Annotated in this window: 48 protein-coding genes (1 of these 48 running past the window's edge); 24 read left to right on the top strand and 24 right to left on the bottom strand. The window is 69.5% G+C overall.

The genetic code is table 11. The annotated features are described in order from the left end of the window. Window positions 1-204, top strand: partial view of a hypothetical protein gene (locus VHR41_13025; GenBank protein ID HEX3235117.1) — the end only. It extends 456 nt beyond the left edge of the window; 204 of the gene's 660 nt are visible here — the last part of the coding sequence; the start codon falls outside the window, past its left edge; it ends in the stop codon at window positions 202-204. Window positions 205-338: 134 nt separating this feature from the next. Here VHR41_13025 and VHR41_13020 read toward each other — a convergent pair whose 3' ends face one another. From VHR41_13020 to VHR41_12995, 6 genes are all read right to left on the bottom strand, one after another. Further along, the gene (locus VHR41_13020) at window positions 339-788 is read right to left on the bottom strand and encodes a hypothetical protein (GenBank protein ID HEX3235116.1); all 450 of its coding nucleotides are present in this window, start codon (window positions 786-788) and stop codon (window positions 339-341) included. A gap of 147 nt (window positions 789-935) precedes the next feature. Then, window positions 936-1,820: an RNA polymerase sigma factor RpoD/SigA gene (locus VHR41_13015; GenBank protein HEX3235115.1), complete on the bottom strand. Its 885-nt coding sequence runs from the start codon at window positions 1,818-1,820 to the stop codon at window positions 936-938. Between the two features lie 565 nt (window positions 1,821-2,385). Further along, window positions 2,386-2,658 (bottom strand): hypothetical protein, encoded by a 273-nt coding sequence (locus VHR41_13010; protein HEX3235114.1) that lies wholly within the window; start codon window positions 2,656-2,658, stop codon window positions 2,386-2,388. Window positions 2,659-2,693: 35 nt separating this feature from the next. Further along, on the bottom strand, window positions 2,694-3,356 hold the full coding sequence (locus VHR41_13005) for a helicase-related protein (GenBank protein ID HEX3235113.1): 663 nt from the start codon (window positions 3,354-3,356) through the stop codon (window positions 2,694-2,696). 177 nt (window positions 3,357-3,533) lie between these two features. Beyond that, the gene (locus tag VHR41_13000; protein ID HEX3235112.1) at window positions 3,534-4,034 is read right to left on the bottom strand and encodes a DEAD/DEAH box helicase; all 501 of its coding nucleotides are present in this window, start codon (window positions 4,032-4,034) and stop codon (window positions 3,534-3,536) included. 324 nt (window positions 4,035-4,358) lie between these two features. After that, complete coding sequence (locus tag VHR41_12995; GenBank protein ID HEX3235111.1) at window positions 4,359-4,976, bottom strand: TetR/AcrR family transcriptional regulator; 618 nt, start codon at window positions 4,974-4,976, stop codon at window positions 4,359-4,361. A 185-nt stretch (window positions 4,977-5,161) separates the two neighbouring features. Between VHR41_12995 and VHR41_12990 the strand changes: the two genes are divergently transcribed. Continuing rightward, window positions 5,162-5,383, top strand: coding sequence for a hypothetical protein (locus VHR41_12990; GenBank protein HEX3235110.1), 222 nt, complete (start codon window positions 5,162-5,164; stop codon window positions 5,381-5,383). Between the two features lie 80 nt (window positions 5,384-5,463). On the opposite strand, the gene rpsU is transcribed toward VHR41_12990, so the two are convergent. From rpsU to VHR41_12965, 5 genes are all read right to left on the bottom strand, one after another. Next, window positions 5,464-5,664 carry a 30S ribosomal protein S21 gene (gene rpsU / locus VHR41_12985; GenBank protein ID HEX3235109.1) on the bottom strand — a complete coding sequence of 67 codons (201 nt, stop codon included), beginning with the start codon at window positions 5,662-5,664 and terminating at the stop codon, window positions 5,464-5,466. A gap of 180 nt (window positions 5,665-5,844) precedes the next feature. Continuing rightward, complete coding sequence (locus tag VHR41_12980; GenBank protein HEX3235108.1) at window positions 5,845-6,987, bottom strand: hypothetical protein; 1,143 nt, start codon at window positions 6,985-6,987, stop codon at window positions 5,845-5,847. A 65-nt stretch (window positions 6,988-7,052) separates the two neighbouring features. Next, the gene (locus tag VHR41_12975) at window positions 7,053-7,568 is read right to left on the bottom strand and encodes a DUF1440 domain-containing protein (GenBank protein HEX3235107.1); all 516 of its coding nucleotides are present in this window, start codon (window positions 7,566-7,568) and stop codon (window positions 7,053-7,055) included. 71 nt (window positions 7,569-7,639) lie between these two features. Next, entirely contained in the window at window positions 7,640-8,713 is a 1,074-nt protein-coding gene (locus VHR41_12970) for a hypothetical protein (protein HEX3235106.1), read from the bottom strand. Further along, on the bottom strand, window positions 8,710-9,738 hold the full coding sequence (locus VHR41_12965; protein HEX3235105.1) for an aldo/keto reductase: 1,029 nt from the start codon (window positions 9,736-9,738) through the stop codon (window positions 8,710-8,712). The genes VHR41_12970 and VHR41_12965 overlap by 4 nt, the downstream gene beginning before the upstream one ends. A gap of 135 nt (window positions 9,739-9,873) precedes the next feature. Between VHR41_12965 and VHR41_12960 the strand changes: the two genes are divergently transcribed. The 8 genes from VHR41_12960 to VHR41_12925 all read left to right on the top strand — a co-directional run bounded on the left by VHR41_12960 (window position 9,874) and on the right by VHR41_12925 (window position 22,490). Continuing rightward, window positions 9,874-12,300, top strand: coding sequence for a penicillin acylase family protein (locus VHR41_12960; protein HEX3235104.1), 2,427 nt, complete (start codon window positions 9,874-9,876; stop codon window positions 12,298-12,300). Then, window positions 12,297-12,665 (top strand): hypothetical protein, encoded by a 369-nt coding sequence (locus VHR41_12955; protein HEX3235103.1) that lies wholly within the window; start codon window positions 12,297-12,299, stop codon window positions 12,663-12,665. The genes VHR41_12960 and VHR41_12955 overlap by 4 nt, the downstream gene beginning before the upstream one ends. A 116-nt stretch (window positions 12,666-12,781) precedes the next feature. Further along, window positions 12,782-13,798 carry an SDR family oxidoreductase gene (locus tag VHR41_12950; protein ID HEX3235102.1) on the top strand — a complete coding sequence of 339 codons (1,017 nt, stop codon included), beginning with the start codon at window positions 12,782-12,784 and terminating at the stop codon, window positions 13,796-13,798. After that, window positions 13,788-14,447 carry a UdgX family uracil-DNA binding protein gene (locus VHR41_12945; protein ID HEX3235101.1) on the top strand — a complete coding sequence of 220 codons (660 nt, stop codon included), beginning with the start codon at window positions 13,788-13,790 and terminating at the stop codon, window positions 14,445-14,447. The genes VHR41_12950 and VHR41_12945 overlap by 11 nt, the downstream gene beginning before the upstream one ends. Before the next feature lie 108 nt (window positions 14,448-14,555). Further along, complete coding sequence (locus VHR41_12940) at window positions 14,556-15,704, top strand: efflux RND transporter periplasmic adaptor subunit (protein ID HEX3235100.1); 1,149 nt, start codon at window positions 14,556-14,558, stop codon at window positions 15,702-15,704. After that, complete coding sequence (locus tag VHR41_12935; GenBank protein ID HEX3235099.1) at window positions 15,701-18,901, top strand: multidrug efflux RND transporter permease subunit; 3,201 nt, start codon at window positions 15,701-15,703, stop codon at window positions 18,899-18,901. The genes VHR41_12940 and VHR41_12935 overlap by 4 nt, the downstream gene beginning before the upstream one ends. Continuing rightward, window positions 18,898-20,388 carry an efflux transporter outer membrane subunit gene (locus tag VHR41_12930; protein ID HEX3235098.1) on the top strand — a complete coding sequence of 497 codons (1,491 nt, stop codon included), beginning with the start codon at window positions 18,898-18,900 and terminating at the stop codon, window positions 20,386-20,388. The genes VHR41_12935 and VHR41_12930 overlap by 4 nt, the downstream gene beginning before the upstream one ends. Beyond that, the gene (locus VHR41_12925; GenBank protein ID HEX3235097.1) at window positions 20,385-22,490 is read left to right on the top strand and encodes a CocE/NonD family hydrolase; all 2,106 of its coding nucleotides are present in this window, start codon (window positions 20,385-20,387) and stop codon (window positions 22,488-22,490) included. The genes VHR41_12930 and VHR41_12925 overlap by 4 nt, the downstream gene beginning before the upstream one ends. Window positions 22,491-22,515: 25 nt before the next feature. Here VHR41_12925 and VHR41_12920 read toward each other — a convergent pair whose 3' ends face one another. Further along, complete coding sequence (locus VHR41_12920; GenBank protein HEX3235096.1) at window positions 22,516-25,149, bottom strand: hypothetical protein; 2,634 nt, start codon at window positions 25,147-25,149, stop codon at window positions 22,516-22,518. Window positions 25,150-25,451: 302 nt separating this feature from the next. On the opposite strand from VHR41_12920, the gene VHR41_12915 reads away from it, so the two are divergent. The 3 genes from VHR41_12915 to VHR41_12905 all read left to right on the top strand — a co-directional run bounded on the left by VHR41_12915 (window position 25,452) and on the right by VHR41_12905 (window position 28,486). Next, the gene (locus tag VHR41_12915; GenBank protein HEX3235095.1) at window positions 25,452-26,870 is read left to right on the top strand and encodes a M20/M25/M40 family metallo-hydrolase; all 1,419 of its coding nucleotides are present in this window, start codon (window positions 25,452-25,454) and stop codon (window positions 26,868-26,870) included. A 750-nt stretch (window positions 26,871-27,620) separates the two neighbouring features. Further along, window positions 27,621-28,043, top strand: a complete 423-nt coding sequence (locus VHR41_12910; GenBank protein HEX3235094.1) for a glycine zipper domain-containing protein — start codon at window positions 27,621-27,623, stop codon at window positions 28,041-28,043. Between the two features lie 95 nt (window positions 28,044-28,138). Next, complete coding sequence (locus tag VHR41_12905; protein ID HEX3235093.1) at window positions 28,139-28,486, top strand: hypothetical protein; 348 nt, start codon at window positions 28,139-28,141, stop codon at window positions 28,484-28,486. Window positions 28,487-28,588: 102 nt separating this feature from the next. On the opposite strand, the gene VHR41_12900 is transcribed toward VHR41_12905, so the two are convergent. Both VHR41_12900 and nagB read right to left on the bottom strand, forming a co-directional pair. Next, window positions 28,589-29,893 carry an amidohydrolase family protein gene (locus tag VHR41_12900; GenBank protein ID HEX3235092.1) on the bottom strand — a complete coding sequence of 435 codons (1,305 nt, stop codon included), beginning with the start codon at window positions 29,891-29,893 and terminating at the stop codon, window positions 28,589-28,591. 40 nt (window positions 29,894-29,933) lie between these two features. After that, entirely contained in the window at window positions 29,934-31,814 is a 1,881-nt protein-coding gene (gene nagB / locus VHR41_12895; GenBank protein HEX3235091.1) for a glucosamine-6-phosphate deaminase, read from the bottom strand. Window positions 31,815-31,971: 157 nt separating this feature from the next. Between nagB and VHR41_12890 the strand changes: the two genes are divergently transcribed. Next, entirely contained in the window at window positions 31,972-32,598 is a 627-nt protein-coding gene (locus tag VHR41_12890; GenBank protein ID HEX3235090.1) for a hypothetical protein, read from the top strand. Window positions 32,599-32,651: 53 nt separating this feature from the next. Here VHR41_12890 and VHR41_12885 read toward each other — a convergent pair whose 3' ends face one another. Next, window positions 32,652-33,104 (bottom strand): ester cyclase, encoded by a 453-nt coding sequence (locus tag VHR41_12885; protein HEX3235089.1) that lies wholly within the window; start codon window positions 33,102-33,104, stop codon window positions 32,652-32,654. Between the two features lie 36 nt (window positions 33,105-33,140). After that, entirely contained in the window at window positions 33,141-34,523 is a 1,383-nt protein-coding gene (locus VHR41_12880) for a M48 family metallopeptidase (GenBank protein HEX3235088.1), read from the bottom strand. A gap of 116 nt (window positions 34,524-34,639) precedes the next feature. Between VHR41_12880 and VHR41_12875 the strand changes: the two genes are divergently transcribed. Continuing rightward, window positions 34,640-35,008: a response regulator gene (locus VHR41_12875; GenBank protein HEX3235087.1), complete on the top strand. Its 369-nt coding sequence runs from the start codon at window positions 34,640-34,642 to the stop codon at window positions 35,006-35,008. A gap of 29 nt (window positions 35,009-35,037) precedes the next feature. Here VHR41_12875 and VHR41_12870 read toward each other — a convergent pair whose 3' ends face one another. Further along, entirely contained in the window at window positions 35,038-36,507 is a 1,470-nt protein-coding gene (locus tag VHR41_12870; protein ID HEX3235086.1) for a lipase maturation factor family protein, read from the bottom strand. 104 nt (window positions 36,508-36,611) lie between these two features. Between VHR41_12870 and VHR41_12865 the strand changes: the two genes are divergently transcribed. Genes VHR41_12865 through VHR41_12845 form a run of 5 tightly spaced genes read left to right on the top strand, consistent with a single transcriptional unit; the run spans window position 36,612 to window position 45,249 of the window. Continuing rightward, window positions 36,612-39,077, top strand: coding sequence for an MASE1 domain-containing protein (locus VHR41_12865; GenBank protein HEX3235085.1), 2,466 nt, complete (start codon window positions 36,612-36,614; stop codon window positions 39,075-39,077). Window positions 39,078-39,125: 48 nt separating this feature from the next. Next, a complete protein-coding gene (locus tag VHR41_12860; protein ID HEX3235084.1) occupies window positions 39,126-42,035 on the top strand; it encodes a PAS domain S-box protein in 2,910 nt (969 codons plus the stop codon). Between the two features lie 4 nt (window positions 42,036-42,039). Further along, the gene (locus VHR41_12855) at window positions 42,040-43,320 is read left to right on the top strand and encodes a cation:proton antiporter (GenBank protein ID HEX3235083.1); all 1,281 of its coding nucleotides are present in this window, start codon (window positions 42,040-42,042) and stop codon (window positions 43,318-43,320) included. A gap of 59 nt (window positions 43,321-43,379) precedes the next feature. Beyond that, window positions 43,380-43,859: a Rieske 2Fe-2S domain-containing protein gene (locus VHR41_12850; protein ID HEX3235082.1), complete on the top strand. Its 480-nt coding sequence runs from the start codon at window positions 43,380-43,382 to the stop codon at window positions 43,857-43,859. Window positions 43,860-43,866: 7 nt separating this feature from the next. After that, window positions 43,867-45,249, top strand: a complete 1,383-nt coding sequence (locus tag VHR41_12845; protein HEX3235081.1) for a cytochrome b N-terminal domain-containing protein — start codon at window positions 43,867-43,869, stop codon at window positions 45,247-45,249. A 93-nt stretch (window positions 45,250-45,342) separates the two neighbouring features. Here the strand turns inward: VHR41_12845 and VHR41_12840 are convergent, their stop codons facing one another. The 4 genes from VHR41_12840 to VHR41_12825 all read right to left on the bottom strand — a co-directional run bounded on the left by VHR41_12840 (window position 45,343) and on the right by VHR41_12825 (window position 49,251). Then, window positions 45,343-46,761: a DHA2 family efflux MFS transporter permease subunit gene (locus VHR41_12840; protein ID HEX3235080.1), complete on the bottom strand. Its 1,419-nt coding sequence runs from the start codon at window positions 46,759-46,761 to the stop codon at window positions 45,343-45,345. Window positions 46,762-46,767: 6 nt separating this feature from the next. Next, the gene (locus VHR41_12835) at window positions 46,768-47,574 is read right to left on the bottom strand and encodes a mycofactocin-coupled SDR family oxidoreductase (protein ID HEX3235079.1); all 807 of its coding nucleotides are present in this window, start codon (window positions 47,572-47,574) and stop codon (window positions 46,768-46,770) included. Further along, the gene (locus VHR41_12830) at window positions 47,571-48,131 is read right to left on the bottom strand and encodes a hypothetical protein (protein HEX3235078.1); all 561 of its coding nucleotides are present in this window, start codon (window positions 48,129-48,131) and stop codon (window positions 47,571-47,573) included. Before VHR41_12830 ends, VHR41_12835 begins: the two co-directional genes overlap by 4 nt. Window positions 48,132-48,348: 217 nt before the next feature. Further along, entirely contained in the window at window positions 48,349-49,251 is a 903-nt protein-coding gene (locus tag VHR41_12825) for a diacylglycerol kinase family protein (GenBank protein HEX3235077.1), read from the bottom strand. Between the two features lie 39 nt (window positions 49,252-49,290). Here VHR41_12825 and surE point away from each other — a divergent pair, with 39 nt between their 5' ends. The 3 genes from surE to VHR41_12810 all read left to right on the top strand — a co-directional run bounded on the left by surE (window position 49,291) and on the right by VHR41_12810 (window position 54,103). Next, on the top strand, window positions 49,291-50,025 hold the full coding sequence (gene surE, locus VHR41_12820; protein ID HEX3235076.1) for a 5'/3'-nucleotidase SurE: 735 nt from the start codon (window positions 49,291-49,293) through the stop codon (window positions 50,023-50,025). A gap of 102 nt (window positions 50,026-50,127) precedes the next feature. Beyond that, entirely contained in the window at window positions 50,128-52,533 is a 2,406-nt protein-coding gene (locus tag VHR41_12815; GenBank protein HEX3235075.1) for a protein kinase, read from the top strand. Between the two features lie 214 nt (window positions 52,534-52,747). After that, a complete protein-coding gene (locus VHR41_12810; GenBank protein HEX3235074.1) occupies window positions 52,748-54,103 on the top strand; it encodes an APC family permease in 1,356 nt (451 codons plus the stop codon). A gap of 92 nt (window positions 54,104-54,195) precedes the next feature. Here VHR41_12810 and VHR41_12805 read toward each other — a convergent pair whose 3' ends face one another. The 3 genes from VHR41_12805 to VHR41_12795 form a co-directional block, all read right to left on the bottom strand. Then, entirely contained in the window at window positions 54,196-54,858 is a 663-nt protein-coding gene (locus VHR41_12805) for a DUF4142 domain-containing protein (protein HEX3235073.1), read from the bottom strand. Between the two features lie 148 nt (window positions 54,859-55,006). Continuing rightward, on the bottom strand, window positions 55,007-56,236 hold the full coding sequence (locus VHR41_12800; protein HEX3235072.1) for a DNA recombination protein RmuC: 1,230 nt from the start codon (window positions 56,234-56,236) through the stop codon (window positions 55,007-55,009). A gap of 135 nt (window positions 56,237-56,371) precedes the next feature. Then, a complete protein-coding gene (locus tag VHR41_12795) occupies window positions 56,372-56,647 on the bottom strand; it encodes a hypothetical protein (GenBank protein ID HEX3235071.1) in 276 nt (91 codons plus the stop codon). 152 nt (window positions 56,648-56,799) lie between these two features. Here VHR41_12795 and VHR41_12790 point away from each other — a divergent pair, with 152 nt between their 5' ends. Beyond that, window positions 56,800-57,360: a hypothetical protein gene (locus VHR41_12790; GenBank protein ID HEX3235070.1), complete on the top strand. Its 561-nt coding sequence runs from the start codon at window positions 56,800-56,802 to the stop codon at window positions 57,358-57,360. Window positions 57,361-57,671 lie beyond the last annotated feature (311 nt).

Raw genomic sequence — 57,671 nt, 5'->3', positions numbered from 1 at the left:
AAGGACCGCGATCCGGGAGGCGAACTCACAGAGGAATTGCAGCGCTTCCGCGGTATGCGTCGCGATCAGCGCTTCCCACGCCGCGGCATAGGCGACCCTGACCTGGAGGTGCAGCGCCTCGGGTATCCGGCGCAGCGACATCTGGCTGGGCACCGTCATCTAGGGGGACTCCGGCTGGTGGCGGGACGAATCCGGTCTGGATAGGGCCGGATCCTCTGCCGCAAGCAATATTCAGTCCCCCGGGGGGAACCGGGAGCCGGTCGGCAGAACCGCCCCGAGCGCCAGCCACGATCCGGCCGGCACTCGCAAAACGCCCGTCAGTTTTGCAGGGATTGAGCTCAGCGCAGCGCCAGGGGAATGAACCTGGCGTAACGTCTTTCCCAGCTACGGAGCGACTCCATGGAGAGGCCGTCGAGCTCCTGAGACACGGTCTTGGCGGCGGTGAGGGCCACCTCGATGTCGGCGGCATCGTTGACCGCGTGGTCCCGCCCGGATAGCTCGGCCACTCCGACCAGCACCGTGAGCTGATTGTTGACCTTGTCCTGGAGCATGAGCCGGAGCTTCCGGATCAGGCGCTGGCGGCCCAGCAGACTGTAGCGATGCACCGCCCAGAGGATGAACCCCTGGAGCCAGATGAGATACGTCAGTGCGAGCCCCTGGACCCCCTGACTGAGTTGAGCGAACGTGACGGCGATCGCGATCAACACTCCGCAGGTGGTGAGCAGAAGCTCGAAGTGCTCGGCGAGGTGCGCCCGTAGGGCGTTCTGAATCCGCGAGGGAGAGTGCACAACGAGCCTCTAGCGCAGGTAATCGGGGGAGCACTCGTAGTATTGAGGGAAAGCCCCCTGGCGTCCAGTGGCAGATTTCCGACACCGACAAGAAAACGAGCCCCGCCGATGCAATGCCTGGCGGGGCTCGTGGTTACATCGGGGGCTTCAGGCGGCGAGATCCCTCAGCTTGTCACCGTGCTGCTCCCGGAGCTGTCGCAGCGCCCGATCGCGGAGCTGCCTGATCCGCTCGCGGGTGACTCCCATCATCTGGCCGATCTCCTCCAGCGTCCGCGTCTTGCCGTCGTCTAGCCCGAAATAGAGCCGGAGCACCTTCGCATCACGGGGCGGGAGCGCCGCCAGGGCCGCGTCGAGATCGGTGGTCTGGCTGCTCACCAGGGCCGCCGAGTCAGTGCTTTCCTGGGTGGTGGGTACGAACCGTTCCATCCTGCCCCGATCGTCGGTCTCCCGTACGGGATGATCCAGCCGGACCGCCTCGATGTGGAGCGCGCTCAGCGAGCGCACCGCATCCCGGGTCAGCCCGGTGGCCGCCACCAGCTCCTCCGTCGTGGGAGCCCGGCCCAGCCGCTCGGCCAGCAGCGTGGTGGCGCGGCCGAGCCGATTGAGGTCGGCCGTGCGGTTGAGCGGCACCCGGACCGGGCGGCCATGGCGCGCGATCGCCGCCTGAATCGCCTGGCGGATCCACCAGACGGCGTAGGAGATGAATTTCACGCCGCGATCCGGGTCGAACTTCCGCGCCGCAGTCATCAGGCCGACGTTCCCCTCGCCGATGAGGTCCATGAGCGGGACCCCACGGTTCTGGAACTTTTTCGCCACCGAGACCACGAACCTCACGTTATGCCGGGCGAGCTTCTCTTGGGCCTCGACGTCTCCCTTGAAGGCACGACGGGCCACGGCCGACTCCTCCTGCACCGAAAGGAGCGGAATTCGGCTAATCTCCTGGAGGTAAAAGTCCAGGCTCTCCCGCCCCTCGTCCACCGCCTTGGGGAGGGGGGAAACTCGTCCTCGACGCGCACGCTTCTTGACTGCCACTTTGTCGGACTCCTGTCTGCGGACCCAGCTGATGGTGACAACTACAATTCCGCCAAGGGGTTACGAATTAATTAACCTCTGGTTCCCAATCGAGCCGGCAGCGGAACCTGGCTACCTCTGCACCCTCGTCGACTCAGAGGTCACGATGAATGGGCCCCAAGGATCGTTGCAAATGCCGGCGACAAGACGCACTAACACGGTGACATAACACACCCTCAGGGCGCACTGTTCCCGCCCTCTACCTCGCTCGCTTCGTCCGGCTGGTAGGCTCGGCGTGCAGGGGATCGTCGGGCCAATGTGCTTGGGGTACCGGCCCCGCAGATCCTTTCTCACCTCGAAGTAAGTGGTTCGCCAAAACCCCGCGAGGTCACGCGTCACTTGTACCCGACGGCGGGCCGGCGAGAGCAGATGCAGGGTCACGGGAATCCGCCCTCGACCCAGCCGGGGCGTCTCGGTCATTCCGAACACCTCCTGCAGGCGGACCGCCAGAACGGGGACTGCGGGATCCGAGTAATCCACTGGGATCCGAGACCCACTCGCCACCTGTACATGACTCGGCGCCCAGTCATCCAGAGCGGCGCGCTGGTCCCGGCAGCAGCCCGAGGAGGATGTTGGCCAGATTCAGTCGGCCGAGGTCGTCCAACCGCCGGAATCCCGCCAGGTGCGGCCCGAGCCATACGGACCGCGTGTCCAACAGCGCCCTATCGGAGCAGTCGGTCGAGCTATGGTCCAGCCGGTGGAGGAAAACCAGCCGGTGCTGCAGCCGGCGGGCGTCGTCAGTCCAGGGCAAACTCTCGAGACCGCTCCGCCTGATTCCATCGAGAAGTACGGCGGTCACCTGGTCCGGATCGGGCCCCTGCAGCGGCACCTCCCTCAGAACCAGCGCGCCCAGCCGAACCCGCCGGGTACTGACGACCGCGTTGCCAGCTCGCACGCCAGGCCGCCGGCACCGAGCTCCCGCCCCCGTATGACCATATGGGCAAGGCGCGGATGGAGCGCGAAGCGGGTCATCTCCCGGTCGTGGACGGTCAGCCGCCCTTCGCGATCCAGTGCGCCGAGCTGGCGAAGCAGCAGCCGCGCCTCGCTATAGGACGCGGGCGGGGGCGAGTCCGGCCAAGCGAGCTCCGCCGGATCGGCCACGCCGGCAAGCGCCAGCTCCAGCGCGAGGGCCGCGAGATCGGCGTCCAGGATCTCCGGAGTTTCCCGGGGTAGGAGCTGGTGGTCTTCATGCGCGGCCCAGAGCCGGCAGCACACTCCCGGCCCCAGCCGACCGGCCCGGCCGCGCCGCTGGTCGGTCGACGCGCGGGACACCCGGACGGTCGCCAGGCGGGTCATCCCCCTGCGTGGGGAATACCGAGGGACTCTGGCGAGTCCCGAATCCACCACGATGCGGACGCCCTCGATCGTCAGGCTGGTCTCAGGGATCGAGGTCGCGAGCACCACTTTCCCGTGGCCCGGCAGGCTCGGCCTGATGGCTCGATCCTGCTGCTCCGGAGAGAGGTTGCCGTGCAAACGGGATGACAGCAGCGGGAACACCCTCGAGGAGACGCTCGACCCTCCGGATCTCGCCCGCGCCGGGGAGGAACACCAGCACATCCCCAGGCTCGGACCCCAGGATCTCGCGCACTACCCGGGCGACGGCGGCATCTACCCCTACCTCGGGACGCCGGGCGAGGTATCGAGTTTCCACCGGGTGACTGCGTCCCTCGCTGGTCACGACAGGCGCGCCGCCCAAGAGATCCGCCACCGGTCCGCCGTCGAGGGTGGCGGACATGACGAGCAGGCGGAGATCGGGCGCAGTATTCCTTGAGACTGCAGCGCCAGCGCGAGGCCCAGGTCCGCGTGGATGCTCCGCTCGTGAAACTCGTCGAAGACGAGCAGCCCGATTCCCGCCAGCTCCCGATCGGATTGGAGCATGCGGGTGAGAACGCCCTCGGTCACCACCTCCACCCTGGTGCGCGGGCCAACCCGGGTATCGTGTCGGACTCGGTAGCCGACCGTGGCGCCGACCTCTTCCCCCAGCATCTGCGCCATCCGCCTTGCCGAGGCCCGTGCGGCGAGCCGCCGGGACTCCAGCATCACGATCCGAGCCCCAGCCAGCCAGGGCTCCGCCAGCAGTGCGAGCGGCACCCGCGTGGTCTTCCCCGCCCCGGGTGGCGCCTGGAGCACCGCGGCGGTAGAGGTGGCCAGCGCCTGACGGAGGGTAGGAAGCACCGGCTCGATCGCAGGGGAAGCTCGGGCGATGTCATGGACCCAAGGATAGCAGTTCTGGAACTGCTTCCGCCTGGCCGGCGTTTGCCCTCTACCGGCTGGCACGGACCGTGCGAAACCGGCGAACGTCGAAGTGGGAGCAGCTCTTCAGGCGCGTGAGGAAGGTTGGTGGGCCCGTGTTGACTTGTGATTACAACGGATGGAACGACGCGCCGGAGGAAGAGCGCGAATGGTTCGATCAACACCCCGAGATCTGGGGTGGTCCTGTGCGGGATTCGGACAAGCGTCCCTACCGGGTGACACCCAGGAAAAGGCGGGGTTGACCCCCTACCCTCCCCGCAGGATTCCCCGAATCAGCGCATCCATCCCCTCGAGCCCGGTCTTCTCCGGATCGGGCCACGCAATCCAATCGTCGTTGTCGAACACGATCGAGAGCGACACGATCCCATGGATGACCGACCAGGCCATCAGCGCCACCTGGTCCGGGTCGGTCAGCTCCGTCCGGAGCCGGCGGGCGGAAATCGCTTCGGCGGCGGTACGGCGGAGAAAGCTGTATGCATCCTCCTCAGGATTGCCCTTCTCGACGCCGGCCTCGACCTCCGGCGTGACGGTCATGAAGAGGAACCGGTAGTGACTGGGGTTCTCCAGGCCGAAACGGATGTAGGTCTGCGCAATCCGTCGGAGCCGCTCGATCGGGTCCTCGATCCGTCCACTCCGCTGAAATGCCTGGGCCAGCGCGCGCATGTCGTTCTCGCACAGCTCCCGCAGCAACGCATGCTTGTCCCGGAAGTGATGATAGATCGCCGTGGGCGTGTACTCGACCTTCTTGGCGATGGCCCGCATGGTCACCGCCTCGATACCCTCCTTGACGAACATCTCCCGGGCCGCGTCGAGGATGCGAGCGCGGGTTTCCTGGGGTTGGGGCGCCCTCGTGGTCGGGATCATGGCCGGCTAACCTAACGCTGTTAAGTACAGTCCGCAAGAGGCCCCGGGCGGCTCGTGCGGTGCGTCACCGCCTTACCCGCGGGTTCGAAGTACGATATGCGCATGTAGTTGCCATCCGGCGGAGGCTCGCCGCTGCGCTCCGGTTGGACAGCGCAGTTTCTTTTTTCCTGTTTAGGGGGTTGGATATGCGCACCAAACTGGCCACAGCGATCGCACTGCTTGCACTTGTCGGCTGCAACCAGAAAAATCGGGAGACGGGGGCGGCCGGGAACGGGGACACTACTCGTTCAGGCACCGATACCATGATCCAGTCGAGCCGGATCAAGGACACCACGGTCGTGAAGAAGGACACGTCGATCGACGTGGATACCACCAAGAAGACCGACCACATCAAGAAGAATCAATAGCCGGAGCGGTCCGATACACAGAGACCGGCTGAGCGGTACCTCGCTCAGCCGGTCTCTAGTATTTCCCATCTCGTCCGGGGCTACCAGGCGTCGGTGGTGACTCTCTTCTTGCGCTTGCGCCGGAGGGCGGCAGCGGTCTTGATGGCTCGCGCCTCGCTGGGCTTGACGTAGTGCCGCCGGCGCCGGAGCTCGCCGAAGAGTCCGGACTTCTGCAGCTTCCGCTTGAACAGCTTGAGCGCGCGCTCCAGGCTGTCTTCGTCCTTGAGCCTCACCTCGGTCATTGGGCCACCCTTCGTCGCGAGCGGGTCACGGCTGAGAACTCCGCCGTCTGCAGTCAACGGAAAAGGGGCCTGGCGCCAACGCCAGCCCCCTCTGATCACGTCGGTGATCGGGCCTTGCCGGGCTCCGATGCATTTGGAAATGTACATCTTGGCTGGCCTGGGGACAACCCCGGGCCTGCCTCAGTGCCGCAGCAGGCCCAGAATCACCTCGGTCACGATCAGGAGGATGATGATCACCTCCAGCACGTTGCCTCTGGCGGTCTGGGCCTCGTCGTTCAACATGGCATAGGTGTCCCGGAAGATCTGCAGCTTCCGGCTCAGCCCGTTCCGCCAGGCCTCCTCCCGAAAGAGGGTCAGCGCGGCCTGGTAGATCCGGGCGAGGTAGACGTCGTTGGTCACCTTGAGGCCGTTCTCCACCCGCTCGACCACTTCGGTGGTATCGGCCACCATGGTATGCAGTCCAGCGAGCACGTTCTCGAACCGCCGCACCAGCAGGGCGGTGGCTCCCCGGCGAGCCAGCAGGGCCCGGTCGTAGAGCTGGGGGAGCTCGGCGTCCAGGTACGCGTCGTAGACCCGGAGCTCGAGCAGCTGGGCATTGGCAAACTCGAGCAGGAACTCCACATCCTGGTCGGCCACCAGCGGCTCGGCAACCAGCGCCGCGTCCCAGCTCAAGACGGTGAGATCCTGATCGGTATAGCTGAAGCGCCGGGAGAGGAGATTCCGCCGGGCATCCTCGGTGAGCGGCCGGGACTCGCCCAGCAGGAGTGCGGCCAGCGCCGAGTCGCCCAGCCGTGCCGGAGTGGCGGCCACCCCACCTTCTCGCAACCGAGTGAACCGCCACACGGTGTAGTCCTCCACCACCGGCGCGATCGCCGGCCGCTCGATGGCCGGCCGGAGCTGCGTCACCAGAGCGCCAAGCGCCGGCCCGAAAACGAGACCCAGGTCGGTCCGCTCCAGCTTTCGGGCAAGTTCGAGCAGGTCGGTCCAGGGCGTCCCGTCGGCCAAGACGAAGCGGAGACGCAACGAGATCACCCCGAAATCGAAGCAACAGGCGCTCAGCTCGGCGGTCGTCGCGAGCCCCTCGGCCGGTAGCGGCACCGGGCCGAGGGGCACGGTCAGGGGAGGTTGCGCGATGATGAGCGCCTTCGCCTCACCACGGGTAGGCCGGGCGCGGGCGGGGGACTGTGCCTCCAGCAACCGCGCCGCGTGCGCCAGGTCGAGGGCGTAACCGACGTCGTGGAGCCGGTAAGCCGTGACGGCTCCCTCGACGGCGAGGGTAAGATCTCCCTCGCCGGCATCGCGGTGCAGCGGGATGACGGACATGTACCGGAGAAGATACTCGGGAACCCGCGGTGCACAGGCCCCCTTCCCCGCTTCAGATTACGGCATCAGGCGACGGCGTCGAGCACCCGGAGTGTAGCATCGGTGACCGTGCCGAAAGTCAGGTGGCCAGCCAGCCCGCGGGCGTGGGTCTGCCATGGGAATGCCGCCGGACCAGGCGTGAGGCCGAGGGCGGACACCAGTCCCTCGTCCACCAGTCCCCAGAAGGCCGTTCCGAATCCGGCCCCGCCCAGCCGGCCGACGGCGGCAAACCGCCGCCGGAGCACTCCGTAAACGGCTCCGGTGCCGATACCGATTGCCCAGTGAATCATCGAGCCCAGACGCTCGCGCTGCTTGTCGTCGATGCTCCGGCCCGCGAGCTCAGCGGCCTTCTGGGCCGCTGCCCCGTAGGCGGTCTTGCCGCTGCGGGCCCGATCCTCCGCCTCGCGGGCCTCGGGGTTCTCGCGCTCGTACATGTAGTTGGTGATCTGGCCCATAAGCCAGGTCGCCACGGCACCGGCGATGGCACCCTTGATCGCGGCCGCGCCGGTACCGCCCTCGGTGTGTCTGTTGCGTCGGGACATCCGCACCTCCATTTCGAGTCACCCTGCGCGGACATATTGGTCACTCGAGAGTCCGAGGCAAGTGACTCGGCTCACAGGCGGGCGGCACGGGACGAAAGAGGCCGGCGGGACCGGCCCGCGATCTCCAGCAGGTCGCGAAGCATCGCCGACGCGGTCGGCAGCGGATCGCGCTCAAAGCTGGTGGCGCTGGCACGGCCCGCGATGTCGGTGTGATAGACCACGCCCATCTCCTCGCCATCCATCCGGGCGAGTGGATGATCGAGCGGAATCGCGGTGGGCCTCACGCTGAGCCGGAAGGTCTCCGCCCCATCCCCCATTGGCTCCGCCAGGCAGAGCAGTACGATGCGCTCGCCGCGCGCGACAGCGGCGCGCAGCATTGCGGGGGTAACCTGGGCGATCCCTTCGACCTCGACGTCGGCCACCGCGGCCGGCTGCCGCAGCACGGCGTTGGCGACGATCACCAGCTTGCTGGCAGCGTCCCAGCCTTCCACGTCGAGCGATGGATCGGTCTCGGTGAGCCCGCGTCGCTGCGCCTCGGCCAGAACCTCGGAGTAACTCCGGCCTTGTTCCATCGCGCGGAGCAGGAACTGGGTCGTGCCGTTGAGGACGGCTTCGACCCGGAGGATTCTGGCGCCGGCCAGATCGCGGAGCCCGAGATTGATCGTCGGCATCGCGCCACCGACGCAGGCGCTGAACCGGAGCGCTGGCCGCGAGAAATCGGCCAGATCGCTCAGTGCGGCCAGCTCGGCGTACGCCAGGGCGAGCGGGCCCTTGTTGGCGAGGACCACCGCGACGCCATTTCGCAGGGCGGCCCGGGTGATATCGAGACCGGGCTGCCCGGTCCGGAGATCGACCGGCGTGGACTCGAGCACGGCATCGGCCGAGAGGGACTGAACCAAGTCGAGACCCGACATGCCGGGGTACCCCACGACCGGTAGCGAGCCGACGGAACCGCCTCCCTGCTTGACGGCCAGGACCGCGCCACGGTCGAGGCCGCCCGGATCGAGCGCTGCCCCCGCCGAATCAGCGGCGCCGACCACGGTGCACTCGAGGCCGTAACGCTGGCGGAGCAGCGTCGCCTGAGAATCGAGCACCCGCAGGAAGCTCCGGCCGACGTTTCCGAGGCCGGCCAGGATGAGTCTCACGAGTGCTGGAGCGCTGCGGGCCTGGCGGGACCCTGCCCCGCGCCCGTCCGCTCGATCGCGGCCGCGATCTCATCCAAGTCCGCCGCGGAGAGCTCCAGAGTAGCCGCCCCGATCCAGCCCTCCACCTGCCGGGGTGAGCGGGCGCCAACGATGGCCGCGGTCACGCCCGGCCAGGCCAGCGTCCACGCCACCGCCACGGCCGAGACGGTCGTCTCGTGCCGCTGGGCGATGGGCCGGAGCGCGTCCCGCAGGGCGAGGTTGCGCTGGAGCTGCGGTGGCTGGAACTCGGGTGCTCTCCGGCGCCAATCATCCGCCGGCAGCGCGGCCACCCGCCCCACGTCGAAGCTGTCGGTGAGGATCCCCGACTGCATCGGGCTGTAACAGATCACCCCCGTACCGTGCCCGGCACACCAGGGAATCTCCTGAGCGGCCACGCTCCGGCGAATCATCGAGAACGGCGGCTGCAGCGAGTCGACGTGGCGGACGGCCTCGCATCGCTGCAGCAGCGCGACGTCGAAGTTGGAGACTCCGATGACTCGCACCTTTCCCGCCTCGACCAGCCGCAGCATGGCCGCCCAGGAGTCCTCCACGGGCGTGCCGGTCTCGTCCGGCCAATGGAACTGGTAGAGATCGATCCGGTCGATTCCCAGCCGCCGAAGGGAGGCCTCGGCCTCGGCACGGATCGAGTCCGGACGCAGGACCCGGCTGGGGGAGGCCATGCGATCGCGCTCGTCCCATACCAGGCCACACTTGGTGAACACGAAGGGGCGCTCGCCCGCGGGCAGATTGCGCAGCAGCCGGCCGACCACCTCCTCCGAGTGGCCCAGTCCGTACACCGCCGCGGTATCGATCCAGTTGACGCCGAGCTCCAGGGCTCGGCGGATCGCCCCGAGCGAGGCATCATCGTCCTGCGGTCCCCAGCCGAAGGACCAGCCGCCGCCGCCGGTAGCCCAGGCGCCGAACCCGACGGTGGTGATCTCGAGCCCGGAGGATCCCAGAGGACGGGTCGGAAGAGTCGTGTGCATCGGTCCTGCTCCTCGCGTGCGATGTCGATGGTGGCCATCCAGCCGCTCCCGGCTATATGACGGCAGCCAATGCCGATTGCAAGACGTCGGCAGTCCCGCTGGCAGGAACGCCGAACGACGGTGAGATTGCTCGGCATGTCCCGCATCGCCGCCGCGCTCACGTTGGCGGTCCTCTGCTGGTTCGCCAGCGGCAAGGGGCCGGTTCCGCCGTTCGGTGATCTCCTCGATCCAGCTCACGGCGTCTGGACGCTCAGCCGCAACGCGGAGCCGCCCGCCAGCGCCACGGTGATGCTGCCGCGGCTCGGCGCCGACGTCCGCGTGCTGTTCGACGATCGCGCCGTGCCACACATCTTCGCCGCGACCGAGCTGGACGCCTGGCGGGCGCTGGGCTACGTCATCGCGCGCGACCGCCTCTTCCAGCTCGAGCTCCAGGGGCGGGCCGGAGGCGGAACGCTGACGGAGCTGCTGGGCGCCGCGGCGCTCCCGGCCGACCAGGAAGCCCGGGCGTTGGGGATGGGCCGTGGCGCGGAGCGCCTGGTCAAGGCGCTCCCCGACACCTCCGAAGCCCGGCGGGTCCTCGACGGGTACGCCTCGGGGGTGAACGCGTACGTCGAGCAGATGCGGCCGTCCGAGCTTCCGCTGGAGTACCGGCTGCTGGGCCGGCGTCCAGCGCCGTGGACGGCGCTGCAGTCGATGCATGTGTTCATGCGGATGGGCTACACCCTGGCGCAGAGCGGTCTCGAGCTTCGGCACCTGGCCGCGGCGGCGCGAGTCGGGACGGTCGCGGCGGATGCACTATTTCCACTCCACGCACCGATCCAGGAGCCGATCCAGCCCTCCGCCGGTGAGCCGCGCACCATTCGGACCCTGTTGCCGCCGCCTGGAGCGCCGGACAGCGTCGCGATCGAGGCGCTCCGCTCGGTTCCCAGCGCGGCGCTGGCCCGCGCGGCCGGCGACGACGGGAACGGGCGAGGCAGCAACAACTGGGCGGTGGAGCCGGCGCGCACTCAGGACCATGCCGCGCTGCTGGCCGGCGACCCGCACCTGGACCTCACCCTGCCGTCGATCTGGTATGAGGCCCATATCGTCGTGCCGGGAGTGGTCGATGTGTACGGCGTGACGATTCCGGGGATTCCGGCCGTGGTCCTGGGGTTCAATCGCGATGTGGCCTGGAGCTTCACCAATACCGAGGCCGACGTGATGGACCGGTGGGTGGAGCAGGTAGACGATAGCCTGCAACCGGCGGCGTACCGCCTGGACGGGGCCTGGGCACCACTGGAGCTGCGGACGGAGATCTATCGCGGGACCCACGGCGAGACGCTCGCCACCGACACCATGCGCTTCACCCACCGTGGACCGCTCAGCCGGATCGGCGGGCGCTGGATCTCGACCCGCTGGACCGTGCTCGAGAGCGGGGCCGGCTCCGACGCGCTTCGCGCCGCCGCGCGGGCCCATTCGGCCGCAGCCTGGCTCGACGCTATGGCCCAGTTCCGTGTCCCGCCGCAGAACCTCCTGGTCGCCGACCGGAGCGGCACCATCGCCGTCCGCTCCACCGGGTGGTTTCCGCTCCGCGCGGACAGCGGCCGGGGGGACCGGCTGCGCGACGGCACGACCCGGTCGAGCGATTGGATCGGCGAGTGGCAGGTGAAGGAGTATCCCCACGCCGTCGCACCGATCCAGGGATTCCTCGCCTCGGCCAACCAGGAGCCTCGGGACCCGAGGGACGCGCATCGCTACCTGGGAGCCGACTGGCCTGCGCCCTGGCGTGCGCTCCGAATCAACCGACTCCTGCGGGCGGACTCCGAGGTGACGGTCGAGACCATGCGCCAGTGGCAGCGCGACCCGGGCAGCGCCCGGGTCGAACGCTTTCTGCCGTTCCTGCTGGCTGCCGCGGCCAGCCGGGGCAGCGACACCCTGCTGGCCCACGCGGCCCGGCTGCTCGCAGCCTGGGATCGGAGCTACACACCGGACAACACCGGGGCGATTCTCTTCGAGCTGGCCATGCTGGCCGTGGACCGGCGAGCCTGGGACGAGCTCCGTCCGGGCCCCTCGCCCGGCAGCATGATTCTGAGCGGCCTGCTGGACGACTCGACCAGCGCCTGGTGGGACGACCAGCGCACGCCCGGCCGGCCGGAGCACCGAGATGAGATCCTGAGCGCCGGGCTCCGCGAGGGGTACGAGGAGGCCGTGCGACGGCTGGGCCCTCCGGAGGGTGGCCGATGGCGGTGGTCCCGCGCGCATCGGCTCGATATCTGGCACCTGCTCCACCTCCCTTCCCTCTCCGCGTTGGGGCTTTCGGTGCCGGGCGGACCGTACACCCTGAGTCCCTCGAGCATGGACGGCGGCAGCGAGGGGTCGAGCTGGCGCATGGTCGTGGAGCTGGGATCGTCGGTCCGGGGGTGGGGTACCTATCCCGGGGGCCAGTCGGGCAACCCGGCGAGCACGCGGTACGACGATCGGCTGCCCCTCTGGCTGGCGGGAGAGCTGGCCGAGCTCAGGTTTCCACGGCGCCCGGAAGAGCTGCGCGCTCGGTCGAGCCTCAGACTCACGGCGGAGCGGTGAGAGCGCTCTGGGGAGTGTCGGCGCTCGCTCTCACGGTGGCGCTCGGCACCGTGCTCGCGGGGTGGTGGACAGTGCCAGTGATCGTGGCGGCTTGGCTCTGGCTGGGACCGGCCAATAGCCGGCCAATACGGAGGGCGATGCTGGGCGCCGCACTCGGTTGGGGCGTGCTGCTTGGCTGGACCGCGCTGCACGGTCCGATCGGGCCGCTGGCTCGCCGCGCCGGGGGAATCTTTCGGTTGCCGGGCTGGGGAATGGTGCTGGTGACGCTGCTGTTCCCGGCGGCACTGGCCGGACTGGCGGCGGTCGGCATTGGCCGGAGACCGGCGGCAGCGGGTCGGCGGGGGCATGACGGTGGCGGATGGTGACCCGCGCCACACCGGCCTCCGGGACCAGCCTGTAGCGTGTCGCGTGACGATACATTGGCGGTATGCGGCGGAGCTCTGCCCGTGCGGACGATTCAAGAAGTGTGACGGAGGCAGCAATGAAGCTCAAATTGAAGAAGCTGGAGGAGCAGGTCGTCGTCATCACTGGCGCCTCCAGCGGGATCGGCCTCGCCACGGCCAGAATGGCCGCCAAGGGGGGCGCCCGTGTGGTGCTCAATTCGCGGGATGCCGCCGATCTGAAGCAGGCGGCGGAGCAGATCCGCAACGACGGGGGCCAGGCCATCGACGTGGTGGGCGACGTTTCCGATTTCGACGCGATGCAACGGTTGGCCGACGCCGCAGTGGCCGACTTCGGCCGGTTCGACACCTGGATCAACAACGCGGGGATCTCGATCTACGGCCGCATCGAGGTGGTGACACTGAAGGACGCGCGCCGGCTGTTTGAGACCAACTACTGGGGAGTGGTCCACGGCACGCTGGCTGCGCTGCCGCAGCTCAAGAAGGAGGGCGGTGCGCTCATCAATCTGGGCAGCATCCTCTCCGACACCGGGTACCCGCTGCAGGGACACTACACAGCAAGCAAGCACGCGGTGAAGGGATTCACCGATTCCCTGCGGGTCGAGCTCGAGGCCGAGCAGGCGCCGGTCTCGGTCACCCTCATCCAGCCGACCGCGATCGATACTCCGTATCCCGAGCATGCCAAGAGCTACCTGGGAGTGGAGCCGACCCATCTGCCGCCGGTCTACGCGCCCGAGGTGGTGGCAGAGGCGATCCTGAACAGCGCGGAGTACCCCGAGCGGGACGTGCTCGTCGGCGGCGGGGCCAAGCTGTTCGACACCATCGAGCGCATCGCGCCACGCCTGGGTGACCGATTCAAGCAGGCAACGGCGATCCGGGGACAGTACACCGACCGACCGGACCAGGGCACCGACGCCCTGCACGCGCCGCGGCCCGGCGACGCGCGCGTCCGGGGCTCCTACGAGGGTCACGTGATGCGGTCGAGCGCCTACACTACGGTCGCGCTCAACCCGGGCAAGGCGCTCCTCAGTCTCGCCATCGCCGGCGCGGCGGTGGCGCTGCTCGACCGCTCCGGCATCTTCGGCCGTGGCGACTAGGGCCAAGCCGACTCCGGTCTCGACCGGCACCGCGGCAGACTTCGTCCCCGCGCGAGCGACCCTGCCCAAGCTCCGGGCGGCCGCGGCTGGATGCCGCGGCTGCCACCTCTGGGTCGACGCCACCCAGACGGTATTCGGTGAAGGACCTCCCAAGGCGCAGGTGATGCTGGTCGGGGAGCAGCCCGGCGATCAGGAGGACCGGCAAGGGCACCCATTCGTCGGGCCCTCCGGCCGCCTGCTGGACGAGGGGCTCGCGGCCGCCGGCATCGACCGCCGCCAGGTGTACGTCACCAACGCGGTCAAGCACTTCAAGTTCGTCCGCATCGAGCTCACCAAGCGGCGGCTGCACAAGAAGCCCAACGCGGGCGAGGTTCGTGCCTGCCGCCCGTGGCTGGAGGAGGAGATCCGGCTGCTCCAGCCTCGGGTGATCGTCGCCCTCGGCTCCACCGCGGCTCAGGCGCTGCTGGGCAGCCAGTTTCGAGTCACGCAGCAGCGGGGCAAGCCGGTACACTCCGCGTTCGCGGACGTGGTCATCGCGACCGTCCACCCCTCTGCAGTGCTCCGCGCCCCCAGCGATGTCCGCGAGGAGGCGAAGCAAGACTTTTTCGCCGACCTTAAGGCCGTCGCCCTCCATCTCGACCGCCGGTAAGCATCAGCGGCCCCTTGCGCCACATCCCTGCTACGGTGTTACGTCGCCAGAGTGACCTGCACACCCTCTGATAGGGCAGCGTGCGGGCCGGCGAGCAGAGGAGGGCGTGTGGCCCAGGTCGACAGGTTCGGGTTGATCCGTGCCGCGGGTGCGGTCGTGCTGCTGGCGGGCTGCCAGTCCAAGGCCCCGCCCAAGGCACCGCCGCCGCCTGAAGTGGCGGTGGTGACGGTCAAGCCGGAAGAGGTACCGGAGACGTACGAGTTCTCCGCGGAGGTGGTGCCGTATCGCCGGGTGGAGGTCCGCAGCCGGATCGAGGGCATCATCGAGGCACGGGTGTTCACGGAGGGCGCGACGGTTCGGCGCGGGCAGGTGCTCTACCGGCTCGAGCGGGTGCGGCCGGAGGCGGCGTATCGGAGCGCGCTGGCCCGCCGCAACAATGCCAAGCGGACGCTCGACCGGCTGGAGCCGCTGCTGGCGGACCGGGCCATCGCGCAACAGGACGTCGACAACGCGCGGGCCGAATTCGAATCGGCCGAAGGCGCGCTGGAGGATGCCAAGAAGGATCTGGACGATAGCGTCATCCGGGCCGAGATCGATGGCCGGGTGGGCCGCGCGCTGTTCGACCGCGGTGGGCGGGTCACCGGAACCGACGATCTGCTCACCACCATCGACGTGCTCGACCCGGCGTACGTGGTGTTTCGTCCCTCGGCCCAGCAGCTGCTGGCCTGGCAGGAGAACCCGCGGGGCCGCGCCCTGGTCCAGCCTGGCAGCCGGCTCCGGGTGGAGGTGACGCTGCCCGACGGCACGCTCCTCCCTCGCAGCGGGCGGCTCAACTTCGTGGCGCCATCGCTCGACGCCACCACCGGCACCCAGGAGTTCCGGGCCGAGTTCCGGAATCCGGACAGGGTGCTGCTGCCCGGTCAGTTCGTGCGGGTGCGGCTGAGCGGATTCGTCCGCGACAGCGCGATCGCGGTGCCCCAGCGCGCCGTCCAGCAGGCGCTCGGCCGCCAGTTCGTGTACGTGGTGGGCCAGGGTGATACCGTGGTCTCGCGCGACGTACAGCCCGGACCCTGGAGCGGCAGCCGCTGGATCATCGAGAAGGGTCTGGCCAGCGGAGACCGGGTGGTGGTGGACGGCGCGCAGAAGGCGGCGCCGGGCGGCCGGGTGCGTCCGGTACCCGCGGTCGACAGCGCGGCCACCTCGGAGGCCGCCTCCGCCGGCGCCGCCCGGGCGGCCACCCCGGGAGCGAAGCAGTGAACCCGGCGCCCTCCGCGCCGGCGCCGGATGGCGCCGAAGAGGTCCACTACTTCTTCATCCGGCGCCCGGTGTTGGCGGCAGTCATCTCCATCATCGTGACCCTGCTCGGCGTCTTCGCCATCCGGCTGCTGCCGATCTCGCGGTACCCGCAGATCACGCCGCCCGCGATCCAGGTGCAAACCGTGTATCCCGGCGCCACGGCCGAGGACGTGGCGGAGGCGGTGGCGGCGCCGATCGAGCAGCAGCTTTCGGGATTACAAGGGTTGCTCTACTACTCGTCGGCCAACGCGAGCGACGGGTCGATGAGCCTGCAGATCTTCTTCGACGTCGATCGCAGCCAGGATCTGGCCGCCGTGGACGTGCAGAACGCCGTGCAGCTCGCCCAGCCGCAGCTGCCCGACGCCGTGCGCCAGAACGGCATCACCATCCTCAAGGCGAACACCGATATCCTGGGCGTGGTGGCGCTCACTTCGGCCGATCCCCGCTACGACGCGGCGTACCTGACGAACTATCTGAAGCTTTACGTCGAAGACGAGATGAAGCGCGTGCCCGGGATCGGGAACGCGCTCACCTTCGGCGGGCTCGAGTTTTCGATGCTGATCCAGCTCGATCCCGACCGGATGGCACAGCTCGGGGTCACCACCTCCGAGGTCGCCGCGGCGGTGCGGGAGCAGAACACCACCAATCCGGCGGGCCGGGTGGGCCGGGAGCCGGCGCCACCCGACGTCGAGTTCACCCTCCCGGTCACCACGCTGGGCCGACTCAAAACCACGGACCAGTTCGCGGACATCGTGGTGCGGGCCAAGCCCGACGGCTCCCTCATCCGGGTGCGGGACATCGGCCGGGTGGTGCTGGGATCGCGCAATTACGATCTCGCCGGCCGGCTCAACGGGGCCCCCACCTCGCCGCTGCTGCTCTACCTGCGCCCGGGCGCCAACGCCCTGGCGGCGAAGGAGGCGGTGGTCAAGCGGATGGACGAGCTGGCCCGCAGCTTCCCGCCGGGCGTGCGCTACAAGATCCCCTTCGATACGACGCCGTTCGTCACCGCCTCGATTCACGAGGTGGTGAAGACGCTGCTGGAAGCGCTGCTGCTGGTGACACTGGTGGTCTTCCTCTTCATGCAGAGCTGGCGGGCCACGCTGATCCCGATGCTCGCCGTGCCGGTGGCCGTGATCGGCACCTTTTTGGGCCTGCTGCTGCTGGGCTTCACCATCAACGTGCTGACGCTGTTCGGCCTGGTGCTCGCCATCGGCATCGTGGTGGATGATGCCATCGTGGTGATCGAGAACGCCGAGCGGATCATGGCGAGCGAAGGCGTGTCCGCCCGGGTCGCCGCGGACCGCGCCATCCGCCAGGTGGCGGGCGCGCTGATCGCGATCGTGCTGGTGCTCTGCGCGGTCTTCGTGCCAGTGGCGTTCCTGGGCGGGGTGACCGGGCGGATGTTCAGCCAGTTCGCCGTCACCATCGTGATCTCGGTCCTGCTCTCCGGGATGGTGGCGCTCACGCTGACGCCCGCGCTCTGCGCCTCCCTGCTCCGGGAATCCAACGAGGCCAACACGACGGGATTCTTCGGCGCCTTCAATCGGGGCTTCCACCGGACCATCGAGCATTATGGCGGGCTGGTGGAGCGGGTGCTGGGCCGGCCGCGGACCTGGCTCGCGGCGTTCGTGGTTCTGGTGGGGCTGGCGGTCCTGCTCTGGCGCCGGGTGCCCACCGCGTTCATCCCGACCGAGGACAAGGGCTATTTCGCCATCGCGATGCAGCTCCCCGATGCCTCGTCGCTGCAACGGACCAAGCGCGTGGTTCAGCAGATCGAAGGCTTTCTGCGGCAGGAGCCCGCCGTCCTAAACTACGTCGCGTTCGCCGGGCTCGACGTGCTCACCCGTACCAACCAGACGAACAGCGCGACGATCTTCATTCTGCTCAAGCCGTGGGAGGAGCGGAACAAGGACCAGTCGATCGACGCGATCACCGGGCGGATCAACGCCAAGCTCTTCGGGCTCAAGGAGGCGGTCGGCTTTGCCTTCAACCTCCCCGAGATCCCCGGCCTCGGCGCCACCTCGGGGATCGAGGCCAACCTGCAGAACCGGGTCGGTAAGGACGTCCGGGACTTCGCCCAGCAGGTCCAGGCGTTCGTGGCGGAGGCCAACAAGCTACCGGCGGTGCAGGCCCTCAACACCAACTTCCGGGCCAACGTGCCGCAGGTGTACGTGGATGTGGACCGCGCGGCCGCCAAGGCGCGCGGAGTGAGCCTGACCGACCTGTTCGGCACTTTGCAGACGCTGCTCTCGACGCTCTACATCAACGACTTCAACCTCTATGGCCGGACCTACCGGGTGCAGGCCGAGGCGCAGGCGCCGTTCCGCCAGCGGCCGGAGGACATCGGCCGGCTCTACGTGCGGGGGGGCAACGGCGAGATGGTGCCGGTCTCGGCGCTCACCCGGATCGAGTTCCGCAGTGGACCGACCCAGATGCTCCGGTTCAACGGATTCGGCTCCTCGCTGATCACCGGCACGCCCAAGCCGGGGCGGAGCTCCGGCGAGGTGCTGAACGAGCTGGACGACCTGGTGGCGCGGGAGTTCGCCGGCCAGGGGATCGGCATCGGCTACTCGGGCCAGTCATACCAGGAGCGGGCGGCCACCGGCCAAGCCGGCCTGGTGTTCGGTCTGGGTCTCGTCATCGTGTTCCTGGTGCTGGCGGCCCAGTACGAGAGCTGGACCGTGCCGTTCGCCGTCCTGCTCGGCGTGCCGTTCGGCGCCCTGGGCGCGCTGCTGGGGGTCTGGCTCCGGGGCACCCCGAGCGACATCTATTTTCAGGTCGGGCTCATCACCGTCGTCGGGCTGGCGGCAAAGAACGCCATCCTGATCGTGGAGTTCGCCAACTCGATCCGCAACCGCCAGGGCGGCTCGATCCGGGAGGCGGCGGCGGAGGCCGCCCGCGAGCGTTTGCGGCCGATCCTCATGACCTCGTTCGCCTTCATCTTCGGCGTCTCGCCGCTGGTGGTGGCGGGCGGCGCGGGGGCCGCCAGCCGGCACTCGCTGGGCACCGCCGTTTTCGCTGGGATGCTCTTCGCCACCAGCATCGGCATCTTCTTCATCCCGCTCTTCTTCACCTTGTTCCGCGGCCTCGCGGAGCGGATCGGTGGCAGCCGCACGGCGGCGCCGGCCGGGGCGGTGGCCACGGAGCAGCACCGGTGAGCCGCCCGACGGCGCACCATGTGGTGCGGGTGGCTCTGCCGTTGCTGCTCGGCGCCTGCGCCGTCGGCCCGAGCTATCGACCCACGGCGCCGGTGCCGGCGGCCTCGCGCGTGGGCGGTGCCGGGTCCGACAGCACGGCGCGGCGCTTCTTCGACTCGCTCGCCGCCGCCCGCTCCGCGGACAGTGGCGCGAGCGGCACTGTGGCACCGGCCCCGCTCCAGCTGCCGTCCGATACCACCGCGGGAGCCGCGTGGCTGGATCTCTTCCGCGACTCCACGCTGGTGCGCCTGGTCGAGACCGCCGTGCGGCAGAATCGTGAGGTACAGGCAGCGGTGGCACGGATCCGGGAGTTCCGCGCGCTGGTGGGCGTCGCCCGGTCGCCGCTGTTCCCCTCCGTCACCGTCAACGGCAGCGCCAGCACCAACCAGTCGGTGTTCGGGTCGTTCCCTCCCACGCGCTTCGATGCCCTCCGGGTGACCGGCGATCTCGCCTGGGAGCTCGACTTCTGGGGCCGGATCCGGCGTGGCCTGCAGGCGGCGCACGCCGACCTCGCGGCCGAGGAGGCGGGGCAGCGCGCGGTGCTCCTGACGCTGGTGAGCGACGTCGCGACCGGCTACCTGCAGCTGCTGCAGCTCGACGAGGAGCGGGCGATCGCCGGCCACACGCTGGCCGATCGGCAGGCCGTGCTCAAGCTGGCGCAGCGGCGGTTCGAGCAAGGGGTCATCTCGGAGCTGGACGTGCGCCAGTTCGAGGCACAGGTCGCGGTGGCCGCGTCGGCGCTGGTCGCGGCGGAGCGGGACCGGACCCAGCGCGAGCATCAGCTCAACGTGCTGCTGGGCGACGAGCCGAGGCCGGTGCCCCGAGGCGGGTCGCTGATGGAGGCGGTGCGCTCGCTGACGGTGCCCGATTCCATCCCCGCGGCGCTGGTGGCGCGCCGCCCCGACGTGCAGCAGGCGGAGCGCGCCTTCGCCGCCGCCACCGCGCGCATCGGGGCGGCCCAGGCAGCCCGGCTGCCGACCTTCTCCATCACCGGCTCGTACGGCACTCAGGCCAGCAGCACCTCGAACTTGTTCGACTCCAGCCGAGAGATCTACCAGCTGCTCGGCGGCGTCTCGATACCGATCTTCACCGGAGGCTTTCTCTCCAGCCAGGCGGAGGCCGCCCGTGCGCGCGCGGAGCAGGCGCGGGCGCAATACGAGCAGACCGTGCTCGTCGCTCTGGGCGAAGCGGGCGACGCGCTGGTCGGCGTGCGGACGGCACGCGATGTCACCACCGCGCAGCAGACCCAGGCGCAGGCGCTCCGGCGAGCCCTGGAGCTGGCCGAGCGACGCTACACCAGCGGCGTGGCCGGCTACGTGGAAGTGCTCGACGCGCAACGCAGCCTGTTCGACGCGGAGCTGGCCTTGAGCCAGGCCCGGCTCCAGGAGCTGGAAGCGGCAGTGCAGCTCTATCGCGCCGTCGGCGGGAGCTGGACCCCAGCCCGGTGACGGGCCGACTCGGCACGACCGGGAGAGCCTGGGTAGCGGCGGTTGGCCTGATATCCTGTCTCGCAGCGTCCAGCGCCGCCGGACAGCGGCCGCCAGCGCCGAAGGACACCGCGCTCTATCAGTTCCACACCGAGCACGGCCGGCTCCAGATGCCGGACGGCGTGCGCCTAGCCGTGACCTACTGGCGTCCGATCCCGCGGCAGACCGGCGAGCGGTTCCCCGTGTTGCTGGAGTATCTCCCCTACCGCAAGGACGATTCGTTTTACCAGCGTGACTTCCCGATCTATCGCTGGTTCGTGCAGCGGGGCTTCATCCTGGCGGCGGTCGACGTGCGAGGGACCGGCGCGTCGGAGGGAACCCTGCCGCCCCGGGAGTACTCCGACGAAGAGATGAGAGACGCGGACGAGATCATCGCGCAGCTGGCGCGGATGCCGGAGAGCAACGGCCGGGTGGGGATGTGGGGCATCTCCTGGGGCGGGTTCAACTCCATTCAGGTGGCGATGCGGCGGCCGCCCGCGCTCAAGGCGATCCTCGCGATCGCTGCCACCGACGATCTCTACCACGACGACATCCACTACATCGACGGCGTGCTGCACGTCGACCAGTACGCGCTGGAAATCGACCACGAGAACGGCCTGCCTGCCCCGCCGGAGTATCGGACCGACTCGGTCTACTTCCACGACCGGTTCGACCGCGATCCCTGGATCCTCACCTATCTCAAGCACCCGATCGACGACGAGTGGTGGCGTCGGAAGTCGCTGCGGTTCCACTACGGCGCGATCGCCGTCCCTTGCTTCCTGATCGGGGGCCAGCTCGACGGATACCGCGATGCGGTGCTGCGGATGCTGGACAGCGTGCGGGCGCCGGTCAAGGCACTGATGGGGCCCTGGAAGCACGACTTTCCCCACAACGCCTCCCCCGGACCCCGCTACGAGTGGCGAGAGCAGGCGGTGCGCTGGTGGAACCACTGGCTACGCGGGGCGGAGAACGGGATCATGGACGAGCCCCGGCTCACCCTGTTCGTGCGCGACGGGCACTCCCCGAACGCGGCGCTGGCGACCACTCCGGGGCGGTGGCGCTACGAGGACTGGCCGATCGCGCGGACCCGTTGGCGCGCCTGGTATCCGGCGTCGGACCACCGCCTGACTCGCCAACCGGATTCCGCCAGCCGCGCCAGCGGCGACGACCAGCTGCGCTATGTGGCGGGCACCGGGACCGCCGCGCCCGTCTGGTGGAACGATCCCACCGGCGACATGGCCAGGGACGACCGCAACAGCCTGATGTACGACACGCCGGCCCTCCGCCACACTGTCGAGATCGTGGGCTTTCCCCGAGTCCGGCTCCTGGTCTCGGCACCGGTGCCGGTGGCCGACTGGACGGTTCGGCTGGAGGACGTCGGTCCCGACGGACGAGCCTCGCTGGTGACCGGCGCGCTCATCAGCGGTGCCCAGCGGGACTCCCGCACTTCTCCCACTCCGCTGGCGCCGGGCGTCGAGTACCAGCTCGCGGCCGATCTGCACTTCACTACCTGGATCTTCAGGCCTGGCCACCGGGTTCGGATGGCGGTGGCGAACGCCCAGTTTCCCATGGCATGGCCCACCCCCTCCCCGATGACCACGCGGCTCACCCTCGGCGCCCCGGGCACGGTGCTCGAGCTCCCGGTCACGCCTCCTGTGGCTCACCCCCACCGGCCACCCGCGCGGCAGCCCCGGGCCGGGCCGGACGCGGAGGCCCCCGATGCGCGCACCCTGAGCTTCCACGCGACGCCCGCGGGCAGGGTGACTCGGGACACGAGCACCGGGACGACGATGGTGGATTTCGAGACCCGGTGGGACTATATGATCGGTGCGCGGATCGTTCAGACCATCGAGCGGGAGCACTACCAGACGGAGGACGAGAGCCCGGCGCGGAGCAGCTTCCTGGGAGATGAGGTCCACCGGTTCACCTTTGCCGGTGGACGAACCCTGCGGCTCCACACCATCATGGAGATTCGCTCGGACGAGACCGATCTGCAGGTGACCGTCACCCGGCGGCTCTTCGAGCGGGATCGACTGATCCGCAGCAGATCGTGGAACGAGACGCTGCCGCGCGGCATCCACTGAGCCGCGCGGCGTTGGACATCGGGTCCTAGCGGCCGGTTTCCTCCTCTTCGTCCCGGGCCGCCGCCACGGCCGCGCTCACATCGCAGGCGAGGGTCCGCTCCCGCCGGAGCGTCTCGACCAGCGCCTCGGCCTGCTTCATCTGGAAGGTGAGGGCGCCGGACCGCTCGATCACGTGCTCCACCACCGCACGCTGGGCCTGGAGCGACTCGACCGAGGAGCGGACCTCCATCGCCAGCGCCTCCGCCCGGGCCAGCCGCTGCTCGGTGCGCTCGAGCTGGCGCTTCCGCGCCTCGAAGTCGTGCAGCGCGTCTTCCGCGGCGCGAAGCTGTGCGTGGGTCTCCTGCAGCAGCGTATGGGTCTCCTCGATCTCCCGCCGCGCCGCGCCGATGGTCTGCACGTTCTCCACCGCCCGCTCGGCCAGCTCGAAGACGTGCTTCACTTCGGCACCGAGGGCCTCGACGGCGCCCTGCCGCGCGAGGGTCTGGTCCAGCGACCGCGCCGCCTCGGTCTGCGCCGAGTCCCAGGTGGCGAGCAGCGCCTCGAATTCGGTGAGCTGCTTCTCGATCGTCTTGAGCGCGGTGGCCCGCGCCTCCAGCTCGCCGGAGACGCGCTCCAACCCGCCGGCCCGGTCCTGCGCGGTGGCCAGCTGCTTCCCGATCTTGCGGGAGACCTCCTCCAGTCGCTGCGCGGTCTCGGCCGACTCCTGCCGCAGCGCGGAGGCGCGGGTCAGGTGCTCGGTGGCCTTGTCCAGCGCGCCCTGCCGCTGCTCCAGCTCCTGGCCTAGAATCCGGATGCGCTCCTCCAGCTCGTCGAGCTGTTTGGTCCGGCCTTCCAGGGCGCGGACCGACTCGTCCACCGCGCCGATGCGCTGCTCGGCCCCGCCCACCGACTCGACCACACCGGCGATCGTCTGGGACACCCGTTCCGCCTCCATCGACTGCCCGGCGAGCTGGCTGAACCGTCCTTCCGCGCCGTCCATCCGCTCGCGCAAACTCTCGGTCCGCTCCTTGAGCTCCGCGCTCAAGGCGCCGAGATCGCCCAGGCGGCGGTGCATCTCGTCCACCTTGGTGCCACGCGACTCGATCTCGCTCATCGCAGCCTTGACCTGCTCCACGTCGCCGCGCATCCGCTCGACCGCCGGCTCCATCCCGCTCAGCTCCTTCACTTGCGCCTGGACCTTGCGGGTCCAGGTCTCGGTGTTGCCCAGCCATACCTGCATCTCTGCGTGCCCCTCGCGCAGCCGGCCCATCTCGCCCAGGGCCATCCGCATCTGCTCCAGCCCATCGGACATCATCTCGTGGGTTCCCTTGAGCGCGACGAGCTTCTGCACGGCGTCGTCCAGCTCGGGCTTCATCTCCTGCAGACGCTGCATCCGGCCGGTGGTCTCGGCGGCCACGGCCTCGAGCCGCTCAGCATGCTCTCGCAGGATGCCCAGCCGTCCAGCCTCCTCCGACATCCGCGCCAGCTCCCGGGACAGCTCGGTGGTCAGCTCGGTGACGCTCCGGACCTGGGCCGTCACGGCCGCAGTGCCCTGGCTGGCGGCATCGAGCACCCCGAAGCGGGTCTCACACTCCTTCACCGCGCTGCGCAGGTCGGCCACGCGCTCGCTCACCGCGTGCAGGCCCCGATTCTCCAGCTCGAAGCCTTCGCTGCTCTTGCGCATCTGCTCGCGCAGATCGGCCAGCGCCTGGCGGGCGCCCTGCTGGGCCTCCTCGGCCTGCTGCTGCGCGCTCTGCAGCTCGTCGGTGCGGGACATCACTTTGCCGTGCAGCGCCTGGACCTCGGCGATCTTGGCCTCAACGCCCGCGAACCGCCGGACCTGCTCCTCCTGACGACGCAGCCAGGTGTCGAGCTCACGGTCGAGCACGGTGAGCTTGGAGATCTGGTTGGCCGCACGGTCCACCGCCTCCCGCTGCTGCTCCAGGGCCGTGGTCTTCTGTCCCACATGGTCGGCCAGCGACTTGAGCACGGCGAGCTGGTGCTGAATGGCGGGAATCGACTCGGTGGCCTGGGTCAGCGGATCGAGGGTGCGCTCGATCGCCTGCAGCCGGCGCGACGCCTCTTCCAGCCGGCTGGTGGAGGCCTGGTGCTCCTGGTCGATCGCCTCGAGCCGCGAGGTGGTGTGGCGGTGGGCGGTGAGCGCGTCATCGTGCTGTGCCCGGATCCGGCCGACCCCTTCGGCCATCTCCACTACCTGGGCCCGGAGGCTGTCCGCGTCGCTCCGGAGGCCGGCGATCGGGCCCTGGAGGCTCAGGAACTTGTCGACCTCCTCCCGCAGCACGAGAGCCATGTCGACCTTGTGGCCCAACTCCCCCATGTGACTCTGGATCCGCTCCACGTCCTCGCCGGCGTGGGCCATCTGGGTCTCGGTCCGCTCCTGGGTCTTGGCCACCCGCTCGGCCCGCTCCTCGGCGGCCGCGAGCTGAGCCCCGAGCCGCTCGATTCCTTCGACCTGGCGCTCGACAGCGACACAGCGCTCTCTCAAGGTGTCCAGCTCGGCGGATCGCTCCATGATGGGGGCGAGCGAACGGAGCTGCTCGGCGGCGGCCTCGGCACGCGCGACCAGCGCCTCGAGCTTGGCGGAGATGTTCGTTCCGCTTTCGTCGACGGCGACGACCGAGTCATCCGTGCGGCGGCGACCCTTGAGGAAGGTGACCATGTAGACTCCGGAATTTTTAGCGGGTGGCGTAGTGATTTGACGGGGGCGGACCGGCGACCTGAGTGCAACGGATATGCCCGAGGGATTTGCCTGGGCAGTGCACCCGACACCGCAATCGTCAGCGCTATGCAAACCATTACCGGCACGACGGATGGCCGAGTGGTGCAGGGCATCGCTGTTTCGGGCCCGCCCGCATGGCGCACGCTTCCGATTGCGAGCTGCCCGTCTTCTCGCATGTCGCGGGGCGCGGTGGCCGCGCTAGATTCCGCGACGCACCCTTCACTTCGCCGAGGATGGATTCCTTGACCCGCTTCGCCCGCGCGCTCGCCTGCACGCTCGTGCTCCTGGGGGCACCCCGGGTTCTGAACGCGCAGTCCCGCCGTCCCGACCAGATCGAGGCTCGGGCCATCTTCGCCGAGTTGATCGGCATCAACAGCACCGACGAGCATGGTGCCACGACCCCGGCCGCACAGGCGGTGGCACGCTGGCTCCGGGGTGCTGGATTCCCGGCACGCGACGTTCAGGTGGTGGGGCCCAACCCGGCACGAATGAATGTGGTGGCCCGGCTCCGGGGAACCCGCGTCCGGAAGCCCATCCTGCTGCTGGCCCATCTGGATGTGGTGGAGGCCCGGCGGGCGGACTGGACGGTGGATCCGTTCACCCTGACCGAGAAGGACGGCTTCTTCTACGGCCGGGGTACCAGCGACATCAAGGACATGGGCGCCATCTTCGTGGAGACGCTGCTCCGGATGAAGCGGGAAGGCTTCGCTCCGGACCGCGACATCATTCTAGCCCTGACCGCCGGCGAGGAAGGCGGAGACGACAACGGCGTGCAATGGCTGCTGGCCCACCGGCGCGACCTGATCGATGTGGTGTACTGCATCAACGGGGATGGTGGCGATCCCCTCTCCCATGCGGGGAAGCCGTACGCCCGCGACGTGCAGGCCAGCGAAAAGGTGTACATGGATCTCCGGCTCGAGGTCCATAACCCCGGGGGACACAGCTCGCTTCCGGTGGCCGACAATGCGATCTACCGGCTGGCCGCGGCGCTCACCCATCTGGCCGCATTCCAGTTCCCGGCCCGGCTCAACCAGGTGACCCGAGCGTACTTCGAGCGGGCCGCTGCCGCCGCCGACTCGCCGGAAGTCACCAAGGACATGGGCCTGGTGGCGGCCGGCGATACCGCCGCGATGCGGCGGCAGTCCCAGGCCTCTCCCTTCTTCAATGCCCAGCTCCGCACCACGTGCGTCGCCACCCGACTGGAAGGAGGGCACGCCAACAACGCCCTGCCCCAGACGGCGAGTGCGGTGGTCAACTGCCGCATGCTTCCCGATGAGCGGAAGGAGGATGTGCTGGCCGCGTTGCGCGGTGTCCTGGCAGACACGGCGGTGACCCTCACGGTGGCGCAGGAGCCTGTGCCTTCCCCGCCCTCCCCGCTCACGCCGGAGGTGCTGCAGCCGATCGAGCGCCTGACCGCCAGCATCTGGCCTGGCGCCGCGGTCGTGCCGAGCATGGAGACGGGCGCCACCGACGGTCTTTATCTCAGGAATGCCGGCATCCCGGTGTACGGCGTGTCCGGCGTACCGCTCGACGTGGACGACATCCGTGCCCACGGGAGAGACGAGCGGATCCGGGTCGAGGCGTTCTACGCCGGCCTGGACTATATGAGTGCCCTGGTGCGTGCCCTGGCGTCCCAGGAACCACCACCCGCAAAGCCGTGAGCTACCACACGGAAATGCTCGGTCCGGGAGGATAGTGAGTCTTGTCGCCCAACTCCTGGAGGCCACATGCAGAAACTGGTGATCTCGTGGCTGGCGCTGATCACTGTGGTGGGCTGTTCGGGTGGTCCGGAGCGCCGGTCCGCCGCGACTTCGGACACGGCGAGCGAGGGCGCACTGACGCGGCTGGACACGGCGGTAACCCTGGACACCGCAGCATCGCGGGATACGGCAGCATCCCGACCCGACGTGCGAGCACCGAGCCCGACGGCAAGCCATCCGGTGGCCTCGACTCGTCAGCCGAAGCCACACCATCGGCCGGTAGCCAGGACCGCTAGCCCGCCGCGGTCGACCCCGGTCGTTTCCGCCGCCAGCGACACCACACGGTCCCCCGCCGGCTATGCTCCCGGCCGTGATACGCTGGGGGATCCGGCTCCGCAGCCAGCCGACCGCGCCGATACCGCGGAGCGCCCACTGTCGGACAGCGCTTCACCGATGACAGGCACCGCCAGGGCCTCCCCCCCAGCTCGCGACACGAGTCCCTCAGCCCTACCCGGACTTGACTCCGCGCGACGCGACACCATTACGCCGGTGCTCCCTCCCGGCGCACCAAGCCAGGCCGCAGTTCCACACGACCAGAATGCGCGTACGCTCCCAGCGGGCACCGAAATCCGTGCCGTTCTGCAGGACTCTATCGATTCGCGTCTCCATTCCGTGGGCCATCCCCTGCATGCGGAGGTGGCAGGAGGGGTCATGGACCCCACGGGCGCGGTCCTGGTGCCACCAGGATCGAAGGTCCGGCTCACGGTCACGCGGCTGGAGCCTGCCAAGTCGAGATCAGCCGACGATGGCAAGCTCTCACTCCGGGTCGATACGGTCACCATCAATGGCCAACCCCAGCCGGTGAGCGCCACCCTACAGGTGGTCCCTCATGAGCTTAGGGGGCGCGGAATCACCGCCGGCGAGGCGGAGAAGGTGGGAGTCGGCGCCGCAGCTGGAGCGGTGGCGGGGCGGGTCATCACCGGAAAGACCCGGGGCGCGGTCATCGGTGGCGTGGTTGGAGCGGCAGGCGGGGCCGTGGTAGCGGCGCAGACCGCGAGCCGCGACGTGGTGGTCCATCGTGGGACGACCGTGGTGTTCACGCTGGTGGCGCCATTGGTGGCGGCAGCGCCCTAGCTCCGGGATCGCAGTGAGGTCGCTCACGTCGGCCACAGCACCGGCGCCGTAACATAGGCCTCGCTGGACCGAAATCTTCAGTCATGGAGGAAACGATGGCCAATATCGATAGCTGGAACGAAGAGGATAGATGGTGGCGGAACAACTTCACCTCTCGACCCTACGCAGCCGGTCGTAAGTATGAAGAGTTTCAGCCGGCTTACCGGTATGGGTACGAGTCGGGCGCACATCACATGGGGCGCACCTGGAACGAGGTCGAGCCCGACCTCCGGACCGGCTGGGACAAGTTCACCGGCAAGCCCGCCGGTGGCAGCACGTGGGAGAACGTGAAGGATGCGGTGAAGGATGCCTGGCACCGGGTCACCGGCCAGCATGACCTCGATGCGGACAAGATGAGCGAATCCGAAGTGGACCGCCTCACCCGGGGTGGGCGGCCCCGCTGAGCGACGGTACGATCGCCCCGGTACGACCTTAGCGCGAAGACAATCGGCCCGTCACTCCATCCGAGTGCCGGGCCTTCGTGTGAGCCTGCCCGCAGCCAGCGGTTACTGTACCCGGGCTCCGTCCTTGACCACCAGGCGCACCCGCCGGAGCGCGGCGATGTCCCGCGTCGGATCGCCCTGGACCGCCACCAGGTCGGCCAGGAATCCGGGGGCCACCTTTCCCAGCCGGTCGTCCAGGTGGAAGATCCGCGCGTTGCCGCTGGTGGCGGACCGGAGCGCGGCGAGCGGGCTCATCCCGTCGGCGACCATCAACTCGAGCTCGCGCACGTTCTCCCCATGGGGGAATACGCCCACGTCGCCACCGAAGCAGATGGGCACCCCTGCGGCGAGGGCTGCACGAAAGCTGGCCCGCTTGGCCTTGACGGCCGGCGGCGGCTCCGCCTTCCCCTTGACCCAGCCATCGAAGTATTCGGCGTACGCTTCGGAGGCGGCGAGGGTGGGACAGAGCGCCACGCCGCGTTGCCGCATCAGCCGGAACACCTCGGGCGTCCCCTCGTCCCCGTGCTCTACCGTCTCGACCCCCGCGAGGACTGCCCGGCGCATCCCCTCGGCCGTGGTGGCGTGTGCCGCGGTGGGACGGCCGGCGCCCCGCGCGGTCTGCACCAGGACGAGCAGCTCCTCCTCGGTGAACGTCGGCAGCGCCTCGCCGTGCGGTCCCCAGCGGTAGTCCGCGTAGACCTTGATCCAGTCGGCGCCGTGGCTCACCTGGCTCCGCACCACCCGGGCGATGCCCTCGGCGCCGGTGGCCTCCTCGGCGCCCTGGAGCGGCTCGAAGGAATAGTCGCTGCGGCGCGGTCCATAGCTCCCGGTGGCGACGATGGCGCGGGTGACGGCGATGATGCGGGGCCCCGGCACCACGCCGCGGTCAATCGCGTGCTTGAGCTGCACGTCGTAGTCGAAGGCTCCTTCGGTGCCGAGGTCGCGCGTGGTGGTCACGCCGGCGCGGAGGGTGGCGGCCGCGTGCGCGACGGCTTCCGCCATTCGGAACCCGATCGGCTCCTTCAGCACCTGATCGTCCCAGAGCGTCTCGTTGTAGGGATGGAGGAAGAGATGCGAGTGGCCCTCAATGAGTCCCGGGATCAGCGTCGTGCCTGGGAGCGCCACCCGCTCGGCGCCGGCCGGTGCGGCCGTCCGGTCGGCCGGTCCGACGGCCTCGATCCGCTGGCCTCGCACCACGACCAGCCAGCCAGGGTGAGGCGCATCCGCCACTCCGTCCCAGACGGCATCGGGCGCAAGGACCAGAGGAGGGCCGGCGGTATCGGTCTGGGGCCGTTGGGCCGATGCGGGCGCGGCAAGCCACGCGAGGAGCACGGAGGCACGAAGGGCCCGTGCGATGGGTGTAAGCATGGGGCTAATCTAGGCGGCGACGGTGGTCCCTGCGAGGGCGCTAGGCACCGCTCGACACCCCCGTCGCTTCCACCACGTACGCTTCCATCGCGAAGTACTCCGCCAGCCCCAGCCGATCGAGCTCCGCAGCCGTGCCCTTGTTCCGCGCCTCGACCCGCTGCCAGAACTCCCGCTCATCGGGACCGGGGAACGGCGCGCTATCCTTCTGCGACTGGTGCTTGAAGATCGCCTGGATCTTGAGCCGGAGCTCTTCCTGCGCCAGCGGCACCAGCCAAGTGGCCTCGGTCACCGGCCACTCCTGCCACGCGCCGCGATAGAGCCACACCTCCGGGCGAGCACGGCCCGCGGCCACGTAGTCCGCCAGCGCGCGGTCGATCGCCTCCTTGCACATCCGATGGGTGCCGTGCGGATCGGACAGATCGCCCGCCACGAAGACCAGGGCGGGCCCGACCTCCTCCAGCAGCGCCCGCACCACCGCCACGTCCGCCGGGCCGATCGGATCCTTCCGCACCTTGCCGGTCTGGTAGAACGGCAGATCGAGAAACCGCGCGGCGCGCTCGTCGAGGCCCAGCGTGCGGATCCCGGCCACCGCCTCCGACTCGCGGATGATCCGCTTGAGATCCTGCACCTCGGGGATGTCCACGTCGCCCGGCTCCTTTCGGGCGAGGAACTCGTCCAGCCGGCGGCCCTGCTCCGCCACACGCTGCTCGTCGAGGTGGCGCTCGCGGGCGAGGCGGCGAATGAAGTCGGCGTGCCGGCGCACGTCGTGGTCGAACACCGCCAGGTTCCCGCTGGTCATGTAGGCGACGGTGATCGCGTTCTCGTTGTGCGCCAGCTTGGCGAGGATTCCGCCCATGGAGATCACGTCGTCGTCGGGATGGGGGGAGAAGCAGATGATCCGCTCGCCGCGGGGGAGCTTGGAGCGCCCCCGGATCTTGGCGCCCAGCGCGTTGAAGACCTCGCCGTTGAGCGCGCCGGGCGACCCGGCCCGCGCCACCAGGGCGCTCAGATGATGCTCGGCGTAGTCGCCCTGGGTCAGCTTGAGAATCGCCCGGCCGGTCTGGTGGGATAGCCAGCAGACCGCGCGCACCACCAGCGCGGGGGTCCATTCCACCGGGCCGAGCAGCCAGGGCGTGGCGATGCGGGTGAGGCTGGCGGCGGCGGCTCCGTCCAGATAGAAGGTGGTGGCCGGATGCCGCTGGAGAAACGTCGCCGCGACCTCGTGGTCCACCTCTCCCTCCACCGTCCGCCGCACGATCTCCGCCTTGTGCTCCCCGGTGGCGAGGATCACGATCTCCCGCGCCTCCAGGATGGTGGCGACGCCCATGGTGATCGCCTCGCGGGGCACGTTCTCCTCGCCGAAGAAGTCCGCGGCCGCGTCCTTCCGGGTCACCAGGTCGAGGGTGATGAGCCGGGTGTGGCTCTCCAGTCCCGAGCCCGGCTCGTTGAAGCCGATGTGGCCGGTGCGCCCCACGCCGAGAAGCTGGAGATCGATCCCGCCGGCTTGGCGGATGGCCGCCTCGTAGCCGCCGCAGTGCGCCTCGATCTGGTGGCGGGGCAGGTCGCCCCGAGGGATGTGCACGTTGGCGGGATCGATATCGAGCCGGGAGAAGAGGTTCTCCCACATGAACCGGTGGTAGGAGTGGAGGCTCCCCGGATCCATCGGGTAGTACTCGTCGAGATTGAAGGTGACCACCCGGGCGAAGCTGAGCCCTTCCTCCCGGTGCATCCGGATGAGCTCGCGATAGACCCCGACCGGCGTCGATCCGGTGGCGAGGCCCAGCACGGCGCGTCCCGCCTGGCGATGAATCAGCTCCGCGATCCGGCGGGCGACGAGCCGTGCGAGCTCGTCCTGATCGGTGACGAGCACGGTGCGGATCCGCTCGAGACCGGCGCGCGGGTCGGGATGGGGTGAGGGCATGGTGCGTAGAATAACCGCGGGAAGGGGCGGGACGGTAAGGGCGGCAAGGGCGGGAAGGCTCGTAGGTTCAGGACTTGGCTTCCTTCCTGGCTTCCCAGTCCTTACCGTCCTTACCGTCATTACCGCCCTTACCGCCCTTACCGCCCTTACCGCCAGCATGGCCCAGTCCTCCGCCATCTCCCCATCCCGCATCTTCCTGCTCTCCCCCGCCCGCTGCGACGGCAAGCGCGCCGGGCTGCTGCTCAACCAGCGGGCGACGTTCGCCCTGGCCGAACGCCTGAGGACCCCGGAGGGCGTGACGCTGGGTGAGGCGTTCAGCTTCATGAGCGGTCTCTACTTTCGGGGAAAGCTTGCCTATGCCACGCAGTTCGCCCGCGCGCCGGCAGGAATTGCTGGTGCGCAGGTGATCACCACCAATCGCGGCCTGGTGCCGGTGGAGACCCCGGTGGGGCCGCGCGACCTGGAGCAATTCGGGGCGGTGGACATCCGGGTGAACGAGCCACGGTACCGGGGCCCGGTGGAGCGCGACCTGGCCCGGCTGGTGGCGGAGCCGGCCTTGCAAGTGGTGCTGCTCGGCAGCGTGGCCACCGGGAAGTACATAGACCTGCTGCTCGACGCGCTAGGCGATCGACTGCTTTTCCCCGCCGAGTTTCTCGGCCGAGGCGACATGAGCCGCGGCGCGCTGATGCTGCAGGCGGTGCGGGAGGGGCGGGAGCTGGAGTATGAGAAGGTGAGGCAAGGTGGAACAAGGTGGGGCAGAGTGAGGCAGGGTGGGGAAAGCTGAGCGCAATTGCTCACGACCCTGCCCCACCCTGCCCCACCCTGCCCCACCCTGCCTCACCCTGCCCCACCCTCCCCCACCTGCTGCAACAGCGTCGCCATATCGAAGTAGTGCCGCTGCAGCCTGGCCTTCCCGTCGGCGAGCTCGACGACGACGCAACCGCGGAGCTCGATCTGCTTGCCGGTGCCCGCGAGCGAGCCCTTCGGTGTCGGCAGCGGGCCGGTGTGGGTGCCCCGCCAGGTCAGCTCGAGTACGACCGTGTTCCCGCTCGCCACGACATTGTCGATGCTGGCCTTGGAGTCTGGGAGCGCCTCGGCCCATCCCCTCCAGAGTGTGATCGTCTGATTGGCTCCCTGAACCTTCCGCCCGGTGCCGACCTCGTCGTAGGTGAAGTTCGAGGTGATGCTGGCCCGGACCGCATTCCAATCCTTCTGGTTGTAGGCGAGCAACGGCGCTTTCGCCGCTTCGATGAGCTGTGGCGGCGAGAGCATGGTGGAGTGCGCTGGCATGTGAATGGTCTCCTGGCTGCCGTTCCGGACGCTGACTCAGGGAGCAGCCTCACGTCCGGTCGGTGCAACATGAACGACGGTACCCGGTCTGTCGACCCCATTCGCTCCCGCTGATTCGGCCTTCCATTCCATGGCCATCCGGATCCGGGCCCGCCCGCTGGGATGGTCGAAGAAGACGACCTCCTCCAGCGGCCCGGGATCAAGCTTCCGGTAATCGGCCAGCTTGAGGGCGACGAGCGCGAAGCCGTCCGGCTGCCGGGCCGCGTTCAGCCCGAAGATGTCCGCCGCCGTCTCGCTGGTCCGGCTGAAGGTGTTGGTGACGGGTGTGAGCAGGAACAGGTAGGTCGAGAACAGCAGCACCATGAGCGGCAGCCCGGCCACGTCGTCGGGTGACCGGACACCCCACCGCTCGCCCCAGCGAGCCGTGGCCCAGGCGAAGCCGGACCGCAGCAGAGCGAAGCCCACCACGATCAGAAGAGTGAAGAACACGATCCCCTGATAGAGGTGGTACAGCACGTAATGGCCCATCTCATGGCCCATCACCGCCTCGATCTCGGGCAGCGAGGCCCGCCGGAGCAGGTTGTCGTTGAGGGTGATGCGCTGGGTTCCCAACAGGCCGGAGACGTTCGCGCTGACCCGGGTCGACTGCCGGGACGCGTCCACCACGTACACCCGGTCGACGGCGATTCCGTTGGCCCGCGCCAGCCGAAGGATCGGGTCGCGGATCCGGGCGTCGGCCAGGAGGGTGTAGCGGTTGAACAGTGGCGCGATGAACACCGGCGCGATCAGGACACCGAGGATCACGAACACCATCAAAGTGCCGGACCCGAGCGCGGGCCAGGCGCGGGGGAACCGGCGCAGCACCGCGTAGAGTGCGATCACCACGACCCCGCCCAGCACGAGCGATAGTGCCAGGCCCACCAGCTGGTCCCGCATCCATCCGCCGAACCCCTGGGTAGCGAGACCGTACGCGTGCTCCCGCACGAATCCGCTGTAGACGGTATACGGAAAGATCAGAACGGTGGTGAGCAGGGTAAATGCGACATAATACAGGAGGGTACGCCCCCAGCGCGGGCCGACCCGGCGCTCGGCCCAATCCCGGAGCCGCCTGGACCAGCCCAAGCCGAGCAGCAGCAACAAGATGGCCGCGTTCAGCAGGAAATCCCAGAGCCGCAGCCAGTAGCCGCCCTGGAAATAGGCGTCGGACTTGGCCCGGGCGGCCGGCGGGACCGTCGCCAGGTAGGCGGCCGTGGCCGCGGCCGGATCGAACGGCACGCCGGCCCGGAGTCGCGCGGCGGGCGGGATCGCGTCGGTCGGGATGGAGTCTGGGGCCGGGGCCTGCATGGCCCAGAGGGGAGGAGCCGCCACGGCGAGCGTGGCCGCCAGGACCAGCGATCGGATGCCGCGGAGACTGCGCACGAGCCACCTCCTGGTCGCCCTTGTCTGATGCTGCACGACACCATAAAGTAGGGGCAGCCGACGAGGCCCCTACGAACAGCCCTTTACTGAGTGTCCGCCTTCCACCCGCAATCCTCGTGGTCGACGACGAGGCGCCGGTGCGCCTGCTCGCCTGTCGGCTGCTGGAGGACCAGGGCTACCGGACTATCCAGGCGGGCGACGGCTCCGAAGCCATCGAGCTGCTCGCCCAGGGCGACGAGTCGATCATGCTGGTTCTCACCGACATCCGCATGCCTACGGTGAGCGGACTGGAGCTGGAGAGCATGATGCGGACGCGCTGGCCGCACATCGGCGTGCTGCTGATGTCGGGGGAGACCACGCAGGAATGGCTCACCCAGGTCGTCCGCGACCGCGCCCTCCACATGCTTCGCAAGCCGTTCACCTCCGAGATGCTGCTGGACTCGGTCCGGGAGATGCTGGAGCATCGGAAAGAGCTCGGCGCGTAGCACTCCGCGCGTAGCACTCGGCGCGTAACTCAGAGTCGCACCGAGCCCACGAGCTGCCGCACCCACCAGGCATGAGTCCGTCGCCACTCCTCCCCCGTGCTGAAGCGATACTGGTACTCTGTCAACCGGATGTATCGCGGCGGTGCCCCGGCAAACGGATTCGGGCCCAGCAGGCTCAGCACCTCCGGGGTCCCCGCCCGGAGCCGATTCGCCAACGATTCGAGCCATCCGACATTTCCCTCCGGATCGAGCGCCGCGAACCACATCTGCCAGTCGAGCCGAGGATGATACGGCGCCACAAACCGGGGGCGGCGTTTTAGCGCGCCCGGCTTGTAGCGGAACTCGTATTCGGTCCAGTGCTCCCCATCCCGGCTCCCCTCGATGACGATCTCCGGACGCTCCGTCGTCATCACCCGGAAGAGCCCATAGCCGTTGAAGGAGCGGATCGGCGCCACCCACGCCAGGACCCGGTCCGGCCATCGGGCCAGGGGCCCCAGCCCGGGAGCGTGCGGCAGGGTGTTCTCGATCTCGCGCACGAGACTCAGCAGACTGAGCACCAGGAACACCGGGCCGACCACCCAGAGCGTCGCCCGACGGGCTGCCGAGGCGTCCCGACCCGCGCTCAGCCGGATGGGGAGCAAACGTCGGAGCAGCTGATCATCCAGCACCGGTACGCAGAGCACCAGTGCCAGGACGTTGAAGAAGCCGTAGTTGCCGGTGCCCGCGATGCTGAGCTGGAGCAGTGCCAGCGCCCCGCATCCGGTGATGCGAAGCGGTCTGAGCCGGGCCGGCGCCAGGAGCATCCAGGGCGCCACCAGCTCGATGAAGAACATCGCCAGGGTCGCGGCCCGATGCACGCCCCCCGGGAGATGGTGGGCATACCACGCGGTCCAGGGCGGCAGCGGCTGAGTCTCGAAATGGTAGTCCAGTGCGGTGGCGTGCCGCCACGTCGGGTCCCCGCTCAGCAGCTTGGTGAGGCCCGAGAGAAACATCAGCTTGAACAACAGCAGCACCAGCAGCCAGCGCGCCACCTCCGAGGGAGCTCGCTCCCACCGGCGGGGCCGCCACTGGGCCGGTGCCCAGAGGAGGGCCAAAAGTCCGGTCTCCAGCAGCAAGACGTCCCACTGGAAGGAAAGGAAGTCCTGGCCCACCACCGAGAGCGAGAGATAGAGCGTCCAGAGGACCAGCAACAGCACCAGAGGTGCGAGCCCCAGAATCAGGAGGAGCGACAGCAGGGCACCGCTCCAGCTCACTACCTCGAGCGCCAGATTGCTCTGGTTGAGCCAGAAGACCGACGGGAGGAGCCGGTAGGCATCGCGCCCGTAGACCGAGTGGGCCCACGCCAAGAACGGCCCGGCCGGCATGACGCCGTGCTCGCCGACCAAGCCGGTGATCTGGACCGCGAGCGAGGCGAACGCGACCAGATAGACGGCGCCGAGGAGCCGGAGGAACAGCCAGCGGGAGAGCAGGTAGGTGGGAGGCTCCGGGGGCCGCTCCATGGACCCAAGCTAGTCGTGCCCCGCGCTTGCTTCCATGCGGGGATTCCTTACTATCTCAACAGGCCTCTTCCCTTCTCCTCAGCGTCGGTCTAGCGAAGGACCGGATGCGCCTCCTTGCCCGAGCGTGGACTCGGCTTCCCCGGCCGGCGCGCTATCTGCTGACCGTGGCGGCGCTGGCCGGTCTGTACTTCGCCGCGGCCCGCCTCGGTCTCCGCTACGCCTCCATCGGACAGAGCGTCTCCCTGGTCTGGCCACCGACCGGGCTGGCCCTCGCGGCCTTGGTCGCGCTGGGCTCCCGCTACTGGCCCGGCGTCGCCATCGGCGCTTTCCTGGCCAACGCTGCCACACCGGTGCCGCTCGCCGCCGCCGCGGGCATCGCCGCCGGGAACACGCTGGAAGCGCTCCTGGCCGCCACGCTGGTCCGGCGGTCGGCCGGCAGGAGGCCCCGGCTCGAGTCGATGGCCACCGTCCGCGCGCTGGGGGCGGGGGCCCTGGTCGGCGCCATCGTGAGCGCCCTCATCGGCGTCTCCACCCTGACGGTGTCTGGCGTGCTGGCCGAGGCGGGCTCTGCCTCGACGGTGGCGGTGTGGTGGACCGGCGACGTGCTGGGGGCGCTGGTGGTGGCGCCGTTCCTCTTCGCGTGGGTGATCAACGGTCCTTCCTCGCTCCCCGGCCGCGGCGTACTCGAGATCATCCTGCTCTGTCTCGGCACGGCGGGCGCGGCGGAGCTCGGACTGACGCGATACCCCAGCTTGCCGATGCTCCATCAGGTGAACTACCTCTACCTGCTCTTCCCCTTCGTGATCTGGGCGGCGCTTCGCTTCGGAGCCAGGGGCGCGTCGCTCATGACGCTCACCGTCTCGCTGGTCGCCGTCTGGCACATCACCCAGGGCACCGGCCCCTTCATCGCCGCTACGCCACCGGGCACCCTGTTCGCCGCGGCCTGCTACCTGGCGGCGGTCGCGGTCACCGGGCTCACCCTTGCCGCCGCGGTGGCGCACGAGCGGGAGACGGCCACCCGGACGCTGGAGCAGCGTGAGCAGCAGCTCCGGGTGGCGCTGGACGCCGCGCGCATGGGCACCTGGTCCTGGTCGACAGCCGACAACCGGCTGACCTGGGATGACACGCTGCGGCAGCTCTATGGATTGACCCCGGCCGAGGAGGTGAGCGGATACGACGATTTCCTGGCCCGGGTGCATCCCGATGACCGGCAGTTCGTGAAGGACCGGGTCCGGGGCGCGCTGGAGGACGGGGGGAGCCTGGACTACGAGTTCCGCATCGTTCTGCCGGACGGCAGCGTCCGCTGGATCGCCGATCAGGGGCGGGTGGTGCCGGGCGAAGGGGGACGACCGCTGGGCCTGACCGGCGTGTGCATGGACGTCACGCAGCGGCGGGCCACCGATGAGCAGCTCCGCCAGGCGCACCGCATGGAGTCGATCGGTCGGCTCGCCGGAGGCGTGGCGCACGAGGCCAACAACCAGATGAGCGTGATCATCGGCGCCACCGACTTCCTCCTGCGACGCCCGGATCTCGCACCCGCGGTCCGGACCGATGTCGAGTCGGTCCGCCGGGCCGCCGAGCGGACGGCCGCGGTGACCGCCCAGCTCCTGGCCTTCAGCCGGCGGCAGGTCCTCAAGCCTCAGGTGCTGGACCTGAATGCCCTGCTGCAGCGGTTCCAGCCCGTGCTCCAGCGGATGATGGGGGAGGATTGCCCGGTCACCGTGCGGCTGGGCGATGGGTTCGGCTCGCTGAAGGCCGACCCCGGCCAGCTCGAGCAGGTGCTGATCAACCTGGCGCTCAACGCCCGCGACGCCATGCCGGGGGGAGGCGAGCTCACCATCGAGACGCTGGCCGCCGAGATGAGCCAGGGAGCCGCACCGATCATCCAGGGAGTCGTGGTCCGGCCCGGGAGCTACGCCGTGCTCGCGGTGAGCGACACCGGTCACGGCATGGACCAGTCCACCATGACGCGCATCTTCGATCCTTTCTTCACCACCAAGGAGGTGGGCCAGGGCACCGGCCTGGGACTCTCGACGGTGTACGGCATCGTGAAGCAGTCGGAGGGGTACATCTGGGCGTACAGCGTGCCGGGCGGAGGCACGACGTTCAAGATCTACCTGCCGACCACCAGCGAGCCCCCGGACCAACTCCCCCGGCCGAGCGCCGGAGTGGCGATGCCGGCCCGCGGCGAGCTGATCCTGATGGTCGAAGACGAAGAGACGGTGCGCCGTACCGCCGCTCGCGGACTGGTCGAGGCCGGGTACCGGGTGCTGGAAGCGGCCAGTGGGCGCCAGGCACTGGACCTGGTGCGCCAGAGCCCGGATCGGATCGCCCTGCTGCTGACCGACGTGGTCATGCCCGGGATGAGCGGGCGGGAGCTGGCGGCCGCCGTCGCCGAGCTGATGCCCGGGATCCCGGTGCTCTTCACTTCGGGGTACACCGACAGCGAGATCGTGCGGCGAGGGCTGCTGGCACCGGGAGCGGCCTTCCTCCCCAAACCCTTCACCATGGCGGCATTGGTGCGGGCGGCGCGAGAGCGCATGGACTCGGTGGAGAGCGCCCGCTTATAATCCAGGGCGATCTCCGGACGACAGCTTCCCGCAGCCACAGAGCAGTGCATGGTGCACGTAGCCCCGCCGGTGGCCCCGCGGTCCGCGCCGCCTGCGGTCGATCGCCTCGCCGCGATCACCCGAATCCGACGCCTTCCGTTCGTGGCCGCGCTGGTCGCGATCGCCTTCGGCGTGGCGGTGGTGCAGGGATACGTCTTCGGCGTCGAGCCGCTGATCCCGCTGTCCCCGTTTCTGCCGCCGACTCAGCCGCTGGTGGCCGTGCTGTTCGTCCTCACCGGTGTGAGCCTGCTCTCACTCCGCACCGGCCTGGCCCGCCTGCAGACCCTGGGCGCCTGGCTGGCGACGGTGCTGGCGGGAGCGGTGGTGGCGGAGTACGTGCTGCGGTTGAGCCTGGGGTTGGACCAGCTGCTCTTCCCCGAATCCGTGGCCTCCCTCTCCCCGATCTTCCCCGGCCGTCCCGCGCCAACCGCCGCCGCCACCTTTTTACTGCTCGGCGTTGCCCTCCTGAGCTCCGGCTCCCGGCGGCACGGTCAGCCCCGGCGCTGGCACACGGCGGTCGTGATCGGCGCCATCGCCCTTCCGGTCATGCCGATCGTGGGCCATCTGCTGGGCGTGTCCGAGCTGTATGCCCTGACGACCGGCGTCGGAACGGCGCTGCACACGGGGCTGATCCTGCTGCTGCTCGCGGCGGGTGTGACCGCCGCGACGCACGAATCGGCCGTCCTCAATCTGCTGGTGGGCCCGGATCCCGGGACGGTGCTCCTCCGGCGCTTCCTTCCCCTGGCGGTGCTGCTGCCGCTCTTGTTCGCCGCCGGCAGCGTGCTGGCCTCCCGGCTCGGGCTGTACGAAGCGCACATCGGGATGATCCTCTACGTCTCCGCGTGGAATGCGATGTTCGTCGGCGTGGCGTACTGGATGGCGGCGGTCACGCGGCGGGCCGACGCCGAGCGCCGCGCGGCCGACCGCGCGCAGGCGGAGCTGGCGCTGCGGGATCGCCTGCTGCAGGCGGAGATGACCGCGTCCGAGACGGCACGCGAGAGCGAGCGGCGGACCCGCGAGCTGCTCGACGTCCTGAGTCACGCGCCGGTCTTCGCCCGCGGGATCGAGGGCCGGATCCGGTTCTGGAGCGCGGGCGCCGAGCGGCTCTATGGCTGGTCCGCGGATCAGGCCGCGCGGGCGCTCGCGCGCGATCTGCTCCGCACCGAGCTGCCGGTGAGCGAGGCGGCTGCGGAAGCCGCGCTGCTGCAGGCGGGCGAGTGGCATGGCGAGCTGATTCGCCGCGCCCGTGACGGCGCCCTGGTCCAGGTCGCCAGCCATTGGATTCTGCACCGCGACCAGGACGGCGCCCCCGACGCGGTGATCGAGGTGGACAACGACGTCACCGAGCAGCGGCGAGTAGAGGAGGCGCTCCGCCGCGGCGAGGCCCGCTACCGCGCCCTGGTGGCCGCCACAGCCCAGATCGTCTGGACCGCGTCAGCCGACGGCAAACGGCCACTCGACCTGAGTCAGTGGGAGGCATTCACTGGCCAGAGCGTCGCCGAGGCCGAGTGGGGCGGCTGGCTCCGGGCGATCCACCCGGATGACCGCGCCGAAGCCACCCGCCAGTGGAATCGCGCCGTCCGTACCCGCACGCCGCTGCTGGCCGAGCACCGGCTCCGGCGTCACGATGGCGAGTACCGGCACATGGAGATCCGGGCAGTGCCGGTGCTGGACGCCCATGGCGTGGTGCGCGAGTGGGTCGGCGCCCATGCCGATATCACCGAGCGGGTCAAGGCGCAGGAGCAGCTGGGCCAGGCGCAGAAGCTTCAGGCGGTGGGCACCCTCGCGGGCGGGGTGGCCCACGAGGTCAACAATCAGCTGATGGCGGTGCTGGGCTTCGGCGACTTCGTCCTCAAGGAGCTGGGGCCCCATCACCCCCAGGTGGGGGACGTCGAGGAGATGATTCGCGGCGCCAGCCGCGCGGCCAAGGTGGCCCAGCAGCTCCTCACCTTCAGCCGCCGCCAGGTGAGCCAGACCCTGTTGCTGGACGTGCACGCCGCCATCGAGGCGCTGGCGCCGGTGCTGGAGCGCCTGCTCGGCGCCGACAAGAATCTGGTGATCCTGCCGCGCCGCACCCAGCACCGGGTGCTGGCCGACCCCACCCAGGTGGATCAGGTCCTGATCAACCTCGCCGCCAACGCGCGGGACGCGATGGGGACGGGCGGAACCCTCTCACTCGGCATCGACGCGGTGCTGCTGGACGAGGGCTACGCCCGCGCCCACAGCGTGGGCCGGCTCATACCCGGGGCCTACGTGCGGCTCACCGTCTCGGACACCGGCAGCGGCATGGATCGCGCGACGCTGACCAAGATCTTCGAGCCGTTCTTCACCACCAAGCCGGTCGGCGCGGGCACCGGCCTGGGACTCTCGACGGTCTACGGCATCGTGAAGCAGCACGATGGCTTCATCTGGGCCTACAGCGAGCTCGGACTGGGGACCACCATCAAGGTCTATCTCCCGGTGGCGCGGAGCGAGGTGCCCTCCGAGCCGAAGCCCAAACCCGAGCCGGCCGGCGAGTGGCTGCCCCAGCTCGAGCCGGCGCTGGTGCTCGTGGTGGAGGACGAGGCCGCCGTCCGCAGCATGGTGCGCCGGTCGCTGGAGGCCGCGGGGCTCACGGTGCTGGAGGCGGAGAACGGGAGGCAGGCGCTCGAGCTCGTGGCCACCCAGGCGGAGACGCCCAAGCTGGTGCTGACCGATATCATCATGCCGGGACTCAACGGCCGGGAGCTGAGCGAGGCGCTGGCGCTCACCCAGCCGGGCGTGCCGGTCCTGTTCATGTCGGGGTACACCGGCGACGATGTGCTCGCCCGCAGTCTGCTGCCCCCCACAGCGCCGTTCATCCAGAAGCCGTTCGCGCCGGAGGAGCTGGTGGCCCGGGTGCGCTCGCTGTTGGCGAGCGGGGCCGTCGCGCGGCGCTGATTCGATGACTCCAGCGGCCCTGCAGGGTCTCGCCCAGAGCCACGGCGACCCGCTGGCTCCGGTGCTGCTCGCGCTCGCCCTGCTGCTCGCGGCGGCGAAGTTCGGCGGCGACCTGGCCGAGCGCGCCGGGCAGCCCGCAGTGCTGGGCGAGCTGCTGGCGGGCGTACTGATCGGCAACGTCCACCTGCTGGGCGTGCCCTGGTTCCGCTCCCTGGGAACCGACACCACCGTCGACATCCTGGCCCGGCTGGGCGTCGTGGTCCTGCTTTTCGAGGTGGGGCTCGAGTCCACCGTGGGCGACATGCTCAAGGTGGGGGCCCGGTCGCTGGTCGTCGCCGTGGTCGGCGTGGTCGCTCCCTGGCTGCTCGGCTGGTGGCTCGGGGCGCTGCTCCTTCCCGACCACAGCAAGTACGTCCACGCCTTCCTCGGCGCTACCCTCACCGCCACCAGCGTCGGGATCACCGCCCGGGTGCTCAAGGATCTGGGCGCCGCCAATACCCGGGAGGCCCGCATCATCCTGGGTGCGGCGGTGATCGACGACGTGCTCGGCCTGGTGGTGCTGGCGGTGATCGCGAGCGTGCTCACCGCGGCCGACCTGGGACGCACGCCGTCCTATCTCGGCACCGTGCTCGTGTTCGCCAAGGCATTCGGGTTCCTGGTGGGCGCCATCGGGCTCGGGGTCCTGCTGTCCCCCTGGTACTTCGCCGGCGCGGCTCGCCTCCGCGGCCGCGGGGTGCTGGTGACCACGGCGCTGGTGCTCTGCTTCGGGCTGGCCTATCTGGCGTCGGTGATCGGCCTCGCGCCGATCGTGGGCGCGTACGCCGCGGGACTGGTGCTGGAGGAGGCGCACGCGCATCGCTTCGCCACCCGAGGGGACGCGCCCATCGCCGACCTGATCCGGCCGCTCTCCCTGGTCCTCGCGCCGATCTTCTTCGTGGTGATGGGCATCCGGGTCGACCTCGCCGCCCTGGCGCGCCCGTCGGTACTGGCGCTCGCCGGTGTGCTCACCCTGGTGGCGATCGTCGGCAAGCAGGTCTGCGCCGTGGGAGCGTGGCGCAGCACGCTGGACGGCCTCACCATCGGCATCGGGATGATTCCGCGCGGCGAGGTGGGCCTCATCTTCGCCAACCTCGGCCTCGGCCTCACGGTCCATGGGGAGCGGATCATGGACCAGGGGACCTTCTCCGCCGTGGTTCTCATGGTGGTGGCCACGACGCTGGTCGCTCCGCCGGCCCTCAAGTGGAGCATCGGGCGCAGGACCCGGGCGGCCGCGGCGGCAATGTAGCGAGGCGCCGCTCTTGTGGCGGCTTCCGGGGACGCGCTATGTTGGCCGGCATGGATGACATGACCCCATCGCGCCGGCGGTTTCTCTCCCGGGTCTCGATTGCGCTCTCCGCCGCGGTGGCCGCCGTCGTCGGCGTGCCGGTGGTGGGCTTCCTCCTCTCACCTCTTACCCGCAAGGTTCCCCGCCAGTGGCGGGCCGTGGGCCAGGCCGAGCTGTTCAAGGTGGGCCAGACGGTGAGCGTCACCTTCGACGACGCGTCTCCCCTGCCCTGGTCCGGCGTCACCGCACGCACCGCCGCATGGCTCCGGCGCGAAGATACCGAGACCTTCACCGCGTTCGCGGTGAACTGCACCCACCTGGGCTGTCCGGTACGCTGGCTCGCAGATGCCGGCCTCTTTCTTTGTCCCTGTCACGGCGGCGTCTACAACGGCGACGGCTCGGTAGCGGCGGGCCCGCCGCCCAAACCGCTCCCCCGCTACCCGGTGCGGGTGCGGCAGGGCCGGGTCGAGATCCTCACCAGCCCGCTTCCCATCGCGTGAGGCCGAAGTGATCCGGCGCGCTCTCGCCTGGCTGGACGACCGCAGCGGACTGGTAAGCTGGCTCAAGCACGCGCTCACCCATCCGGTGCCGCCCCGCACCGGCTGGTGGTACACCTTCGGCAGCGCCACCTTCCTCGCCTTCGTGCTGCAGGTCGTCACCGGGATCGCTCTCGCCACCGCGTACGTCCCCTCCAGCGGCCAGGCGTACGACAGCCTCAGATTCATCAGCGAGCAGGCGCTGATGGGGCGCTTCCTCAGAGGGCTTCACTACTTCGGTGCCTCGGCGATGGTGGTAATGATCGGGGCCCACGTGGCGCGCACCTACATCATGGGCGCGTACAAGTTCCCCCGGGAGCTCAACTGGCTGAGCGGCGCGCTGCTCCTGTTGCTCACCATGGCGCTCGCCTTCACCGGGCAGCTCCTGCGCTGGGACCAGACCGCGGTCTGGTCGGTCATCATCGGCGCGGCCCAGGCGGGGCGGATGCCGGTGGTCGGGCCCCAGGTCGCGCGGTTCCTCCTCGCGGGCGATACGGTGGGCGGTGCCACGCTGAGCCGCTTCTTCGCCTTCCACGTCTTCTTCATCCCCGCGCTGGTCTTCGCACTGGTGGGCCTGCACCTGATGCTGGTGCTGCGGCACGGGATCTCCGAGCGGCCGGTGCCAGGACAGCCCGTGGACAAGGCCACCTACCGGGCGGCGTACCAGGAGATGCTCCGGCGTGAGGGCGTGCCGTTCTGGCCCGACGCCGCGTGGCGCGACGTGGTGTTCGGGGCGGCGATGGTGGCGATCGTGGCCCTGCTCGCGCTCGTCATCGGGCCACCCGAGCTGGGGAAGCCGCCTGACCCGAGCATTCTCGAGGCCTATCCGCGTCCCGACTGGTACTTCCTCTGGTACTTCGCCCTGCTCGCGCTCACGCCGACGAGCTGGGAGGATGCGGTGATCGTGTTCGCACCGCTGGTCTTCGGCATCGTCCTCCTGCTGATCCCGATCTTCAACACCGGGGAGCGAAGCGTGCGCCGTCGGCCGTGGGCCGCCCTGGTGGTGCTCTTCATCGTGGTGACGATCGGGATCTTCTGGGCCGCCGGGGAGCGGGCCAAGTGGTCACCCGACTTCTCGGCCGCGCCGCTGTCGGCGAGCGCGGTGCACAACGACAATCCCACGGTCGTCGAGGGCGCGCGACTCTTCCACGACAAGGGATGCGAGTTCTGCCACGCCATCGGCGAGCAGGGCGGTCAGCGCGGCCCGGACCTCACCGAGGTGGGAACCCGGATGAACGCGGTGGGTATCGCGGGGAAGATCACCAATGGCGGACCGGGAATGCCGGCGTTCGCGCGAACGTTGAGTCCGCGGGAGGTGGAGGCACTGACGGCGTTCCTGGTGACACGGCAGTAGGAGGGCGGGTATGACGGGAAGGAGGTCAGGGCGGGAAGGACGGTAAGGTCCCCGCCCCGCCACCGCCGGATCTCACCCTAAGCATTACCGCCCTTACCGTCCTTCCCGCCCTGACCGTCCTCCTGCCCTTCCACCACGGATGGTCCCAAACCCCACCAGCGCGCCGGCGAAGCAGAGGCCGGCCGAGATCACCATGGCGCGGCTGAAGCCCGCGCCGTAGGCGGCGCCCGCCAGATTCCGGAGACCTCCCATGCCGGCGGCGAGCGGAAGCGCCGCCGTGGCCAGGAGACCGGCCAGGCGAGCCACCGCGTTGTTCACCCCTGATGCGATCCCACCCTTTCCCTCCTCCGCGGCCGCCAGCACGGCCGCCGTGAGCGGCGCCACCAGTACCGACAGCCCCAGTCCGAACACGATCAGCGCCGGCAGCACGGTTTCCACATAACTGGCCCCGCTCTGTACCCGGGAGAACAGCAGCATGCCGATGCCGGCCACCGTCGCACCCGCGCCGATCGGCCAGCGCGGTCCCACCCGCTGGCCCACCCGGCCCGCGGTCGGCGAGATGACAAGCATGAGTGCGTTGACCGGCAGGAGCGAGGCACCCGCTCGGAGGGCGCGGTAGCCCAGCACGTTCTGCAGCTGGAGCATGAGCAGGAAGAAGAGGCCGCCCAGCGCAGAGTAGACCAGCAGGGTGACCATGTTCGCGCCGGTGAACTGGCGCGAGCGGAACAGGGTGAGCGGCAGCATCGGGTCGGACGCGCGCCACTCCTGCAGCACGAAGCCGCCCAGCAGCGCCAGCCCGCCGATCGTCGCGACCAGGATCAGGGAGTCGCCCCAGCCCCGCTGGGGCTCGCTGATGAGCGCCCAGGTGACGGCGGCAAGACCCAGGGTCGCCAGCGTGGCCCCGGCGAAGTCGACGCGGCGCGCGGTGGGACCCGAGGCGCGGGCCGGCCCGGCCGGCAGCCGGCGCGCCGCGATCCACAGTGCCAGCAGCCCGAACGGCACCGGCACGGCGAACACCCAGCGCCAGGAGAGCGCATCCACCAGCCATCCACCCAGCAGGGGACCCAGCGCGGTGGACACGGCCGACCCGGCGGACCAGCGGCCGATTGCCGCGGGGCGGTCGTTCTCGTCGATGGTGGCGTTGATCAGCGCGAGCGTATTCGGCACCAGAATGGCACCGGCCGCTCCCTGGAACAGGCGCACGGCCAGCAGCACGGCGGCGGCGGGCGCGAGCGCCGCGCCGATGCTCGCGGCGGAGAACCCGGTGAGTCCCACCATCAGCACCCGCCGGTGGCCGAACAGATCTCCCAGCGAGCCGCCCAGCAGCATCAACGCGCTCAGCGTGAGGAGATAGCTGTTCATCACCCACTGGAGACCCTCGAGCCCGAGCCCCAGATCGCGCCCGACCGAGGGGAGCGCCACCGTCACCACCGTGCTCTCGACGAACACGGTCCCGGAGCTCAGGATCGCGGCGGCCACGGTCCAGCGCCCGGCGGGAGAGGCGAGGCGCATGACCGGTCAGCGACTCAGCAGCCCCGCATCCAGCACCAGCGGCGCGCCGGTCACGTAGCGCGCGCGATCAGAGGCGAGATAGAGCACCGCGTGCGCCACGTCCTCCGGTTCGATCCACGGCACCGGCAGGAGGTTCCCAGCCGACCGCTCGGCGATTTCCCGGGGGGTGAGGCCCTCCAGCGCGGCGAGTCCGTCGTTCATCGGGGTGTTGACCCCGGTGGGATGGATCGAGTTCACCCGGATGTTGTAGGGAGCGAGCTCGATCGCCCAGGATTTGGTGAGGCCGGTCAGTCCCCATTTGGAGGCGGCGTAGTGACTGAGCCGGCCCATCCCGCGGAGCCCGGCCACGGACGAGTTGTTGACAATGCTGCCCGAGCGCTGCTGCATCATCACCGGGATCACCCGCCGCGCCACCAGCCAGGCACCCTTGAGATTGATGTCGAGCATGGTGTCCCACGCGTCCTCGGTCAGCTCGTGGGCCAGGCCGTAAGCGCAGATCCCGGCGTTGTTGAACAGGACGTCGATCCGGCCGAACTGATCCACCGTCCGGGCCACCGCCGAGGTGACGGCCGCATCATCCCGGACGTCGCCAGCAAAGGTGAGGCACTCGCTGCCGAGCTCCCGGCAGGTGGCGGCAAGGGACTCGAGGTCCTGACCCGAGCCCATCCCGTATCCCGGGTACGGCAGTGGCCGGGCGACGTCGAACGCCGCGATCCTGGCGCCTGCTCCCGCGAAGGCGAGCGCGGTGGCCCGTCCCTGCCCGTGCGCCGCACCGGTGATGAACGCCACCCGCCCGGCGAACTCTCCGCTCACGTGCGCTCTCCCGCCACCTCGGCGCCCCGCCGCTCGCGCGCCCGGTAGGGCTGCAGATACTCGTCCAGCTCCACGTCCAGCGCGTTGTTGAACACGTTGGTGGCCACCATGAGAGCGGCGAACGCGGCGAGCGCCACCATCTGTTCCGGCGTGAAGTAGCTCGCCACCCGCTGATACAGCTCGTCCGGCACCCGGTACGGCGACACCGCGAGGCGGCGGGCGAACTCGATCACGGCGGACTCCCGCTCGTCCAGCCGGGGACGGTCGGGGTTGTCGCCGGTCTCGATCAGGATGCGGCGGAAGAAGGTGGAGCAGATCAGGCAGTCGGTCTCCGCCGAGATGGCGTGGGCGAAGAGGGTGGTGAGCCGCTCGCCCAGGAACGGCTGCACCGCGTCGCGCAGCGGGTACCACTCCATCAACGCGCGGAACGCCGGCAGCGAGTTGAGCAGCGTGCGCTTCATGTTGGTGATGCGGGCGTGCTGCTGGATATGCTCGTCGTGCGCCGCGCGGATGGCTGGTGATGCGGTGTCGTAGTCGATGGGGGTGATCCGCGGCATGCCTGGGGCTCCGTCGAGCAGGGGGAGTTCGCAATCTAACGCGAGCCGGGCGGTACGGCGGTAAGGGCGGTAAGGGCAGTAAGGTCTGGTCATGCGGAAACGAGGGTCTGGGTTCTCGCGCCTTTACCGCCTTTACCGCCTTTACCGCCTTTACCGCCCTTACCGCCGCCCTTACCGCCGCCCTTACCGCCGCCCTTACCGCCGCCGTCCTTCCCCCCTACACCAGAAATCTCAACGCCCCCGGCAGCAGGCTCAGCTGGATCCGCGCCCCCGCGGCGGACGGCGCCTCGCCGGGCCGCTGGAGCTCGTCGTCGACGTGCAGCTCTGCGCCGTGGGCGACGATGCAGATCTCCCGCGCGCGCCGGATCGGGAGATCGATCTGGTGATCGTCACCCGCCACCCGGGCCGCGACATGCTCGCGCAGCGACTCGCGCTCGCGCTCGGTGGCGAGCACCACGTCGAGCAGGCCGTCACCGGCGTCCGCGCCGGGAGCCAGCCGCAGATTGGGGCCGATTGACGGGATGTTCATCACCTCGCAGAGCAGAAACTCACCCGAGACGTCCTGGCCATCCAGCTCGATCTGCCATGCCTGCGGACGGAGGTCGCGGAGCACCCGGCTCAGGTAGCGGACGTCCCGGGTGATGCCGAGATCCTCGTGCTCGGCGCGTCCTTCCCGGTGATCGGCCCGCGATTCCACCAGGCACATCGTGACCGGGAAGAGGCCGAGGCCTACCGCCTCCAGGAAGTGGCCTTCTCCCCAGGAGCCCTTGACCACGCCCGCGTCGAACCGTTGCGGCCGGGATGCGGCGAGACCGGCGATGACCTCCTCGGGCGAGCCCTCCACCCCGAGCGCCTTGGCGACGTTGTTGGCGGTGCCCATCGGAAGCAGCGCCAGGGGCACGTCGCGACCCAGCAGGGCGCCCGCCGCCTTGCGCACCGTGCCGTCTCCGCCGGCCACCAGCACCACGTCACCCGGGTCGGTCAAGGCCCGTGCGTAGTCCTTCTCCTTGGTCGACTGGTAGGTGACCGCGTGACCGGCGGCCACCAGGGCTCGGACCAGCTTGTGCCGGGAGTACTCCCCTTCGCCAGCCGAGGGATTGTGAAGCAGGGTGACGTGCATCGCAGATGAGGTGTGCCGGTGAGAGGATAGATTGCCTGAATGCGGATCCTGGTGACCAACGACGACGGAATCTACAGCCCGGGCATCCTGGCGCTGGCCAAGGCCGCGGCCCAGTTCGGGGACGTCCGAGTGGTGGCGCCCGACGTGGAGCAATCGTCCATGGGGCACGCCATCACCGCCAGCCGTCCGCTCTCCTTCCGGAAGACTATGCTGGGCGACTTCCAGGCGCACCGGGTCAACGGCACCCCGGCCGACTGCGTCGCGCTCGGCGCGTACAACTGGGAGAAGGTGGACGTCGTGCTTTCGGGCATCAACCTGGGTCCCAACCTGGGGAACTCCGCGTGGCACTCGGGGACGCTCGCGGCGGCCAAGCAGGCGGCGCTGCTGGGGCTCCGGGGCGTGGCACTGAGCACGCCGGCGGGACGGACCGAGCCGGCGTTCGACGTTCTCGCGCCCTACGTGCAGCGGGTCCTCGAATGCCTGCTGCTGCAGGATCCCTGGCTCAAGCTGGTAAACGTCAACTTCCCGCGCCAGCCCCGGGGCCTCATGTGGACCCGCCAGTCGGTGCGGCAATACGACGGGGGCGTGGTGCCGGGCGAAGATCCGATGGGACGCAAGCACTTCTGGCTCACGGTGCGGCCGATCGAGGACAGCGAGGAAGGCACCGACCGGTGGGCGGTGAAGGAAGGATGGGTCTCGCTCACGCCGCTGGAGCTGGATCTGACGGATCACGTGGCCCTCGAGCGCGTGCGTGCGGAGCACCAGCTGGACTGAGCATCTCCCCCATCGGCACCGCGGCGGCCGAGCGGTGCCAGCCGCTGGCGATCCCCAGCCCACCCTCCCACATTGATAGCGTTCCTCCACCCCGGCAGGATCGTGGCCACAGTCGATCCCTCCCTCGCCGACGCCCTCCACGACCGCTATGTCCTCGAGCGCGAGCTCGGTCATGGCGGCATGGCGACGGTCTATCTCGCCCGAGACCTCCGCCACGACCGGCTCGTCGCCCTCAAGGTGCTCCGGTCCGACCTCGCCGCGGCGCTCGGGCCCGAACGATTCGAGCGCGAGATCCGGCTCGCGGGAGGCCTGCAGCATCCCCATATCCTGACCGTGCTCGACTCCGGCAGGGTGCTCGCGCCACGGGGCGGCGCCGACCGGCTCTGGTTCACCATGCCCTACGTCGAGGGCGAGTCGCTGCGGGCACGGCTCGAGCGCGAGGGGCAGCTCCCGCTCGAGGAAGCGGTTCGGCTCGCCTCCGAGGTGGCGGACGCGCTCGATTGGGCCCATCGCCACAGCGTGGTCCACCGGGACGTGAAGCCCGAGAACATTCTGCTGACCGGCGGCCATGCCCTGGTGGCCGATTTCGGGATTGCGCGGTCATTGAGCGAGACCGACCAGACGCGACTCACCGAGACGGGCATCGTGGTCGGCACACCGGCCTACATGAGTCCGGAGCAGGCCAGCGGCGAGCGGGCGATCGACGGTCGCACCGACCTCTACGCCCTCGGTTGCGTGCTGTACGAGATGCTCGCGGGGGAGCCCCCCTACACCGGCCCGACCGCACACGCCGTCATCGCCAAGCGCATCGGCGACCCAATCCCCTCGGTGCGGCGGATCCGGGAGAGCGTGTCTCCCGCGCTCGACGCCGCGTTGACTCGAGCACTCGCCAAGGCGCCCGCGGATCGCTTTGCCACGGGCGCCGAGCTCAGCGCGGCGCTCAGGCACGGCCTCACGGCAGCCGGGGCAAATCCCCCGGCTGTTCCGGCGAGGCGCCTGGTTGCCATTGCAGCGGCGGCCGTGCTCGCCGTCAGCGCGGGAGCCTACCTCCTGGGCCGCCGGCAGCCCTCAACCGGGCCTCCCAGCGGACCCATCGCCCTCGCGGTGCTTCCCTTCCGCAGCATCGGCGCCGCCGATGATTCCGGCGTGCTGGGCATCGGGATTCCGGATGCGATCATCACCCATCTCGCGGCCGTGAGGCAGATCCGGCTTCGGCCCACCAGCGCGATTCTGCGTTATGCCGGCCAGGACCCCGATCCTCGCGAGGCCGGCCGGACACTGGCGGTCGACTATCTTCTCGCCGGAACCGTCCAGCCCGCTGGTGATCGCCTGCGGGTGAGCGTCCAGCTGCTGCGATCGAACGACGGCTCGCCTCTGTGGGGCGCCCACTATGACTTGGCCCGGCAGGATCTGCTGACGCTGCAGGACTCGATCGCCGAACGGGTGAGCGGCGCGCTTTCCATTCGAATGAGTGCCGCCGAGCATGCGCGGCTCTACCGGCGGTATACCAGCAACGGCGCGGCGTACGAGACCTATCTCGAAGGGCGGGCCCAGCTCGCCCGGATCTCGGAGCAAGGCACGGCGGCGGCCATCGCGGCGTTCGAGCGCGCGCTGGCGCTCGACTCCACCTACGCGCTCGCCTTGGCGGGCCTGGCGATGGCGAGCGCCGACATGCACCTGCGTTTTGCCACCGGGAAAGACGTGAAGATCTGGGGAGAGCGGGCCGAAGCGGATGCGACCCGGGCCATCGCCCTCGACTCGTCGCTGGCGGAGGCGCACCTGGCCCGAGCAGCCGTGGCCCGGAAGTCCGAGTTCGATTGGGGACGCACATTGGAGGAGAGCGGCCACGCCCTCGAACTCGACCCCAATCTCGACCTGGCGCACTATTTCAGAGCGGCCGCATTCTACCACCTCGGCCTGCTCGACCAGGCGTCGCTGGAGGTAAGGAAGGCGCTCGCGGTCGATCCGCTCAATCTGCCGGAGCAGCTCCGCACCAGGGGTGTGGTGGAGTTCCTCTCGGGCCACTATCGCGAAGCGATCGGGCCGCTGGAAGAGGTACGGCGGACCAGCAGCCGGGCCTATGTCGACTCGTATCTCTCGCAGGCCTACTTCTACAGCGGCGACACCGCCCGAGCGTTCGCAGTGCTCGACTCGCTCGCGAGCTCCCCATCCGCTCCGGCCGCCGCGCGTTCGCGTGCCTCGCTCGCCAGCTTTTCGGCGGCTCGAGGAGACCGGACTCGGGCCGAGGCGCTGATCCGCGAGGTCGTCGAGAACGGCTACATGGACCACCACGTCGCCTACGGCCTGGGCGCCGCCTACGCCCAATTGGGGAAGCTGAGTCACGCCCGCCTCTGGCTCGGTCGCGCCGTGGAGACCGGTTTTCCGTGCTATCCCTGGTTTCAGCGCGATCCGTTGCTGGAGCCGATTCGCCGGGATCCCGAGGGGCGCCGGTTTTTCGAGGGGCTGAAGCAGTCGTGGGATGCGGCGCGGGAGCGATACGCACAGTAACGGGCGCCCCGCTGGAAACCTGCGCGCGAGTTGCCGCGTCGGAAATATCATCAGCGGAGTGGGGCTACCACTTCGCCTGAACTCCTGCGCGAGTGGTGGCGCGAACCTGGCGGACATCGGCGGCCGGGCCGTAGCTTATGATGCCTGGCGTCTTGCCTTGCAGGCAAGCCTGGCCCCAACGTCGAGACGGATTCACCCCGATCAACGGCGACCGATGACCGACCAGAGCGACGAAGGCCTCCTCCGCGTGATCGGTCCAGCCGCCCTCGCGGGCAGCCTGATCAACTCGGTGATCGGCGGCGGGATCTTCGCGATTCCCGCCGCCCTCGCGCTCACCGTGGGCAGCGCGGGGCCGCTCGCGGTGCTGCTCGCCGCGGTGGTGATGGGATTCGCCGTGGCGGCGATGGCCCAGGCCGGACAGCGGGTGGCGCGGAGCGGTGGGATCTACGCGTACGCGGAGGTCGCCTTCGGGCCCTTGGCCGGCTACCTCACGGGCGTGCTGCTCGCGCTCACCTGTGTGCTCGCGGCCGCCGGAGTCGCGGCCGCGCTGGTCGACTCGCTCTCGACCCTGAGCCCTCTGCTCGGTGGACGCCTGTTCCGGGCGGCCGCCATCGTGCTGCTCTTCGCGGCGCTCGTGGCGGTCAACCTCCCCGGAGTGCGGTCGGGCACGCGAGTCGCGGCCGGGGCGGCGGTCGTCAAGTTCCTCGCCCTGCTCCTCTTCGTCGCGCTCGGTGCAACCCTGGTCCGTCCTGAGCATCTCGCCATTCCCCAGATGCCGGCCGCCTCCAGCCTGGCCCGCGGGGCGATCCTGGCCGTGTTCGCGCTGGCCGGGATGGAGATCGCGCTGGGAGCGAGCGGCGAGGTGCGCGATCCGGCCCGGACCATTCCGCGGGCGCTGCTGGCGGCCTTCTCCCTGATCGTGCTCCTCTATCTGGCGATTCAGCTCGTCGCTCAGGGCGTGCTCGGCCCCGAGCTGGCCGCGTCCCGGGCGCCCCTGGCCGACGCCCTGGCACGGATCTCCCCCTCCGGCCGGTATTTCATGCTCGCGGCAGGTGCGGTCTCGATGCTCGGCTGGCTCGCCGGCGATGTGCTCGGGTCCTCACGCATGTTCTTCGCATTCGGGCGAATGGGAGTCCTTCCGAGACCCCTGGGCGAGGTGCATCCCCGCACCCGGGTCCCCCACTACGCGCTGGTGGCGTACGGGGTCATCGCGGCCCTGCTTGCGCTGACCGGCACGTTCGCTTCGCTGGTGTTTCTGGCGAGCGTGTCGAACATGCTGCTCTACGTGGCCTGCTGCGCCGCGGCGTGGGAGCTGGAGCGGCGCGCCCGCGCCCGTGGCGACACCGCTCTGCCGGGGCGCAGCGGGGTGATCCCGCTCCTTGCCGTGCTCGGTCTTCTGGGAGTGCTCAGCTCCAGCACGGCGCGCGAGCTGCTCGCCGTGGCAGGGGTCCTCATCCTGGCGACCATCCTCTACTGGACGACGGGATCGGGAAGGCGGGCGGCGGCGCGGCGCGGTAGTGCCGTGCCCGTGGGAGCCGTCACCGGCCGAGTCGCCACCGGCGGGCCGTGATGCACCCGAACGAGCCGCGGCCCCCGGGATAACCTGACCCGGGGGCCGCGTCACCTGCTTGGAAATCGCTTCTGCTGATCGCCGCTAGCGCTTTAGGTGGTCGGCTTGCCCAGCTTCTTCTGCAGCTCCTCCGCCCGGTCCAGGTGTCTCTGGATGATGGGCTTCGCCTTCTCGATCAGGGCCTTGAGCTCCGCGTTCTGGGTATCGTCGTGACCCTTGTTCGCCAGGTCGAGCACCGCCTTGTGGATGGTGACCTCCTGGTCGATGTAGACCTTGTCGAACGCCGCGCCCTTCCCGGCCGCGCGGAGCGAGTCCATCTCGGAGGTGCCGGCAGCCTTCACCGGGTCCTCGGTTGGCGCCTGCGGGGTAACGTTGAGCTTCTTGGCCAACGCTAGCCCCTGAACCCGGAGGGCGTGGTGCTCACCCATCATCATCTTGGCGAATTGCTTCACGCCTGGATCGGCCGCCTTGGTGAGGGCGAACGCTCCCGCCGCGCTGTCGGCCTTGTTGGCCTCGTCGAGCAGCGCCACGATGTTGGGATCGGTGTACGGGGCATTGCTGGTGGCCGCCTTCGCGGTGTCGGCCGTCCCCGCCCCCGCCATCCCGGCGGTGCCGGTGTCGGTTGCGGCCGGGGTCTCGACCCGTCCGGTATCGGCGGTTTTTTCCTTGCCTTTACAGGCGCCCATCGCGAGGGCGCCGAGCCAGGCAGCGGCCATCATGCTGTAGCGCGCATGCCGCGCAAGATCAGTACGCATAGGGACCTCCTTCAGGTCGCCTCAATCCTATGGAGGCCTCCTCCCGCGGAACGTGATCGCGATCACCGGCCCCGTGGTTACCCTGCCGGCACTCCCTGTCCCACCGTCCTCCCGCGCCCCATCCAGCGCTCCTTCGTAACGATCCCCGTCAGGGTTGCGCCTGCAGCGGCCGGGCGGCGAGCTCCACCGGGCTCACTCCCGGCAGCTCCTCCGCCGTAGCGCCAAGCTCCTTGAAGCGCCGCGCGGAGACGAGCACCCTGTTCTCCAGCGACCCCGCCGCCTTGTTGTAGCTCTCGACCGCCTTGTCCAGCCCGCGCCGGAGGTCGTCGAAGTGTCCGGCCATGGTGCCGAGCCGCTCGTAGAGCTGGCGGCCGAGCTCGCTGATCTCCTGTGCGTTCCGGGCGATCTGCTCCTGCCTCCAGCCGTAGGCGATCGCGCGAAGGAGAGAGATGAGGGTCGTTGGGCTCGCCGGGATCACCTGTTGGCTCACGCCGAACTCGATCAGCGAGGGGTCGTGCTGGCAGGCGGCGCTGAAGAACGTCTCGCCCGGGAGGAACATCACCACGAAGTCCGGCGCCGGCTGGAACTGGTTCCAGTACGCCTTGGCCGACAAGCCGATCATGTGCTCCCGCACCTGGCGGGCGTGGTCGCGCAGCAGCAGCTCGCGGGCGCCATCGTCGAGGCTCCCGTCCACCGCGTCGAGGTACGCGGCCAGCGGTGCCTTGGCGTCGACCACCACCGTCTTGCCGCCCGGCAGCCGCACGACGAGGTCGGGCCGGAGGCGCCCGTCGGCAGTCTCGACGCTGGCCTGTTCCTGGAAATCGCAGTAATCCAGCATGCCGGCCATCTCGACCACCCGCTTGAGCTGCATCTCCCCCCAGCGGCCGCGGACCTGCGGCGCGCGGAGCGCCTTCACCAGGTTCCCGGTCTCCGCCTGGAGCGCCTGCTGCGAGTGGGCCATCGCTTTCACCTGCTCGACCAGTCCGGCGTAGCTGGCGATCCGGTCCTTCTCCACCTCCTGGAGCTTGCCGTCGACCCGCTCCAGCGCCTGCTGCAGCGGGCGCACCAGGTCGTCCACCGCCTGCTGCCGGCGCTCCAGGTCGGAGGCGGCGGACTGGTGGAGCTCGCCCAACTTGGTCTCCGCCAGCGCCAGAAAGGATTGGTTGTTCTGCCTCAGCGCCTCGGCCGCGAGCGCGGCGAACGCGTCGCGCAAGGTGTGCTCCGCCTGTTGCAGCAGCGCGAGCTTCTCCGCGGCGGCGCGACGCTCGGCCGCAGCCCGCTCCTCCAGGCGCGCGACCTTGCCGCGGGCGGCGAGCCATGCGACGAGGCCGCCGGCCAGCGCGCCCAACAGGAGCCCGACAAGGAGCTGAGAGTTCATGTGCGAAGTTGGAGGTCGTGGCCGGAAGGGGACGGCCGACCAGCCGAAGCTAAGGCTGGTCGTTGGCTATGACAACGAGGGGGGAGCGGCGTGCGGGACCACGACGGCGGCCCCGCAGCCGATGACTGCGGTGGTTCAGCCCTCCGTCAGCTTGGCGAGCTTCCTGATCTGTTTGGCTGCCTCCTGCCGAACCTGCGGCACCCGCTTCCCGGCCGCATCCTTGAGATCGCGCGCCAACTCGCCCGCCTTCTTCCGGGCGACCGGAACCTGGTCCCGCACGGTCTTCCGCAGGTCGTCGGCCTTCCGCCGAACCCGCGCGTCTTTCCCGGCCCGCTCGATGCCTTTCCGTACCACTACTGCCGCGACGAGCGCGATTGCCGCCCTGAACAGCCGCTTCATGCCTGCCGCCATGGAACGCTCCAGGTGAGGGTCTGTCCGCAATCTTGACCGGTCGCCGGAACTGGGGGGTGAGGCGGATCACGGACCCGACATTTCGCGCCCGGGCGGGGGGCGGGTAACTTATGCCGGGTCCCCCCGATCCACCACACCTCTGGAGGCTCCTTATGGTGACGCTTGGCGCACTCTGGCTTCCCATCCTCCTCTCGGCCGTGCTCGTGTTCTTTACCAGCTTCCTGCTTCATATGGTGCTGAAGTACCACAGGAGCGACTACAACCCACTGCCCAACGAGGACGCCGTGCGGGCCGCGATCCGCGCCGGCAATCCCCCGCCCCGCCAGTACATTCTCCCCTACTGCAGCAATCCCAAGGACATGGAGAAGCCCGAGATCAAGCAGAAGTACATCGAGGGCCCGGTCGGGGTGCTCACCCTCATGAGGCCGGCGGCACCCAACATGACCCCGATGCTGGTACAGTGGTTCGTGTTCGTACTGGTGATCTCCATCTGCCTCGGCTTCGTCGCCTGTCACACCATCGATCCGGGCGTCGAGTACATGGACGTCTTCGGCGTGGTCGGCGCGACCGGATTCCTCGCCTATGCCGCGGGGACCGTTCCCGCCGCAATCTGGATGGGAAAGCCGTGGTCGGTGGCGATCAAGGAGGTCTTCGACGGACTGCTCTACGGGCTGGTAACCGCGGGAACGTTCGGGTGGTTGTGGCCCCGGTAATGCATCGATTGACAGAATCGGTACAATGTCCTAAAGATGTGTTGCACATCGGTTGGAGAGGAGGGCCTCTACGGCGCTCGCCGAGTTCTGGGTACCCGCGAAGCGGTCGCCGGCGCCATGAACCGAACCAACATTGCACCTGCCGGACATTTCACTACAACTTGAGGTCGTGTTGAGGTCGCTCACTAGCGAGCAGCGACCAGGTCGACCACACAGCACTGCGGCATGACCGCCGCGCGCCGATAGGCACCGGGGACCATGGATGGGCGGTCCCCGGTTTTTTTGTGCGGGGGGCCGGTAAGGACGGTAAG

The organism is Gemmatimonadales bacterium, assembly GCA_036265815.1.
In the GTDB taxonomy this organism is placed as follows: Bacteria; Gemmatimonadota; Gemmatimonadetes; order Gemmatimonadales; family GWC2-71-9; genus CAVVWJ01.
This window is presented reverse-complemented; position numbering and strand designations above follow the sequence as displayed.

What these genes read in the sequence shown, in the direction of transcription:
- VHR41_12965 (HEX3235105.1), bottom strand. Translation starts at nt 9,738, where the DNA reads ATGCACACGACTCTTCCGACCCGTCCTCTGGGATCCTCCGGGCTCGAG.
- VHR41_12885 (HEX3235089.1), bottom strand. Translation starts at nt 33,104, where the DNA reads ATGCCAGCGCACTCCACCATGCTCTCGCCGCCACAGCTCATCGAAGCG.
- VHR41_12920 (HEX3235096.1), bottom strand. Translation starts at nt 25,149, where the DNA reads ATGGTCACCTTCCTCAAGGGTCGCCGCCGCACGGATGACTCGGTCGTC.
- VHR41_12865 (HEX3235085.1), top strand. Translation starts at nt 36,612, where the DNA reads ATGCGCCTCCTTGCCCGAGCGTGGACTCGGCTTCCCCGGCCGGCGCGC.
- VHR41_12980 (HEX3235108.1), bottom strand. Translation starts at nt 6,987, where the DNA reads ATGTCCGTCATCCCGCTGCACCGCGATGCCGGCGAGGGAGATCTTACC.
- VHR41_12840 (HEX3235080.1), bottom strand. Translation starts at nt 46,761, where the DNA reads ATGCGCCTCGCCTCTCCCGCCGGGCGCTGGACCGTGGCCGCCGCGATC.
- nagB (HEX3235091.1), bottom strand. Translation starts at nt 31,814, where the DNA reads ATGCCCTCACCCCATCCCGACCCGCGCGCCGGTCTCGAGCGGATCCGC.
- rpsU (HEX3235109.1), bottom strand. Translation starts at nt 5,664, where the DNA reads ATGACCGAGGTGAGGCTCAAGGACGAAGACAGCCTGGAGCGCGCGCTC.
- VHR41_12910 (HEX3235094.1), top strand. Translation starts at nt 27,621, where the DNA reads ATGGACCCCACGGGCGCGGTCCTGGTGCCACCAGGATCGAAGGTCCGG.
- VHR41_12860 (HEX3235084.1), top strand. Translation starts at nt 39,126, where the DNA reads ATGGTGCACGTAGCCCCGCCGGTGGCCCCGCGGTCCGCGCCGCCTGCG.
- VHR41_12900 (HEX3235092.1), bottom strand. Translation starts at nt 29,893, where the DNA reads ATGCTTACACCCATCGCACGGGCCCTTCGTGCCTCCGTGCTCCTCGCG.
- VHR41_12990 (HEX3235110.1), top strand. Translation starts at nt 5,162, where the DNA reads ATGCGCACCAAACTGGCCACAGCGATCGCACTGCTTGCACTTGTCGGC.
- VHR41_12995 (HEX3235111.1), bottom strand. Translation starts at nt 4,976, where the DNA reads ATGATCCCGACCACGAGGGCGCCCCAACCCCAGGAAACCCGCGCTCGC.
- VHR41_12975 (HEX3235107.1), bottom strand. Translation starts at nt 7,568, where the DNA reads ATGTCCCGACGCAACAGACACACCGAGGGCGGTACCGGCGCGGCCGCG.
- VHR41_12800 (HEX3235072.1), bottom strand. Translation starts at nt 56,236, where the DNA reads ATGAACTCTCAGCTCCTTGTCGGGCTCCTGTTGGGCGCGCTGGCCGGC.
- VHR41_12870 (HEX3235086.1), bottom strand. Translation starts at nt 36,507, where the DNA reads ATGGAGCGGCCCCCGGAGCCTCCCACCTACCTGCTCTCCCGCTGGCTG.
- VHR41_12905 (HEX3235093.1), top strand. Translation starts at nt 28,139, where the DNA reads ATGGCCAATATCGATAGCTGGAACGAAGAGGATAGATGGTGGCGGAAC.
- VHR41_12825 (HEX3235077.1), bottom strand. Translation starts at nt 49,251, where the DNA reads ATGCACGTCACCCTGCTTCACAATCCCTCGGCTGGCGAAGGGGAGTAC.
- VHR41_12805 (HEX3235073.1), bottom strand. Translation starts at nt 54,858, where the DNA reads ATGCGTACTGATCTTGCGCGGCATGCGCGCTACAGCATGATGGCCGCT.
- surE (HEX3235076.1), top strand. Translation starts at nt 49,291, where the DNA reads ATGCGGATCCTGGTGACCAACGACGACGGAATCTACAGCCCGGGCATC.
- VHR41_12830 (HEX3235078.1), bottom strand. Translation starts at nt 48,131, where the DNA reads ATGCCGCGGATCACCCCCATCGACTACGACACCGCATCACCAGCCATC.
- VHR41_12850 (HEX3235082.1), top strand. Translation starts at nt 43,380, where the DNA reads ATGACCCCATCGCGCCGGCGGTTTCTCTCCCGGGTCTCGATTGCGCTC.
- VHR41_12810 (HEX3235074.1), top strand. Translation starts at nt 52,748, where the DNA reads ATGACCGACCAGAGCGACGAAGGCCTCCTCCGCGTGATCGGTCCAGCC.
- VHR41_12890 (HEX3235090.1), top strand. Translation starts at nt 31,972, where the DNA reads ATGGCCCAGTCCTCCGCCATCTCCCCATCCCGCATCTTCCTGCTCTCC.
- VHR41_12855 (HEX3235083.1), top strand. Translation starts at nt 42,040, where the DNA reads ATGACTCCAGCGGCCCTGCAGGGTCTCGCCCAGAGCCACGGCGACCCG.
- VHR41_12790 (HEX3235070.1), top strand. Translation starts at nt 56,800, where the DNA reads ATGGTGACGCTTGGCGCACTCTGGCTTCCCATCCTCCTCTCGGCCGTG.
- VHR41_12960 (HEX3235104.1), top strand. Translation starts at nt 9,874, where the DNA reads ATGTCCCGCATCGCCGCCGCGCTCACGTTGGCGGTCCTCTGCTGGTTC.
- VHR41_12950 (HEX3235102.1), top strand. Translation starts at nt 12,782, where the DNA reads ATGAAGCTCAAATTGAAGAAGCTGGAGGAGCAGGTCGTCGTCATCACT.
- VHR41_12795 (HEX3235071.1), bottom strand. Translation starts at nt 56,647, where the DNA reads ATGGCGGCAGGCATGAAGCGGCTGTTCAGGGCGGCAATCGCGCTCGTC.